The following is a 54,488-nucleotide window of genomic DNA, read 5'->3' as shown; positions in this document are numbered from 1 at the left end:
GCCTGTGCCGCGCTCGCCGCGCGCTTCATCGCGCAGTCCTCCATCCACGAGGATTGACCATGTCCAAGCTGCGCCCGTCCAAGCGGGCTTCGGCGGCGATTGCTGCCGTGCTCGCGACCGCCACGGCCGGCGGCTATATCCTGCTGCCGACCGGCGAGAAAGTGCCGCCCTCTGTCGTGCTCGCGATGGAATCGCTTGTCGAGCCATGGGAGAGCGTCGAGCTTCGCGCCTATCTCGACCAGATAGCCAAGCCGCCCGTGTGGACCATCTGCGCCGGCGACACCCAGAATGTGCGCCCCGGCATGGTGGAGACACGGGCCGGCTGTGATCGGCGCCTGCGGGTGCGGCTGATCAGCGACTATTACACGCCGCTCACGCGCTGCATCGCCGGCTTCGACAAGGCCCCGGCCAGCTGGGGCGCGATGATGATCTCGCTGGCGTGGAATATCGGCGCCAGCGGCGCCTGCAAATCGACGGCGGCCCGGCTCGCCCGCGAGGGAAAGTACCGGGAGAGCTGCGACGCTGCGACGGCGTTCAACCGCGCCGGCGGCAAGGTGATCCGGGGGCTCCAGCTCCGCCGGGAGATGGGCGACGCAACCCGGATTGGCGAGGGCGAACTGTGCGTGACCGGGCTGGAGATGCGCGCCGCTACCAAGGCGCCGCCGCCCGCGCCTGTGGCGCCTGTTGAGGCGCCAGCGGCCCCCATCACCCCGCCGCATGATCCTGCCACTGGCGGGCCGCCTGTGGCCCTCTTCATCGGGCTCGGGCTCGGGCTCGCGCTGGCGCTCGCCGCCGGCGCCGGGTTCCTGATCTGGCGGCGGAGGAAGTGAGCCATGGGCATGATTTCGCGCAAGCTCCGATCGGTCGAAGGCGGCGGGCTGATGTTCTGGTGTCCCGGCTGCGACGGGGGGCACATGGTCCGCGTCGGAGAGGGTTCCGGCCCGCGCTGGGGGTACAACGGCAATCCCGACGCGCCGACCTTCACGCCCTCCGTTCTGGTTCGTGGCGTCGACCGCCTTACCGACGAGGAGCGCGAGCAGGTGATGGCAGGCAAGCACGTCGATCCCCGCCAAATCGTCTGCCATTCCTTCGTCACCGACGGCCGAATCCAGTTCCTCGCCGACTGCACGCATGACCTCGCCGGGCACACCGTCGATCTGCCGGATTGGGAGGCTTGAGCCATGACGTTCTTGGTCGGGCTGCTTTCATTCTTCACCGGCCCCATCGGCCGCTATGTGCTCATCGCCCTGCTCGCCGCCGGAGCGGTGAGCGGGATCTATCTCAAGGGCCGCTCGGAAGGCCGGGCCGCCTGCATCGCGGAAGGAGAGAAGGATGTGCTTCGCACGATCGAGCGCGCGGATGACGCGCGGGCTGCTGCTGATCGCCGCAATGCTGATGACGGCCGGCTGCGCGACGACGACACCTTCCGCCGCGACTAGGGGGGCGTGCGGCGCCTTCCGGCCGATCACCTGGGCGAGCGCCGACACCGACCCGACCATCCGTCAGGTGAAGGCGCACAACGCGGTGGGGCGTGATCTTTGCAACTGGCGGGGTGGCAGCTGATGAGCGAGATGCCGCGCCCCGCCGATGCCACCCGATTCCGCTTCGACTACACCATCAACATCGTCAACATTGCCGCCTTCATGGGGGCGCTGATGTCGGCCGGCTATGCCTACGGCCTCCTGCACGCGCGCATTGGCGTGCTGGAGGCGCAGATGTCGGCGCAGGCGCAGACGCAAGCGCGGCAGGTGGACCTCATGGAGCGATGGGTCCGCACCGATGAAAAGCTGGCGGGGCTTGCGGTCACGGTCGACAAGCATGACAGCCGGATCGAGCGCCTTGAACGGCAATAACCCCACCCGCTCCAGCTTCGACGCGGCAACCGGCCGGCTCACAATCGCGTGGCCGGGCGGGGCCGGCACCTGCGCGCTGGAGCAATGGGAGGCTGTCGAGCGCCTGATAAAGCAGGCCCGGCTTGCCGCCCGGCTTGACCCCTATGAAGGGAAATGGCCAGCGCCGCCCGCGCTGCCGGAGGTGTGAGCGATGGCGGAAGAAGCGGAACGCATCGTCTTCGACAGGAAGCTTGGCATGATCTTCGTCCGGCTCGGCCATACCCGGGTACATGGCTCGCCGGAGTACATCGAGGCGCTCGGCGCTTTTCTCTTCCGCGCGGCCGAGGAATCACGGGCCGGGCTGCACGACGCGCCGCAGATGCCGCGATCGACGTGGGCGCCCGGCGAAATCAAGGATATCGCGGATGGATAGGTCGGCGTCACCCCGCCGGCTTGTCGACGCTCTCCATGATGAGGCGCTCGATCTCTTTCGATCGCTGGCCGGGCTCAACGCGAGCATCAATCAAGGCGACGGCCTCGGGCGAGAGAGAGATGTTGATGCGGACGGCCTTGCTGTCGTCCGCAACCGGTGGGCGTCCGCGCGGGCGCTTGGGGGTGGCGGCGGTCATGCGTCGAACCGATAGTCGACGGCCTGAGCGGGCGAGAACAGTTCGCCCGCGACTTCGCCGGCCGGGTAAACGGTGGCAGACCAGTTGGCCCCGTCGAACCAATCGAACCCAGAAATGTCGAGGTCATCATTCTGCTCGAGAATTTCAAGCGCAGGGATGATGCCGAGAGCGTGGGCGGCGGCGAGACGATGGGAGCCCTCAAGCGCCATGTAGTGGTCGCCGCAATCAACAACTTTGATCGTGGGTGCGCCGAGCGAAAGCATTTCGGCCTTCACGGTTTCGAGCTTGCCGGCTTCGGCGCCGTGGATCGCATAAACCGTGAAGCCCATCTTGCTCTCCTGTGTCGCGCCGCAACGCCGCCGTCCATGTGAATTAATATACACACGACAATTCGAGCGCGCAACAGGTTTTTGGTGTGTAGATAAAATAAGCTGACATTCGCGCGGGAGCGCGGATCGCCGCCGGGACGCCTCCCGGCTCTTGCCTTCGGGCGATCCTATCTGTCACCTCGCCCCGCTGCCCTCACGGGCGGCGGGGCTTTTTCGCGTTAGGTGCCCTCCGCAAGAATTGCGTCGATCATGGCGCGCCAAACCTCGGAACTATTTTTCATCTCGTCGCTGCCATCGGTCCTTATCGCCTCAATTGGCTCCCGCATTGCCTCTATGGCAGCCACTGCGCGCGGAACATACCGTCGCCAATAGGGTAGTCGCTTACCGGAAATATCCGCCGGGTCTGTCTCGTCGGGATCGAGGTTGTCTGCCTCGCACAGCGCCCTTGCCACCTTCTCCACCGTCCACATCACGCCGTCTCCATCTCTTCGCTCTGCTTGCCGCTCACCTGTTGGCCCGATGCTATATTGCCCCGCATGGGCTCTTCTAATGGCACCCTCGGCGAGTGCATCGCCAGCGGCACCGGCATCCGCGCGACGTGCGTGGCGTGCCGGCATCATCGTGAGCTTGACCTGCCGGCGCTCGCCGCGCGCCTCGGGCCGGATCACGGCGCGCTGCATGCCGACCTGGTGCCGAGGCTGCGCTGCGCGGAATGCGGGTCGAAGCGAATCGCGCTCACCATGCTGCCGCCGGATGTGCCGACCGAGCGGTGAGCGGGCTATTTGATCGCCCACCAGCCCATGCACTCCCTGCACATTTCTCCGCCCGGCCCGCGACGCGGGCAATTATCTGGGCAAGGGGAGCGGACCCACCAGAGCCAAAGGCGCAGCCAGATGAGGCGGGAAAAAGCAATCGCGCGCTTAAGCATGCGCGCCACCGGTAAAGCGAGCCGAAAGCATGGCGCAGGTGGGCAGGGAATTGTGCCGACTTTTGTGCGGCCGAAATTCTCGGTCTGTTCGCTTTTGTCCGGCGCGTCCTAGGTGCAAGCCATTGACATGAAACAGAAAAATGGCTGGGGCGGGAGGATTCGAACCTCCGCATGGGGGAATCAAAATCCCCTGCCTTACCGCTTGGCGACGCCCCAACGGGTTCGCGACCGGGCCGGCGCGTTCCGTGGGCGCGGAGATAGCCACAGCTGGCCGCCGCTTTCAACCTCGACGCTCGGGCAGGCCACAGGCAGCTTATCCACCGATCCCCAAGCAAGTGGTGGCAGGCCCCTTGTCGGCCCGCTCATTCGCATGCTAGAGGCTCGCGCCAAGGCGGAGTGTAGCGCAGCCTGGTAGCGCACCTCGTTCGGGACGAGGGGGTCGCAGGTTCAAATCCTGCCACTCCGACCATACTTTCCCGAGACTATCCACGTTTCTGCCGAGTCGACCCACCGCCCTTCGGGGCGGTGGCGGCGGCGTGCGTGCGATCTGGACAAGGCGCGTGCCCTCCCCATATCCGGTGGATGAACCAGTCCCCTTGGCGCCTCGCGTGAGCGCGCCTTCCCCGTCCTTCCAGCCGCTGCCCTCGCCACTGACCGTGGAGGGGCGCCCGCGTCTGGTGGGCGTCGAGATCGAATTCGTCCATCTGTCCGAACGAAAGGCGGCGGAACGCCTGCAGGTCGTGCTCGGCGGCACGGTTGAGGAGGAAGACCCCTACGCCTACCGGCTGGCGGGCTCGCGCCTTGGCGATATAGGCATCGAGCTGGACATGCGTCATGTCCATCCCCGGCGCGACGGGCCGGGGCGCTGGCTGGCGCCGCCGCTCGCCTCCTGGCTGGGCACGGCGGTGCAGCCCTTCGTGCCGCGCGAGATGATCACGGCGCCGCTGGACCCGGCACGACTGGGCGAACTCGACACGGTCACACAGGCGCTGCGCGAGTCGGGAGCGGGCGGCGAAGGAGCGATCCTGACCGATTCGCTCGGACTGCATTTCAACATCATGCCCGTGGCCACGGATGCGCCGACCCTGCTGCGGCTGTTGCAGGCCTATCTGGTGCTGGAGCCCCGCCTGCGGGCGGAAAGCCTCACAAGCTGGCTGATGCGCCTTTACGCCCCGCCGCCCTATCCGTCGACCTATGTGCGCCGGGTGCTGTCACCCGACTACCGGCCGGACCTCGGCGATCTCTGCGCCGACTATCTGGCGGCCAATCCGACGCGCAAGCGATCGCTCGATCTGCTCCCGCTCTTTCTGCAGCTGTTTCCTGAGCAGGTGGGGCCGCGCATTCGCGGAAAGGTGAAGCCGCGCGCCGTGATGCACTACCGGCTGCCGCTGGCCTTTGTCGGCCGGCCGGGTTGGAGCCTGGCGGCGGACTGGAACCGCTGGGTCGCGGTCGAAGCGCTCGCCGGCGACCCGGACCGGCTCGCCGAGGCGTGCCGGCGCGCCAATGCCTAGGCGGCAGGAATCGCGTGCAAGGCCTCAGCTGGCGATCGCCACGGCCACTGGCCCATGTCCGCCCTTCCCCAGCGCACGGGGATTCAGCCGCTTCTCGGCCAGCTGGCGCATCGTCTCCGCTGTCCGCTGGTGCTGAACCAGCCCGGCCTGCAACAGCCGCGCGCAATCGGGACGCCCAACGGCGTCGAGCCACCCCATCAGCATGGCATAGCGCGCCGAAGCATAGGTTGCAGCCGACTGGACGGCGCCGGCAACGGCGGTGTCGAGCACGCGGCAATCGTCGATTTCGCCGGAGAGCTCTTCCGCACTGATGAAGATGCCATCGATGGCCGGGCTTTCCGCAACCTGCGGCCGGCAATCGCGCCGCTGGCAGACCTGTTCGATCTGGGTGACGTTGGCGGTGCCCGCGTTCGCGCACTCGTCCAACGCCCGGCACAGGGCCGCGTCCGATGTCTTGCCAGCCATAATCGCCAGCGTCTTGGCAATCCGACGCTCGGTATAGAGAAGCTCGCCCAGACCCTGGACGAGGAGGTCATCGAGTGACCTGATATCTTTCGAGAGCAGTCCCATGGCACATCCTCCCGCCGTGACTGAAGGTCGGGAGAACCCGGCCATCCGCGAAACGCTCGGGTGGACGGCTGGGTTCCATTATGATGCGCCGAAAGTATTAGGCTGGCGTGAAGGTCCCATCCGGGCGCAGCTTTTCAAGCACGCCGGTGGCCACGGCGAAATAGGCACCCTGCAAGGCGAGACGGCCGTCCTCGATCCGCTCGCGGACCCAGGGGAAGGTTTCAAGATTGCGCAGCGAAAGCTTGACGCACTGATATTCGAGAATCGTCCGGCGCTCGGCGGGATCGTCGCTGAGCTTGAGAGCGATGTCGCGGGCCGGGCCGCCGATTTGGATCCAGTCGGGCAAAAAGTCCTGCGCCTGCGGCGGCGCCCCGTCGATCAGCGCGCCGGCACCGCCGCATAGCGCGTGGCCGAGCACCACGATCTCGCGCACCTCCAGGACCCGAACGGCAAACTCGATGGCCGCGCTGGTGCCGTGGTGCAGGTGATCGGGGATCGTGTAGGGCGGGACCAGATTTGCGACGTTGCGCACAACGAAGAGTTCGCCCGGCCCGGCGTCGAAAATCATGGACGGATCGACGCGGCTGTCGGAACAGGCGATGACCAGCGTCTGCGGCTTTTGCCCGAGAGACGCCAGCCTTTCAAAAAGCGCCTTGCGCTCCGGCCAGGCGGTGGCACGAAAGCGGCGATAGCCGTCAAGCAGTTTGTCCATCCCTCATCCTTGCGATAGGCAGGCCGCGCAATAGCTGAATAGACGCGCCGGGGCCGGCGCGCAAACGGGTTGGAGCCGACGGGCGAAGCGGCGGCCGCGAGAGGCACATCATGGCGGAAGACATTCCCTTCGACCGGCGCTTCGACGCCCTGCCGGGGGTGGTGGAAGAAGTTGCGCCGGGCGTGCGCCGGGTGCTGGCGCCCAATCCCGGGCCGTTCACCTTCACCGGCACCTGCACCTATATCGTCGGGCGCGGCGAGGTGGCGATCATCGATCCGGGGCCGGACGACGCCTCGCATGTCGCCGCCGTGCTGGCGGCGGTGAGCGGCGAGAGGGTGACGCACCTGATGCTCACCCATACCCATCGTGACCATAGCGGCGCGCTGACGGCGCTGCAGGCAGCAACGGGGGCCCCGACCTATGCCGAAGGCCCGCACCGTGCTGCGCGACGGCTGCACGCTGAGGAGACCCCCGGGCTCGATTCCGCCGGCGACCGTGCCTTCCTGCCCGATGTCGCGCTGGCCGACGGCGCGCGGGTGGAAGGCGCCGGCTGGACGCTCACGGCACTGGCGACGCCCGGACATACCGCCAACCACATGGCCTTCGTGCTGGAGCAGGCTGGGGCCATCTTTGTCGGCGACCATGTCATGGGCTGGTCCACCACCGTGGTGGCGCCGCCCGATGGCTCGATGAACGACTACATGGAATCGCTCCGCCGGCTCGGCGAGCGGCCGGAGTCGCTGTATCTGCCCGGCCATGGCGGCGTGATCGCCCAGGGGCCGGCCTTCGTGGAACGCTTCCTGCGTCACCGTCAGTCGCGCGAGACAGCGATCCTGCGGGCGCTGGAGCGTGGGCCTCGCGCGATCCCGGACATCGTGCGGGCGATCTATTTCGGCCTCGACCCCCGCCTGGCGGGCGCGGCGGGGCTTTCCACGCTGGCGCATCTAGAGGACCTGGTGGAGCGTGGCGACGTGGTCACTCAAGGCCCCGCGATGCTCACCGGCCTCTACCGCCTGCCCTGAACCGTGTTTGACGCCGGCTGGGGTCCCGAGCCGCCGAACGTATAGGGGCGGTCCCAGGCCGCGTCAGCGGCGCAGCGGGCGCCCCTGCTGATCGGCGAGTTCGGCAAAGAGTTGGGAAATGCGCCGTGCGTTGGAGCCAAAATCGGCATCGCCGCTGCGCGCCGTGGAGCGCATGTCGACCCGTGTGCCGGTTGCGATCGGGCGGATGCGGATCACCAGATCGTCGCGCAGCCCGAAGGGCAGGCTGCGGGCCACGGCCTCGACCCGGCCATCGCGGCCCTCGCGCGGCGGCACCGCATCGACGATCAGCCATTTGTGGCGCTTGGCCAACGCCAGCACCCCGCGGAAGATCTCGTCAGGGGGGGCATCGAAGGTCATCGGCTTGATGCCGGGGTAAAGATCGAGCTGCAACACGGCCAGCCGGTCGCCGGGATAGACCAGGCTGTTGGCGACGCGCGAGCGAGCGGCACCCAGGGTGACGAAATGCGGCGGGTCCAGCGGGTCGGTGGTCACATCGGGCAGGTTGCGCACGCCCATGCCGAAAGCGGCGAGCGTCGCCGTCGGCATGATCAGCGCCAGCGCCAGCGCGGCGGCACCGATGACGCGCCAAAGCCCCTTCAGCCCCTCATTCCAGATCACCACGAACCCCGCCAGCGCCAGCACCAGCGCCAGCGCCGCCACCGCCACCCCCGCCAGCACGGTGTAGAGCGCGCTGCGGAAATCGAGCGTCTCGGTGGCAAAGAGCACCGCACCGATGAACGTGACCGGAAAGGCGAAGATGGCGGTGCGCAGGCTCCAGACGGCGAGCCGCGACATCCGCTCCTCAATGTAAAGCCGCCGGCGGATCATGGCTGACACTCTCCCGCTCGCCTCACACCATGGCGACCTGGGCCCCCGCCGGGCCGAGGATCAGCGTGGCAAGCTCTTCCACCGTGTCGACGACCAGATCGGCTTCATGGGCGAAATCGTCGACGGGCGCCGGGCCGCACCGGACGAGCACCGCCATCGCGCCGGCGGCACGGGCGGTCTCAAGATCATGCCGTGTGTCACCAACCAAAGCGATGGCCGACGCAGGCAGACCCGTCAGCGCGGCGAAGGCCTGCACCATGCCGGGCGCCGGCTTCGAGCCATAGCCCGAATCATGGCCATAGACAGCGCTCAGATAGGGCGAGAGACCGAGACGGTCGGCCTGCAGGCGCGCATTCGGCTCCGCGTCATTGGTGGCGATACCGAGCGGCAGCCCGAAGGCGTGCAATCGCGCCAGCGTTTCAGCCGGCCGGCCAATCGGCGTGAGGAATCGCTCCCCCTCCTCGCAAAAGAGGAGGTCGACCTGATGATAAAAGGCCGTATCGGCAACCCGCGCCAGTATCTCCGCCCAAGCTGGACCATATTGACGGGATGAGCCGGCGATCAGCGGCGAGGTTTGCAGGAAGCGCCGCTCGTCGGCGATATAGTGGCTGGCGTGGAACAGACGTTCCAGCGTCACGCCCTCGTCTCCCGCCAAACGTCGCATCACCGCACCGGCGGCGGGTCCCCAAGTGTGGTCAAAGTCGACAAGAGTACCATCCTTGTCGAACAGAATGGCGCGTGGCGCGTTCACTGTCTGTCGCAATCCGGTTCGTCCGGGCCTGTAAGCCGGCATTAGAGGCCTGATAGCATGGATTTTCCTCGGCTCCCATCCGGCCCCGTTTTTCCCCTAGCGGCGCTCGCCGGTCTGGCGCTGGCAATGGCGAGCGCCGCTCCGCTCGCGGCCCAGCCTGCGCAGGAGCTGAAACAGTCGATCGACGAGGCCGGCACGGCGGTCAACCGTCAGCTCGGCGAATGGCTTGGCGTAACGCCGGAAAAACCCGCCCGGCGCAAGGCCTCGAGCAAGCCGAGGGCGAATGCCAGCATTCCGCTGCCGCGCCCCCGCCCCCAGGACATAGAGGCGGCGGCGAGCACCGCGGCAGACATTCCGTCGCCCGCGCCACGCGACGTGACCGACGCCGCGAGCGCCCCGGCTGATATCAACGTTTCCGCTCCCGTGACTCTGGCGCCGCCCGCCCCACGCGTGGTCCCAATAGAGCCGCGACCCAGCCGGCGGGAGCCGTCCGTCGCAGTCTCGTCCACGCCCGAAGGCACGGCTGAGCCGGCCGAGACGCCCTCTTCGTCAGCGCCCACGGATGCGCGGGCTGAACCCGTTATCGAAGCTACCGTCCCTCTCCCCCCGCCCGGGCCGGAGCGCCAGCTGGCCGCCCTGCCACCGGTGCCGCCGTCGGACCCCACGCCCGCCCCGGCAAGCGAGCCCCAATCCAGCGTTGCTGTCCCCACCATCTGCCCGGAACTGTCGAACGAGAACCTCGGCGTCTTCACCCCCGTCGCGGTGACGGCCACCAACGCCGCCTGTACCGTCGACAGGGGCGTCAGCCTGTCTGCTGTCCGGATGAAGGACGGGCGGCTGGTAACGCTGGAGCCGGCGGCGACGCTGCGCTGCGAAATGGCCGCCGCCGTCGCCCGCTGGGTGCGCGAGGGGGTAGAGTCGGCGGTGGCCACGCTCGGCGCTCCGCTCGACAAGGTGCTGGTCGCCGCCTCGCAGCAATGCCGGCCGCGCAACCGCGTCGCCGGCGCCAAGATCAGCGAGCATGGCAGGGGCAACGCCCTCGACACCGGCGGCTATGTGCTGAAGGATGGACGGCGCTTTATCATCGGCGTGCCCCCGCCGGGCAGCGCCGACCAGCCCATGCCGGTCGCCTTCCAGGAATTGCTGAAGGCGAGCGCCTGCGCCGAGTTCACTACCATTCTCGGACCCGGCTCCGACGGTTATCACGAGTTGCACCTGCACGTGGACCGGGCCGAACGGCGCAGCGGGGCGGTGCTTTGCCGCTGGGCCGTCGCCGAGGCGCAGGCCAAGGTGCCAAGCCCACCGAGGAAGCCGGATATTCCGGCCGCGACTGACGATGGGGAAGATGCCGAAAGGGCGGATCACCCGGCCCCTGACGGCCCGGCTACCGTCGAAACCCCCGGAACAAGTCAATAGGAACGCAGTTCCGACCAAGGGCGCGCTTCCGGCGCGCCCGCTGGCGCTTTAGGGTGGGTTCGGTTCCACCCGGCCGGCGGAGTAGCTGCCATGCTTACCAATCTTCAGGCTCGCGACGTCGAGACCCTCATCCATCCTTATACCAATCTCGCCAGCATTCGCGAGACCGGGCCGCTCATCCTCGAACGTGGAAAGGGCGTGTGGGTTCACGATGTCGACGGCAAGCCCTATCTCGAAGGTATGGCCGGCCTCTGGTGCACGGCGCTGGGCTATGGCAACGACGAACTGGTCGATGCGGCGGCGACGCAGATGCGCAAGCTGCCCTTCACCCACATCTTCGGCGGCAAGAGCCACGATCCCGCGATCGAGCTGGCGGAAAAGCTGAAGGAGATGGCCCCGGTGCCAATCTCCAAGGTGTTCTTCACCAATTCCGGCTCCGAGGCCAACGACACCCAGATGAAGCTCGTCTGGTACATGAACAACGCGTTGGGCCGTCCGAAGAAGAAGAAAATCATTTCCCGCATGCGCGCCTATCACGGCGTGACCATCGCCTCCGCCTCGCTGACCGGCCTGGCCGGCAATCATAATGATTTCGACCTGCCGATCGCCGGCGTGCGGCACACCAGTTGCCCGCATTATTACCGGCTGGCGGAAGCGGGGGAGACCGAGGAAGACTTTGCCACCCGCCTCGCCGCCGACCTGGAAGCCCTCATCATCGCCGAGGGGCCGGAGACGGTCGCCGCCTTCATCGCCGAGCCGGTGATGGGCGCCGGCGGGGTGATCGTGCCGCCGAAGACCTATTACCCGAAGATCCAGGCGGTGCTGAAGAAGTACGACGTGTTCTTCATCGGCGACGAGGTCATCACCGGCTTCGGGCGCCTGGGCACCGCCTTCGGCAGCGAAGCGATGGAGATGCAGCCCGATTCGATTTCCGTCGCCAAGGCGCTTTCCTCCGCCTACCAGCCGATCGGCGCGGTGATGATTCCGGAGATGATGTATGAGGCCATGCTGACCGAGAGCACCAAACTCGGCAACTTCGGCCATGGCTACACCTATTCCGGCCACCCGGTAGCCGCCGCCGTGGCCGTGAAGACGCTGGAAATCTACGAGCGCGAGAGCATCTTCGAGCGGGTGCGGGCGAAGATCCCGCAGTTCGACGCCCGCTGCGCCGCGCTGGAAGACCACCCGCTGGTGGGCGAAGCCCGCCGCAAGGGGATGGTGGCCGGCATCGAGCTGGTGGCGGACAAGAAGACCAAGCACCAGTTCGACCCCAAGCTCGCCATGGCGGCCAAGTGCGTCGCCTTCTGCCAGCAGGAAGGGCTGATCCTGCGCAACGTGTTCAGCGACGCCGTCACCATCTGCCCGCCGCTGGTCATTTCGCCCGCGGAGATCGACGAATTGTTCGACCGCCTGACCCGGGCGCTCGACAAGACGCTGGACTATGCCGTGCGCGAGAACCTGCTGGCGGCGTGAGGCGGCGACGCATCCCGGTCATGCATCCTGGGCTCGGCCCGGAGATGCATGACTTCGGGTGAGCCACACGAAAAGGCCGGGGATGGCCGGGTCGGGCCTGGCCATGACGTCCAGCGGCCTGCACGGCTGATCGGGACGACAGCACCAAGGGCACAGAGTCGCCCCGCACAAACAAAAAGGGCGCTGCCAGCGGCAGCGCCCTTTTCATATGAACCGTGCGGCCAGCGTCAGAGGACGACGACGTTGGCCCCCTGCGGGACGCGGGTATAGAGGTCGATCACGTCCTCGTTGAGCATACGGATGCAGCCCGAGGAGATCGCGAAGCCGATATATTCGGGCTGGTTGGTGCCGTGGATGCGGAACAGCGTGTCCTTGTTGCCCTGGTAGAGATAAAGGGCGCGGGCACCCATCGGGTTGTGCGGGCCGGGGCCAACGAAATTCGGAATGCCCGTCAGCCGCTGCTTGATCTCCGGGGTCGGCGTCCAGGTCGGCCATTCGGCCTTGCGACCCACCTTGGCTTCGCCCTTGAAGGCGAGGCCTTCCTCGCCGACGGTCACGCCGTAGCGGATCGCCTTGCCGTTGCCCTCGACGAGATACAGGAACTTCTTGTCCGTATCGACGACGATGGTGCCCGGCTTCTCCGTGCCGGCATAATCGACGATAGCCCGCTGATACATCTCCGGCGGCAGTACCTTCTTGTACGGCGCACTGGCCAGCAGCTTCTTATCCCGCGGCGTCAACGACGCCTCGGGTGCCGCCTGCCGCTGTGCATTGCTGCACGCACCCAGAAGAACCGCCAACAGGACAACCGCCGCCCCGCGCAAAACCATTTCCAAAGCTCCGAATCCCGCCACGCGCCTCGCGCGTCAAATCGCTCGCTACCCGTCGATTAGCCCATGTGCGATCCGCCTTGAAGGGGCCACATGAGTGACACCGGTTCGTCGCCATAAGTTGTTGCGCAAAAACATCAGTTCCGTTGGAAGAGGTCGAAAAAGCCGATAGGAGGCCGGCTACGCAACGAGAGGCCTTATCTCGGACCCCGACTTTGCATATTTTTGACGCAGTCGGCGCCCACTTCGTCGGCAGCCACCCGGAGCGGGGTGGTCCAACCTGGAGAACGTCATGTCTACCGAAGAAGAAAGCCCGGCCCAACAGAGCCGTGCGACCGAGAGCCGCCCTAGCGAGCGCTGGGACCGCGCCGAGCAGAGTGCCCATTGGCGCGAGATCGGCATTTCCGCCGTTGCCGCCGCCGCCCGCTACGCCTCCTCCAAGAAGACGGTATCCGATGCCCCCGTTCCGGGCGCGGCGCGGACCGACGATGCGGAAGCCAAAATCATTACGCTTCGCGACGTGGAATATTTCGCGGCCTGACGCCGCCCCTTCTCCCAGAGCCGATGAAGGATGAACCGCCCCCGACCGGGTGCCGCGCTCGCGTGCGCCCGGACAGGACAGGCGCGCCCGATTCGCGCTGGGAGACCGCAATGGTGCGGCTCTGCGCCTTGGCATTTTCTGAGTGATCGGGTGATTGCACCCGATCGGAAAAGGCATCGGGCGGGGGCCGGCTGGAATCCGCCTGCGATCCAGAGCATGGTCGGCGCCGGCGCGAGACTGCCGGAGGATTCATGATCACCGCCTATTGCATCCGCGAGGGACTGCTCGCCCCGGTTCCCGTGCGGACCGTGGACGACATGCCCGCCGACGCCGTCTGGGTCGACCTGTTCCGACCCTGCGAGGGCGAGGACCGGATCATTGAGGCTGCGCTGGCCCTATCGGTGCCGACGCGAGAGGAAATGGTCGAGATCGAACCCTCCAGCCGCCTTCGGGTGGAAAATGGCGCGCGCTACATGACCGGCGCCATCGTCTGCAACAGCGAGGGCGAGAAGCCGGCTCTGGCCGAGATTTCTTTCATCCTGGCCGGCAGCCGGCTCGTGACCGTGCGCTATGAGGAACCCAAGCCGTTCCGTCTTGTCGTCGCCAAGCTTGATCGCGCCTGCCCGCCGGGCACGCGAGGGGAACGGCTGCTGCTGATTCTGCTCGACACCATCATCGACCGCGCCGCCGACATCATCGAGCGGCTAGCCGCCGACATCGACGCCGATTCGCAGGAGGTTTTCGCCAGCGAGTCCGAGCGCTCGGGCGACAGCCATCGCTTCCGCACCATCCTGAAGCTGCTCGGCCGGCGGGGCGATCTCGCCTCCAAGGTGCGCGAGAGCCTCGTCTCCATGGGGCGGCTGGTCACTTTCCTGGCTACCGAGGGCGAAGCGCAGCGCTTCGACAAGGACCAGCGCGCGCTGCTGAAAAGCATGCAGCGCGACGTGGTCTCGCTGAACGACCATGTGTCCTATCTCGGCAACAAGATCACCTTCCTGCTCGACGCCACGCTCGGCATGGTGGGGATCGAGCAGAACAACATCATCAAGATATTCGCGGTGCTGTCGGTGGTGTTCATGCCCCCAACCCTGATCGCCTCGATCTATGGCATGAACTTCCAGCACATGCCGGAACTCGACGATCGCTGGGGCTATCCGCTCGCCCTCATCGCCATGCTGGCGGCCGCCATAGGCCCCTATCTGTTCTTCAAGTGGAAACGCTGGCTGTAGCGCCGGCCTTCTCACAAATACCCTCAGCCCGACCGGAGGTCGCAACGTCATGCCCGGCCTTGAACGGGCATTCGCGACCTACACACTGAAGGCATGGATGGCCGGGGCAAGCCCGGCCATGACGCGCACAGGGGGCGCCAAGCCCGCCGGCTCAGACGTGCTGGCCGCCATTGATGTGGATTTCGGCGCCGTTCAGATAGGACGAGGTGTCCGTGCACAGCACGTAGATGATCTTCGCCACCTCGTCGGGCGTGCCCAGCCGCTGCATCGGGATCTGCTCGACGATCTTTTCCGTGCCCGGCGACAGGATCGAGGTGTCGATCTCCCCCGGAGCGATTGCGTTCACCCTCACGCCCAGACGGCCGAAATCGGCCGCCATCTCACGGGTCAGACCGGCCAGCGCCGACTTGGAGGTCGCATATGCCGCACCGGCGAAGGGGTGCACCCGCGAGCCGGCAATGGACGTGACGTTCACCACCGCGCCATGCGTGCGCTTCAGTTCCTCCAGCAGGCCTCGCGCCAGCAGGATGGGGGCGAAGAAGTTCACCTGGAATACCCGCCGCCAGTCTTCTTCCGGCGTGTTGAGCGTGCCGAGCCGCGCGCCGCCCGCTCCCTTCGGCGAAATGCCGGCATTGTTCACCAGCGCATGCAGTTCGCCATTGGCCAGCCGGTTCTTGATTTCGTCCACCGCCCGCAACGTGTCCACCGGGTCGGAGAGATCGACCTGGATATGATCCTCCGGCCCCATCTCCCACGGACAGTTCTCGGGAAAGGCATGACGCGAGCAGGTAATGACGCGCCATCCCGCCGCAGAGAAGCGCTTGACGGTGGCGTGGCCGATGCCGCGTGAGGCGCCGGTGAGCAGGAGGGTGCGGCGAGGCTGATTGTTCATGGGCGATGTCTTAGCTCAGAGGCGGGGCGGTGTCAGGGACAAAGCCACTCAGGGAAAAAGGCGGGTCTTGGTCCAGTCGGGCATGTCGGCAGTGTCGCGCGCAAACACGACACGGTCATGCAGGCGGAACGGCCTGTCGTGCCAGAATTCGATCTGAATCGGGCGGATGCGGAAGCCGGTCCAGTGCGCCGGACGCGGCACCGAGCCCAATGCGTATTGCGCCGTGACCTTCGCCACCGCCGCCTCCAGCGCGAAGCGCCCTTCCATGGGGCGCGACTGCTGGCTCGCCCAAGCGCCGATCTGCGACAGGCGCGGGCGCGAGGCGAAATATGCGTCGGCCTCCGCGTCGCTCACCGTTTCCACCGCACCGCGCACCCGCACTTGCCGGCGCAGCGATTTCCAGTGGAACACCACTGCCGCCTTGGGCACGGCCGCCAGTTCGCGCCCCTTGGCGCTGCCTGTATTGGTGAAGAACACGAAGCCGCGCGCGTCGCGCTGGTTCAGCAGCACCATACGCACATCAGGCAGGCCATCCGCGTCCACCGTGGCGAGGGCCATGGCGTTGGGATCGTTCGGTTCGCTCTTCTTGGCCTCAGCAAACCATTCCTCGAACAGGAGAAAAGGCTCCATCGAGGCAGTGAAATCACCGGATGTTAACTGTTCAGGCGCTTCCATGAGGGTCTCTTCAGGCGGAAGAACACGGGACCCATGGGCATGTTCCACAGGCAGCGGAGGCTTAAGGCGGGCGGTGCGACGTGCACCCTCCACCCATATAAGCCCGCGGCATCGTTCCGCACAGCACCCTGCGCGCTCACTTTGCTGGCCGTCGCCCTCCTCGCGGGCGGCTGCTCCACCGGGCCGGATCTCGACACCTTGGCCACCGGCTCGGTGACGCCCCGCGCCTATGCCCGCGAGCCGGTGCCCAAGGGCATCGCGCCTGACGATTGGGCTGCCGCGCGCACTGCTCTCGCCGAAGCGTTGCACGACAAGGACGCCGCGCCCAGCGTACCGTGGGAAAACTATGCGAGCGCCACGCGCGGCACGGTGACGCCACTCGGCGAGACGCGCGATGGCGGCAAATGCCGGGAATTCCTCATGAGCTTCGTACATGAGGCGCGCGAGGACTGGCTGCAGGGCGAGGCCTGCCACGCTGGCAAGAGCGGCTGGAAGGTCGATCAGGCGCGCCTACTCGACCGGAGCTGATCCACTCACGCGCGTTCTTGACCGGGCTTCGTGCCGTTGCATCCCGGCAACACCGTTACTACATGCTGAGAAGCCGGAACCGCCGGACGAGAACACCATCCATGCGCGATCCCTATGAAATCCTCGGCGTTGCTCGCAATGCTGACCAGAATGAAATCAAGCGGGCTTTTCGCAAGCTCGCGAAGAAGCTGCATCCGGACGCCAACAAGGACAGCCCGAAGGCGCAGGAGCAGTTCGCCGAGTTGAACGCGGCGCATGAGATCCTGTCCGACGTCGACAAGCGGGGTCAGTTCGACCGTGGCGAGATCGACGCCGAAGGCAAGCCACGCGGCTTCGAGGGCTTTCCCGGCGGCGGGTTCAATCGCGGCTTCCGTCGCGCTGCCCCGGGCGAAAACCCCTATGAGAGCTTTTCCTTCGGTCCTGAGGGCGCGCGCCGTTCCGGGCATGGCCCCCATGACGCTGGCGGCTTCGACGACGTGATCGCCGACATACTCGGCGGCCTCGGCGGGCGCGGACGTGGCAAGGCGCGCGGCGCGGGTGGCGAGATGCCGCGCGGCGGCGACGTCGATATCACCGTGCCGGTCGCGTTGGAGCGGATCGTCGAGGGAGGGTCAGTGAAGGTTCACCTGCCCAATGGACGCGCCGTCGAGGTCAAAATCCCCGCCGGCGCGGTCGAAGGCCACCGCATGCGGCTGAAGGGACAGGGCGAGCCAAGCCCGTTCGGCGGCGCGCCGGGCGATGCCTATGTGGTCGTCGCCTATGCTCCGCACCGTCACTTCCGCATCGAGGGCTCGGACCTGCGCACCGATGTGCCGCTGCCTCTGGCCGATGCCGTGCTCGGCGGCAAGGTGCGTGTGCCGACGCTGGGCGGCGAGGTCGCGCTTTCCGTGCCCGCCCACACCCAGTCGGGCCGCACCTTCCGCTTGCGTGGCAAGGGCCTGCCCAAGGCCGATGGCGCCGCCGGCGACCTACTCGCCACCATGCGGATCATGCTTCCCGAGGCGCCGGACCCGGAACTTGAAGAGCTGATGCGCCGTCGGCGCGAGGCTTCCGCCTGAGCCATGCCGCCGGCGGGAGCCGCCCGCGCGCCACCGCTCGCTTGAGCGGGTCCTGTTGCTGTGCGATAGGAACCTGCGCCCAGAAAGGTGGGCAGCAGTACGGAGCATCGTGACGAGCATGGCATCGGGCGGATTGATGAGCGGCAAGCGCGGCCTGGTGATGGGAGTGGCGAATAACCGCTCCATTGCCTGGGGTATCGCGAAGGCGGCCCACGCGCAGGGGGCGAAGCTCGCCCTCACCTATCAGGGCGAACCGCTGCGCAAGCGCGTCGAGCCTCTCGCCGCCGACCTTGACGCCGCCATCGTCGGCCATTGCGACGTCACGGATCCCGCCACCATCGACGCGGTTTTCGCCGAGACCGAGCGCCAGCTCGGCGGGCTGGACTTCCTCGTCCACGCCATCGCCTTCTCGGACAAGAACGAGCTGGATGGGCGCTATGTCGACACCACGGCGGAGAATTTCAGCAAGACGATGCTGATCTCCTGCTACAGCTTCACCGCCGTCGCCCAGCGGGCGGAGAAGCTGATGTCTGAGGGTGGCTCGATGCTCACCCTCACCTATTACGGCGCCGAGAAATGGATGCCGCACTACAACGTCATGGGCGTCGCCAAGGCCGCGCTGGAGGCCAGCGTGCGCTATCTCGCGGCCGATCTCGGCCCGAAGAACATCCGCGTCAACGCCATTTCCGCCGGCCCGATCAAGACCCTGGCCGCCTCCGGCATCGGTGATTTCCGCTACATTCTGAAATGGAACGAGCTGAACGCCCCGCTGCGCCGCACCGTCACCATCGACGAGGTCGGCGACGCCGGGATGTATCTGCTCTCCGATCTCGGGCGTGCCGTCACCGGCGAAGTGCACCATGTGGATGCGGGCTACCATATCGTCGGCATGAAAAACCCGGACGCGCCCGACCTCACCCTCGATCGAGACTGAGTCGACCCCCAGCGGAGCACGCGCATGATGAAGGCCCGCCTGAACACGCTCTTCCGCCCGCTCGCCTTGGCGGCACTCGCGGCTGCGACGCTCGGCCTCACCGGCACCGGCCCGGCGGCGGCTCAGTCCGGCCCCATCATCATCAATCCGCCGCCTGGGTCGGGACTTCCCTATGTCCCGCCGCCGGACGCGCAGGACAGCGGCGTGCCGCCGACCTTCCAGCAATACCCGCTGATGAACCGCATCTTCGGGTTTGGCGGGGCGATCTTCCCCGGCTATGTGAGCCCCAGCGACGGGCGCAATGATCGCGATCGCCGCGGGTTTCTGACGGGCGGCCGCCAGGGTCCCGTGCTGTTCGCCGCCGGCTCCGCCGATTCGCTGTGCCAGATGACCCAGGCCCCGCAGGTGAAGGTGCTCTCCGCACCGCCGGGGGTGAGGCTGAACTTCACCATCGGCAAATTCACCGCCACCGGCGTCGACGGCGGCTCGCACCGTTGCCTGGGGCGCACCATTGGCGGCGTTCTCGTCACCGCCACGGGGCGGGCGCCAGCCGGCGCCACCGCGACGCTGCGCGTTTCCTATCCCTTCAAGCGGATCAGCTACACGCATGTCGTGAGCCTGCCGTCCAAATGACCCGTCGCATCTTCCTCGTCCGGCACGGTGAGACCGACTGGAACCTCGCCGGCCGCCTGCAAGGCACGCACGACATCCCGCTCAACGATCTCGGCCGCGAGCAGGCGGCCGATACGGCGCGCGTGGTCGAGCGGCTGAGCGGCGGCGCGCGCCATCTCGATTTCGTGGCGAGCCCCCTCAGCCGCGCCGCGCAGACCATGGCGATCCTGCGGGCCGAGCTCGGCCTGCCGCCCGACAGCTTCCGCCGCGACCCCCGCCTGCGCGAGATCAGTTTCGGCCGCTGGGAAGGCTCGACCTGGCCGGAACTGCGCCGGCGCGACCCAGTGGGTCTGGCCGCGCGCGATGCCGACCCTTGGAACTTCGCCCCGCCCGGCGGCGAAAGCTATACCGAGCTTTCCACCCGGGTGCTGGCCGCCATCAGCGAACTTCAGGGCGACAGTGTGGTGGTGACGCATGGCGGGGTGGTGCGGGCCATGCTGCACGCCTTTGCCGGCATGCCGCCCAGCCAGGCGGTTGAGCTACCCGTCCGCCAGGGCGCGGTCTATCTGATCGAGAACGGCGCGTTTGAACTCGCCGTCGCCTGACGGCGCTTGCGGAGACGACACCATGGCCGCCCAGCTGATCCACGCCGATGCGGCTCTTGCGCCCCGCCCGATCTGGTGCGTTTCGCCGCTGAACTGGCGTAGCGTGGCGAGCGACCTGCCCGCCCCGGCGCTCGCCTTCGCCGAAGCCAGCGGATTCAAGGCGGAGGCCGGCGCGCTGCTGGTGCTGCCGGCGGCGGATGGGTCGATTGCCGGCGTGCTGTTTGGCTGCGAGGAGGCGCCGCGCGACCCGCTGAGCTTCGGCAAGCTCGCCACCGCGCTGCCGGCGGGCGACTATGTCCTCGCCCACCCCCCCGCAAATCCGCGCCTCGCCGCGCTCGGCTTCCTCCTCGGAGGCTATCGCTTCACCCGCTACGGCAAGCGGCCCGTGGCCGCTGTGCGTCTTGTCGTGCCCGATGGGACCGATGAGGCCGATCTGCGCCGTACCGCCGAGGCGGTGGCGCTGACCCGCGACCTCGTCAACACCCCCGCCAATGACCTCGGCCCGGCCGAGATCGAGGCGGCGGTGCGCGCCCTTGCAGCGCGCTTCGACGCGCAGGTGAGCGTGACCACCGGTGACGACCTGCTTGCCGCCAATTTCCCACTCGTCCACGCAGTCGGCCGCGCCTCGCCGCGCGCGCCGCGCCTCATCGACCTGTTCTGGGGCGATCCGGGCGCGCCCAAGGTGACGCTGGTCGGCAAAGGCGTGGCTTTTGATACTGGCGGGCTCGACATCAAGCCGTCGAGCGGCATGCTGTTGATGAAGAAGGACATGGGCGGCGCCGCCAACGCCATCGGCCTTGCCCAGATGATCATGGGGCGAGCGCTGCCGGTCCGGCTGCGGCTCATCGTGGCCGCGGTGGAGAACGCCATTGACGGCTCGGCCTTCCGCCCCGGCGATGTCTTCCCCTCGCGCAAGGGCCTCACCGTCGAGATCGGCAACACCGACGCCGAGGGCCGGCTGATTCTCGCCGACGCGCTCAGTCTGGCCGATGAGGAAGCGCCCGAGCTGCTGATCGACTTCGCCACCCTCACCGGCGCCGCCCGCGTCGCGCTCGGCCCGCAGCTCCCGCCCGCCTACACCGAGGACGACGCGCTCGCCGCCGACCTCGCCCGCCACGGCGCGGCGGAGGCCGATCCTTCCTGGCGGATGCCGCTCTGGGCGCCCTATGCCTCCATGCTGGACAGCAAGATCGCCGACCTCAACAACGCCCCCGGTGGGGGCTTCGCCGGCTCGATCACCGCGGCGCTGTTCCTGCAGCGCTTCGTCTCCCGTGCCGGGGCGTGGCTGCATCTCGACATCTATGCCTGGAACCCCTCCTCCCGCCCCGGTCGGCCGGAAGGTGGCGAGGCGCAGACCATCCGCGCGCTCGATGCCCTGCTTGCTGAGCGCTACGGCGCCTGAGTCGCACGACGCTGCGTCACATCGCGCGCTGTTAATGCTTTCTTCGTCGCGAAGCCGCCATAGTCCGGGGAACAATCCGCAGCCGTAACGATTGCGGACCGGGAACACGGCAATGGCGGTCGAGCTGCGTCCATCGCAGGCGTTGCGTCTCCTGCACGAGCTCTCCCTCGCGCAGGTGCGCGACGACGCGCCCGATCTCAGCCCGCGCCAGCTCGCCATCCTGCTCAGCGTCTATCTGGAAGCCCCGCCGCACACGGTGCGCGGCCTGGCCGCCCGGCTCGGCGTCACCAAGCCGGTGATCACCCGCGCCCTCGACACGATGGGGCAGCTGCGGCTGGTGTCGCGCCGGCGCGACGAGGCGGATCGACGCAATGTCATCATCCAGCGTACGGTGGAAGGGGCTCTCTATCTGGAGCGGCTGGGCGATCTCGTCGTCGCCACCGCGAGAGCACTGCCCCGCTAACTTCCTGCCGCGCTGACCCGCCGAGTGAGTGACCCCGCCGTGAGCCTCGACCCCCGCCTCACCCCCGCCCGTCCTGACCTTGCCGCACGCCACCTCGAAGGCATTGTGACGGCGGAGCGTTTTGTCGCCGGAGAGCCGCACCGCGTCATCCGCGCGGGCGTACCAATGCGCGGCACGCCGGACCCGACGGCGCCTCTCGCCACGGAAGCGCTCTTCGGCGAGACGGTGACGGTCTACGAGATAGATATCGAAGGCTGGGCCTGGGGCCAGCTCGACGCGGATTCCTATGTCGGCTGGCTGCCCGCCGAGGCGCTCGCCCCGGCGGGTGCGGCGCCGACCCACAAGGTCGTGGCGCTGCGCACGCCGGTGTTCCCCGGCCCCTCGATCAAGCTGCCGCCGACCGAGCTTCTTTCCTTCGGCAGCCGCCTCACCCTCACTGGCACGCGCGAGCGTTTCGCGGTGACGGCGGAGAGCGGATTTGTCTTTGCCGGCCATCTCGCCCCGCTCGATGCCTTTGAGGAGGATTTCGTCGGGGTGGCGGCACGGTTCCTCGGCGCCGTCTATCTCTGGGGCGGGCGCTCCAGCTTGGGACTGGACTGTTCCGGCCTCGTGCAAATGGCGCTCAACGCCTGCGGTGTCCCCTGCCCGCGCGACACCGACATGCAGGAATACGCGGTCGGCGCGCCTTTGGCCTTCTCCGGCGACCTTAGCGACCTGCGACGCGGGGATCTGCTCTATTGGCCCGGCCATGTCGGCATCGTCGAGGATAGCGCCACGCTCCTGCACGCCACCGCCCATTTCATGTCGGTGGTGCGCGAACCGCTCGGTGCCGCGCTCGCCCGCATCGAGGCCTCCGGCACGCCGCTGCGCAGCGTGCGGCGGCTTTAGCGACTGGCCGCGACGAAGGCCGCCACCCGCTCCCGGTTCAGCGCGAACCATTGCAGCGCGATCAGCACGAAGCCATTGGCGATGGGCGCTGGAAACGGCGCGGCAAGGCTCGCCAGCGCCTCGTCGACAGGAACCAGAAAAGGCCGCGTCAGCTCGGTCTCGCCCGGCTCGCCGGCCACATCAGGCACATCAGTAGAATCGACAAGGCCGAGATAGACCGTGGCATGTTCATCGCTCACCCCCGGGCTGGGGAGGAAGCGGGCGATCAGCAGCAGTGCGCGCGGCGCCACACCGATCTCCTCGACACATTCGCGGCGCGCTGCGGCCTCGGCCTCCTCGCCCGGATCGATGATGCCGGCCGCGATCTCCACCAGTTCGCCCTCACCGGTGGCAAGCTGCGCGCCGAGCCGGAACTGCCGGATGAGAACGAAGCACGCCGCCGCCGGATCATAGGCGAGCACGCCCACCACCGAACCGACCCGCAATATGTCGCGTCGCTGGCGCAGCGGGGCGCCGTCGGCCCCCTCGAAGGTGGCGATAAAACGGTGATAGGGGCGAAAGCCAGCGCCGACCTCCTCGGGCCCGGTCAGGTCGAGTTCGATGGAGCGGTCCGCGAGTTCGCCGGCCTTCGCGCGCCCGCTCATAGCGGCGCCGCCTCCATGTCGAATGCCGCAGCGAACAAGGCGCGGGTATAGTCGGTCTTCGGCTGCGCGAAGAGATCGGCCGCCGGTCCCTCCTCCACCACCACGCCGCTCTTCATCACCATCACCCGCGAGGCCAGCGCCGCAACGACGCGCAGATCATGGCTAATGAACAGATAGGTGAGGCCGTGCTTCTGCTGCAGGTCGCGCAGCAGATCGACGATCTGCGCCTGTACGATCATGTCGAGCGCGCTGGTCGGCTCGTCCAGCACGACGAAGGACGGCTCCAGCACGATGGCGCGTGCGATGGCGACACGCTGGCGCTGGCCACCGGAGAATTCGTGGGGGTAGCGGTGGCGGGCCTCGGGATCGAGCCCGACATCGATGAGTGCCGCGACGACGCGGGCGTCGCGCTCCTCGACGCTGAGCGTGGGCTGATGGACCCGTAGCCCCTCGCCAATGATGTCCGTGACCGACATGCGCGGGCTGAGCGAGCCGAACGGGTCCTGGAACACCACCTGCATCGCCTGCCGCCGGGAGCGCATCTGCTTGAATCCGAGCGTGTCGATCGGATCGCCCATGAACACGATCGGCCCCTCGCTGGAGATGAGCCGCAGCAGGGCAAGGCCAAGCGTCGTCTTGCCCGAGCCGCTCTCCCCCACCACGCCCAACGTCTCGCCGCGCCGTATTTCGACCGAGATGCCATCCACCGCCTTGATGTGGCCGACGGTCTTGCGCATCACCCCGGCCTTGATCGGGAACCAGACCTTGAGGCCGGTCGTCTCCAGCACAACAGGCGCCTCGGGATGGGGCACAGCCGGGTTGCCGCGCGGCTGGGCGGCGATCAATGCCTGCGTATAGGGATGCCGGGGATGGGCGAAGAGCTCTCCCACCGGCCCTTCCTCGACGATCTTGCCATGGTTCATCACGCAGACCCGGTCGGCGATCTTGCGCACGATGCCGAGGTCATGGGTGATGAACAGCATAGCCATGCCGAGCCGGCGCTGGAGGTCCTTCAGCAAGGCGAGAATCTGCGCCTGCACCGTCACGTCGAGCGCGGTAGTCGGCTCGTCGGCGATAAGCAATTGCGGCTCGTTGGCGAGCGCCATGGCGATCATCACCCGCTGGCGCTGGCCGCCGGAAAGCTGGTGGGGGTAGGAGCCGAGCCGCGTCTCCGGCGCGGGAATGCCGACCTCGGTGAGAAGTTCGATTACCCGCGCCCGCGCCGCCGGCCCGCGCATGCCGCGATGCAGAAAGAGGATTTCCGCGATCTGCTGCTCGACCGTGTGCAACGGGTTGAGCGAACTCATCGGCTCCTGGAACACCATGGTGATGTCGTTGCCGCGCACCCGGCGAATGTCGCCCTCCTCCATGGCGAGAAGGTTCTCGCCCTGAAACAGCACCTCGCCGGAGGGGTGGCTGGCGGCGGGGTATTGCAGCAGCTTGAGGATGGAGAGCGCCGTGACCGACTTTCCGGAGCCGCTCTCCCCCACCAATGCAACCGTTTCGCCACGGTTGACGTCGAAGGACACGCGGTCAACGGCGAGCGTGGCACGCCCACCCTGCGCGAAGGCGACAGAGAGATCGCGGACGGAAAGGAGGGGGGTGTCTTTCAACGGCGTTTCGCTCACTGGAACGTCTTCCGCGGGTCGAAGGCGTCGCGTACCGCTTCGCCGATGAAGATGAGCAGGCTCAGCATCATGGCGACGGTGAAGAAGCCGGTGAGGCCGAGCCACGGAGCCTGCACGTTCGACTTGCCCTGCGCCAGCAATTCACCGAGCGAGGGCGAGCCGGGGGGCAGGCCGAAGCCGAGGAAGTCGAGCGCGGTCAGCGTCATCACCGAAGAGGAGACGATGAAGGGCAGCATGGTCAGCGTCGCCACCATCGCGTTGGGCAGCATGTGCCGCCACATGATGACGCCGTTCGACACTCCCAGTGCCCGCGCGGCCTGCACATATTCAAAGTTGCGGGCGCGCAAAAACTCTGCCCGTACCAGCCCGACCAGCGAGACCCAGGAGAACAGCAGCAGGATGCCCAGCAGCACCCAGAACCCGGGCGCCAGAATCGAGGAGATGATCAGCAGGAGATAGAGCGCGGGGATCGACGTCCATATCTCGATGAAGCGCTGGAAGATCAGGTCGGTCCAGCCGCCGAAATAGCCCTGCACCGCCCCCGCCGCGACGCCTATGACGGAGGAGATGATGGTGAGCACGAGGCCGAACACCACCGAGAGGCGGAAGCCGTAGATCAGACGGGCCAGCACGTCGCGGCCCTGGTCGTCGGTGCCCAGCCAGTTCCACTCCAGCGCACCGCAGCCGCCGGTGCGGCCGAGCTTCTCCACCACCGGGGCACATTGGGCGTCGGTCAGCATCCAGGTCGGCGGTGAAGGGGCGGGGGTCGGCAGATCGAGATTGTGGGTGGAATAAGAGTAGCGGATCGGCGGCCACACCATCCAGCCGCCCTTCTCATGGATCAGGTTCTGCAGATAGGGGTCGCGGTAGTCCGCCTCGGTCTCGAAATCGCCGCCGAACGTGGTTTCGGGATAGGCGACCAGGCCGGGGAAGTAATAGCCGCCGTCATATTCGATCAGGAACGGCTTGTCGTTGGCGATGAACTCTGCCCCTAGGCTGAGGATGAACAGCACGGAGAAGATCCAGAAGCTCCACCAGCCGCGGCGGTTACGCTTGAAATTGGCCCAGCGGCGCTGGTTGAGCGGCGACAGGAAGGGACGGCGCGGCCGGTCGGACGCGGCATTCACCGGGGTGGTCGGCAAGGCAGTGTTGGCGGCGTCCATGCTCAGACGTCCCGCGTGTCAAAGTCGATGCGGGGATCGACCCAGGTATAGGTGAGGTCGGAGATCAGGTTCACCACCAGCCCGACCAGCGAGAAGATGAAGAGATTGGCGAACACGACGGGGTAGTCGCGGTTGAGCACGCTCTCGAAGCCAAGCAGGCCGAGCCCGTCGAGCGAGAAGATGGTCTCGATCAAGAGCGAGCCGGAGAAGAACGCGGCGACGAACGCACCGGGGAAGCCGGCGATGATGATCAGCATGGCGTTGCGGAACACATGGCGGTAGAGCACCGCCCGCTCCGACAGCCCCTTCATCCGCGCGGTGACCACATACTGCTTGCGAATCTCGTCAAGGAACGAGTTCTTGGTCAGCAGCGCCATGGTGGCGAAGGCGCCAAGCACCATGGAGGTGATGGGCAGCGCCAAATGCCAGAAATAGTCGAGGATCTTTCCTCCCAGCGAGAGCTGGTCCCAGTTCTCCGAGGTCAGCCCGCGCAAGGGAAACCAGGAGAAGAACGAGCCGCCGGCAAACAGGATGATAAGCAGGATCGCGAAGAGGAAGCTCGGAATGGCGTAGCCGACGATGATGACCGCCGAGGTCCACACATCGAAGCGCGAGCCGTCGCGCACTGCCTTGGCGATGCCGAGCGGGATGGAGATGGCATAGGTGATAAGCGTCATCCATAGGCCGAGCGAGATCGACACCGGCATCTTCTCGGCGATCAGGTCGATCACCGATACGTCGCGAAAATAGGACCGGCCGAAATCGAAGCTGACATAGTCCCACATCATCTTCAGGAAGCGCTCATGGGCCGGTCGGTCGAAGCCGAACTGCTTCTCCAGGTCCTTGATGAAGGCCGGGTCCAGCCCCTGCGCGCCGCGATATTTGGAAGAGACCGGGTCGCCTCCCGGCGCGCTCTGTTGCATGCCACCAAAATCGCCACCCCCACCGGAAATGCGGGCGGTGGCGGAGGTGCCCTGCCCGGTCAGTTCGGCAATCACCCGCTCGACCGGCCCGCCCGGCGCGAACTGCACGACAGCGAAGGAAACCAGCATGATGCCAATGACGGTGGGCACCATCAGGGCGATGCGTCGGACAATATAGGCCAGCATACGATCGGGTTTCCTCCGCGAGGCGGGCACAAGGTGGAGGGCGGGCGCACCCGCGTCAACTTAACGTCCGTTCATGCAGGGGTGTTGCCAGTTGCACGACTTGCGACAATGCCGGCCTGACAGATCGCCCGCTCGGATGACGGCGCGCGCATGTTTGTCATCCCGCCGACCTCGTGCGCGCCGACCAGAGTTCCGGAATGGCGCGGGCATAGGTGGGACGCGGCGCGGCAGGCCAGCCGAATTCATCCCAGAAGGCGATGCGGAATTCGGCCGAGTACCATTGCGGCACCCAGTAGCGTCCCGCGCGCAGCCGGCGGTCGAGCACGCGGCAAGCGGTGCGCAGTTGATCGCGCGTCGGTGCGGCGATCACCTCCTCGATCAACAGGTCGACAATCGGATCGGCAATGCCGGACAGGTTATTGGAACCGGGCGTATTGGCCTCCCTCGAGCCGAAATAGTTGCGCAGCGATTCGCCCGGCACAGTGGAGAGCGAGAAGCGCCGCACCGTGGCGTCGAAGTCGAAGTCGTTGAGCCGGCGCTGGTATTGCGGAGAATCGACCAGGCGGAAATTGGCCGCGATGCCGAGCAGTTCGAGGTTCTTGATGAAGGGGGCAGTGTGGCGCTCCAGCCCGTTCTCGTCGTCGAGGAATTCGATGGTCAGGCCGTCGCCCTGCGGGTCGACGAGGCGGCCGTTCTTGACGGTCCACCCCGCTTCGCGCAGCAGCTGCGTGCCCCGGCGCCGCAGCGCCCGGTCCTGCCCCGAGCCGTCGGAAACCGGCGGCGACCAGGGTGGGGCCTTCAGCACCGCCACGTCCTCAGCGGTGAGCTGATCGCCCAGGCGCGCGATCAGTGCCACCTCGTCCGGGCCGGCCGGGCCTTCCGCCTTGAGGTCGGAATTCTCGAAGAAGGATGTCGTGCGCTTATAGGCGTCGTACATCAGGTTCTTGTTGGTCCACTCGAAATCGAAGGCGTAGGATAGCGCCTCGCGCACGCGGGGATCGGCGAATTTCGGCCGGCGCAGATTGAGGAACCAGCCCTGCGCACCGGAAGGCGTGCGATCGGGCAGGATCTCGCGCTTCACCCTTCCCTCGTTCAACGCCGGGAAATCATAGCCAGTGGCCCAGGTGCGGGCCGTGAATTCCTGCCGGAACAGATAGGCCCGCGCCTTGAACGCCTCGAACCCGACCTCACGGTCGCGAAAATACTCGTAGCGCAGCACGTCGAAATTGTTCACGCCGGCATTCACCGGCAGGTCCTTGGCCCAGTAGTCGGGATCGCGGCGATACTCGATGAAGCGGCCAACCTCAAACCGGCCAACCTTATAGGCGCCCGAGCCGAGCGGCGGCTCCAGCGAGCTCGCGTCGAACGGGGTGGAACTGTAGTAGGCCTTAGAGAAGATCGGCAGCGAGGCGGCGAACAGCGGCACGTCGCGGGCCCGCCGGGGTGCAAAGCGCAACATGACGATCTCGTCGCCCTGCGCCTCTGCTCCCTCCATGTCCCGCAGGTTCTGTGCGATGATGGGATGGCCCTTACTCTTCAACAGGTTGAGCGAGAAGGCGACATCCTCGGCGGTGAGCTTTGTGCCGTCGTGGAAGCGCGCCTGCGGCCGCAGGCGGAAGCGGTAGAGCGTGCCGTCTTCTGAAACGGCGACGCTCTGCGCCACCAGACCATAAATGGCGTCCGGCTCGTCAAAGGCCCGCGCCATCAGCGTATCGAAGATGAGATCGATGCCCTGCGCGCCGTCACCCTTCAGGATGTAGCCATTGAGCGAATTGAAGGTCTGGAACGACTGGTTGAACGCCGCGGTGGGGCCGACCTGCGAGAAGGTGCCGCCCTTGGGCGATGCGGGGTCGACATAGTCGAAATGGGCGAAGTCGGCGGGATATTTCAAGTCGCCGAACACGGAGAGCCCGTGCCGCTCCGGCCCGAAGCCGGGCGCCGCGGTGGCCGGAGCTGCGGCGGAGGGGGGCGCCACCTCCTGCGCCAGGGCGGGGTGACCGAGCCAGGGCAGGAGCGAGGCGCCGGCGGCGAGGGTCAGAAGCGCGCGGCGGGAGACGGGACCGCCGTCATCCCGGACGGCCGGAACGGCCGCTCCGGGATCGCGGGCCAAAAACGGATGAGGGGGATGACGATCCCGGCTCTCCGGCTTCGCCTCCGGTCGGGATGACGAAGCGCGGCCCCAGCGGGGCCCCTGCCCGCTCACCGGGCGGCCCCGGTCTTGGCCGCCTTCTCCGCGTCCCACCACCAGATGTTCGGGAAGGAATCCCCTCCATACTCCGGCATCTTGTCGGGGTGGCTGAAACGGTTCCAGCGCGCCGTGCGCGTGTTCGGGTAGTTCCAACTTGGAACCACATAGTCATGCGCCAGCAGCACCCGGTCGAGCGCACGGGTGGCAGCGACGAGTTCCTCGCGGCTGGTGGCGTAGATCACCTTCTCGATCAGGGCATCGATGCCGGCATCCTTGATGCCGGCATAATTGCCCGAGCCCTCACGATCGGCGGCGCTGGAACCCCAGAAATCGCGCTGCTCATTGCCCGGCGAGAGCGACTGAGCCCAGCCGGTGATGATCATGTCGTAGTCGCGGGCGCGCAGGCGGTTGATATATTGCGAGATATCGACCTGCCGCACATTCACGGTGATGCCCAGGCGCTCCAGCGACGGCTTGTAGAACAGCGCGACACGCTCGAAGGCGGGATTGGAGATCAGGATCTCCATGGTGAAAGGCTCGCCCTTGGCGTTCACCAGCTTGCCGCCCTTCACCTCATAGCCGGCCTGCTTGAGCAGGTTCGCGGCCTCGCGCAGATTGCCGCGCCGCAGCCCTTCGCTCCAGCCTTCCGGGTTGGTGTAGGGCGTGGTGAAGACGCTGGCGGGAATCTTGTCCTTCACGCTCTCCAGAATCTCCAGTTCCAGCCCCTGCGGCAGGCCGGAGGAGGCCAACTCGGTGTTCTGGAAATAGCTTGATGTCCGCTTGTACTGGCCGAAGAACAGGGTGCGATTCATGCCGTCGAAGTCGAGCGCCAGGTTGAGCGCGCGGCGCACCCGCTGGTCCTGGAATTTCTCGCGGCGCAGATTGGGGATGAATGCCTGCATCGAGCCGGAAGACCGGTTGGGGAACTCTTCCAGGATGACCTTGCCGTCCTTCACCGCCGGAAAATTATAGGCTGTGGCCCAGTCCTTGGCCGAAGTCTCGATGCGAAAATCATACTGGTCGCCCTTGAACGCCTCCAGTTCCACCGTCGAATCGCGGAAATACTCGTAGCGCTGCTCGGCGAAATTATCGCTGCCGATGTTCACCGGCAGGTTCGCGCCCCAATAGTCGGGCACGCGCTCGAAGGAAATGGAGCGACCGGGCTGAACCTGCTTCACCTTGTAGGGACCCGAGCCGAGCGGCACTTCCAGCGTGCCCTGGCTGATGTCACGCGGCTTGCCGTCCGGCCCGTTCGCCGTCCACCAGTGCTTGGGCATGACGCGCAACTGGCCGACGATTTGCGGCAGCTCGCGGTTACCCGCCTGATCGAAGGTGAAGGTCACCTCGCGCTCGCCGGTGACGGCGGCGCCCTTCACGTGGCTGTAGTAATAAGCCTGCCGTGGATTGTTCTTGGTCAATTGCTCAAACGACCACACCACGTCGTCCGCCGTGATCGGCTGGCCATCATGCCACTTCGCCTCCGGCCGCAGGCGATAGGTCACCGAGGAGAAGTCGGCGGGATAGCGGACGCTTTCCGCAATCAGCCCGTACTCGGTCGCAACCTCGTCGGCCGCCGGGGTCATCAGCGTGTCGTAGATCAGATGCAGCCCGGCCGCCGCAGCGCCGCGCGGGATGATGTCGTTCAGCGAATCGAAGGTGCCGTCGACCGACTGCCGCACCAGTCCTGTCTTTGGCGCATCCGGGTTTACATAGTCGAAATGTTTGAAGTCGGCGGGGTATTTCGGCTGCCCCATCAGCGAGAGGCCGTGCCGCCATTCGCCCGCGCCTGCCGACGTGGCGGGGGGGGCTGCGGCGGGCGCCGGCTCCTGTGCCCGCGCCGTTCCAAGCAGACTGATGCCGAGCGCGGCGATGGCCAGGGACCGGGCCGTCGCGCCGCTCCATGCCGGCGGGCGCCAGCCGGGAGCGGCGGGGCGGTCGGAGCGGCGGAGCCGGGTCATGCGCATCATCCCTTTGGCACGTCGTCTGGCGAGGCGGCGCAGGCGCACGCCCCATGACGATTATGAACATTGGCGGTCAATATGAAGGGGGTAGTCCGGAAAAGAATAAGGCCGGCGACGCATTGCGCCGCCGGCCTGACGTGATCGTGAAAGCCTCAGCCCGCAGGGCGGGCGCCTCAGGGCGTGGCGGGCGCCGCGGGAGCAGGCGACGCCGGAGCCGGTTCCGCCGGTGCGGGAGCCGCAGGCGCTTCGGGAGCGGGCGCCGCAGGCGCTTCGGGAGCGGGCGCCGCAGGCGCTTCGGGAGCCGCAGGCACAGCCGGCGTGGGCGCTGGCACGGTGGTCGCAGGCGCGGCGGAGCCGGCCGGCGGCGGCACGTTGCCACCCGTCTCGCCCGAAGCCGGCACCGTCGCCGCAGGCTCGGCAGCGGCGGGCGCCGCCTCCGGCGAGGGCAGCGGCAGCGGGCTATGCGAGAGCGTGTTGAGATAGGCGATTAGGTCGGCGCGGTCCGTGTCCTTGGCGATGCCGGCAAAGCCCATCGCCGTGCCGGGAATGTCGGCCTTCGGATTCTTGATGAAGTCGCTGAGGTCCTGGAAGGTCCAGTTGCCGCCATGGGCCTTCATCGCCGCAGAATAGGCGAAGCCCTCGGCGCCCGCCACCGGGCGGCCGACGATGCCGTAGAGATCCGGGCCGACCTTGGCGCCGGCGCCTTCCACGAAATTGTGGCAGGCGGCGCACTTCTTGGCCTGGGCCTCGCCCTTCTGCGGGCTGGCGGCGGCGAGGAGCTGGGCAAGCGGAACCTCTGCGGGCGCGGCCTGCGCCTCGCCCGTCAGTTCCTCCTGCACGGCGATCTCGTAGCCCGCCTTCTCCGGCCCATGGCTGGAGAACAGGATGTCGGCGAACACGTTCAGACCGAGCGTCAACGTCAGCACGCCCAGGACCGCACCAGCAACCTTGTTCAGCTCGAAGCTGTCCATCGAAATATTCGCTCCCTCACCCGGCACACGGACCATCCGGCTGGCCTGCAATACCCTGCGCGCAATGTATCAGCGCTCGCTTGCGACCGCCAATGGCGCGCGGGAACTAATCATTTTGACGGTTCGCGTGCAACCCGTATAAGCGCGCTGCGGTGCTACGTTTCGCCACTCTGAGAGAGGAGCCCGGCACCGCGCAGGACGATGACAAGGCACCGACATGTCCTCCCAGGACACACTTATTCTTATTCCAGCCCGCATGGCCTCGACCCGTTTGCCGGGAAAGCCGCTCGCCGATCTTGGCGGTCGTTCGATGATCGTCGAAGTGGCGCGGCGTTCCGCCGCGGCGGGCATCGGCCGGGTGGTGGTCGCCACGGATGACGAGGGCGTGCGCGCCGCGGTGGAAGGCGCCGGATTCGAGGTCGCCATGACCCGTGCCGACCATGCCAGCGGCTCGGACCGAATCTTCGAGGCGCTCGAGCGCATCGACCCGGAGCGTCGTGTGACGCGCATCGTCAATGTGCAGGGCGACCTGCCGACGATCGATCCCGCCCTCATCCGTGCGGCGCTCGACCTGCTCGATGACCCGGCGGTGGACATCGGCACGCTGGCGGCCGAGATCACCGAGACGGGCGAGCGCACCAATCCCAATGTGGTCAAAGCCGTCGGCAGCCCGATCACACCCCGGCGACTGCGCGCGCTCTATTTCACCCGCGCCACCGCCCCTTACGGCGAGGGGCCGCTGTTCCACCACATCGGCCTCTATGCCTATCGCCGCAGCGCGCTGGAGCGCTTTGTCGCCTTGCCGCCCTCGCCGCTGGAGAGCCGCGAGAAGCTGGAACAGCTGCGCGCGCTGGAGGCCGGAATGAGGATCGATGTCGCCATTGTCGACACCGTCCCGCTCGGCGTCGATACGCCGGAAGATCTGGAAAAGGCCCGCGCCATGCTTGCCCGGGAAGCGGCGCAACTGAAGGCCGCGCACGAATCAAGGACGCTCTCATGACCAGCCGCCGCACCATCGTCTTCCAGGGCGAACCGGGCGCGAACTCGCATATCGCCTGCCGCGAGGTTTATCCCGAGCACGAAGCCGTGCCCTGCGCCACCTTTGAGGACGCTTTCGCCGCGCTTCAGAATGGCGAGGCCCATCTCGGCATGATCCCGATCGAGAATTCGGTTGCCGGGCGGGTGGCGGACATTCACCACCTGATGCCGACCTCCGGGCTCACCATCATCGGCGAGTTCTTCCTGCCGCTCTCGCACCAGCTGATGGCCATACCCGGCGCGTCGCTGGCAACGGTGAAGTCGGCGGAGAGCCATGTCATGGCGCTCGGCCAGTGCCGCAACATCATCCGCAAGCTGGGGCTGAAGGCCATTGTCGGCGCCGACACCGCCGGCTCAGCGCGCCTGGTGGCGGAATCGCAGGACACGAGCCGCGCCGCCATTGCCTCGCGGCTCGCCGCCGAGATCTACGGCCTCGACATCATCGCCGAGAACATCGAGGACGAGGCGCACAACACGACGCGCTTCGTCATCCTCGCCAAGGACGGCGAATGGGCCCCCGCCAATAACGGGCCGACCGTCACCACCTTCGTGTTCCGCGTGCGCAACGTGCCGGCGGCGCTGTACAAGGCGATGGGCGGCTTCGCCACCAATGGCGTGAACATGACCAAGCTGGAATCCTATCAGCTCGACGGCGAGTTCTTCGCCACCCAGTTCTATGCCGATGTCGACGGCCACCCCGACGACCCGAGCCTCAAACTGGCGCTGGAAGAACTGTCGTTCTTCTCCAAGGAAGTGCGAATTCTCGGGGTCTACCCCGCCCATGCCTACCGGATCGCGCTGCGCGCGTGAGGAATCGCTAAGCGGTCCTCGACAGCAGCAGCCGCATTTGGGAGTCTCCCACTATGACGAGCCCCACTGCGCGCATAGTCGCCGCCGGATATGACCGCCTGGCCGATGCCTATCTCGATCGGTTCGGCCTTTCAGCCGTGCGGCAACGCTGGCTCAATCGCCTCGCTGCGGCCCTTCCCAAAAAGGGAGGCCGGGTGCTGGACCTTGGTTGCGGGGCCGGCATCCCGGTGGCACGGGATCTGGCTATGCTTGGTCATTATGTCATCGGGATCGACGGCTCGCCCGAACAGATCGCACGCGCGCGACGTAATGTTCCGGGCGCATGTTTCGCGGTGGCCGATATGTGCGACGTCCGCTTTGAAAGAGCCACGTTCGACGCCGTGGGAGCTTTTTACTCGATCAGCCATGTTGTTGCCGCCAAACAGCCGAAGCTGATCGCCCACGTTGCCGAATGGCTGCGACCGGGTGGAGTATTCGTGGCCAGTTTCGGAGCGGGCCCTGCGGGTGAATGGACCGGAGAATGGCTGGGCGCCGAAATGTTTTTTAGCCATGCCGGCGAAGCGGCGAGCCTGGCACAACTGCGGGATGCCGGGCTCGTCGTGCGCGAAAGCGCGGTTGAGCGACAGGACAACGAGGAGATCGACTTTCTCTGGATCGCCGCTGTCAAACCGCAGGGGTAGGACCTACTCCGCCGCCTCGCCGGCCGCCCGTTCCTCGGCATCCTCAATGGTCTTCAACGCGTCGGGATGCGGCATCGAGATAATGTTGTAGCCGGAATCGACGAAATGCACCTCGCCGGTGACGCCGGTCGAGAGGTCCGAGAGCAGGTAGAGCGCGGCGCCGCCAACCTCGTCGAGCGTCACGGTGCGACGCAGCGGGGCATGGCGCTTCTGGTAGTTGAACATGAGCCGCGCATCGGCGATGCCGGCGCCCGCCAGGGTGCGGATCGGCCCAGCGGAAATAGCGTTCACGCGCACGCCCTGCGGCCCGTAATCGGCCGCGAGGTAGCGCACACTCGCTTCCAGCGCCGCCTTGGCGACGCCCATCACATTGTAGTTCGGCATCACCCGGGTCGAGCCGCCATAGGTGAGCGTGATAAGCGAGCCGCCTTCCGTCATCAGCGGCGCCGCGCGCTTGGCGAGCTCGGTGAAGGAGAAGCAGGAAATCACCATGGTGCGGGTGAAGTTCGCCCGCGTCGTGTCGGCGTAGAGGCCCTTCAGCTCGTTCTTGTCCGAGAAGCCGATGGCATGGACGAGAAAGTCGAGCGTGCCCCATTTCTCCTTAAGCGCCGCGAACACGGCGTCGACCGAGGCAAGGTCCTCGACATCGCAGGCCAGCAGCGTGTCACTGCCCAGGCTCTGGGCGAGCGGCTTCACACGGCGGCCCAGTGCCTCGCCCTGATAGGTGAAGGCGAGTTCGGCGCCCTGCGCCGCCAGCGTCCGGGCAATGCCCCAGGCGATGGAATGGTCGTTCGCGACGCCCATGATAAGGCCGCGTTTCCCCTGCATCAGGCTCATGCTGGCTGTCCCTTCCGCCGCCGCAGCGCGTCGATCAAGCTTCGGGGTGCTGGAAAACCAGCACCGCATTGGCCCCGCCGAAACCGAAGCCGTTGGAGAGCACCCGCTCCAGCCGCGCATTGTCGACGCGCTCGCGCACGATCGGCATGTCGGCAAAGGCGGGGTCGATCTCGTCGATATGGGCGCTGGCCGAGATGAAGCCGTTCTGCATCATCAGGATGGAGTAGATCGCCTCATGCACGCCGGTCGCGCCCTGCGAGTGGCCGGTGAGCGACTTGGTGGCCGAGATCGGCGGCGCCTTGTCGCCGAACACGGCGCGGATCGCCTCAATCTCCTTGAGATCGCCGATCGGGGTCGAGGTGGCGTGCGGGTTGATATAGTCGATGCCACCCTTCACGCCGGACAGGGCCAGCTTCATCGCGCGGGCCGCGCCCTCGCCGGAAGGGGCGACCATGTCGGCACCGTCCGAGGTGGCGCCATAGCCGATGATCTCGGCATAGACGCGCGCGCCGCGGGCCTTGGCGTGCTCCAGCTCTTCCAGCACCAGCACGCCGGCGCCGCCGGAGATGACGAAGCCGTCGCGGTTCTTATCATAGGGGCGCGAGGCGACGGCTGGGCGGTCGTTATAGTCGGACGACATGGCACCCATGGCGTCGAACAGGCAGGACAGCGTCCAGTCGAGATCCTCGCAGCCGCCAGCGAACATGATGTCCTGCTTGCCGTACTGGATCATCTCGGCGGCGTTGCCGATGCAGATATTGGTGGTCGCGCAGGCGGCGGAGATCGAATAGCTCAGCCCCTTGATCTTGAACCAGGTCGAGAGCGTGGCCGAGGCGGTGGAGCCCATCGCCTTGGGCACCGCGAACGGGCCAACGCGCTTGGGGCTGGAATTCTTGCGGGTGATGTCCGCCGCCTCGACGATGGTGCGGGTGGACGAGCCGCCCGAGCCCATGATGAGCCCGGTGCGCTCATGCGAGATTTCGTGCTCTTCCAGCCCGGCATCGCGGATCGCCTGGTCCATGGCGACATGGTTCCAGGCGGTGCCGCCGCCATGGAAGCGCATGGCGCGGCGATCGACCACCTCACTGGCGTCGAGCTGCGGCGCGCCCTGCACCTGGCTGCGGAAGCCAAGCTCGACATATTTCTCGGCCCGGCTGATGCCGCTCCGTCCCTCGCGCAGGGAGGCGAGTACCTCCTGCGTGGAGTTGCCGATGGACGAGACGATGCCCATTCCGGTTACGACAACACGGCGCATAGGCTTCCTTTCCTTCAAAGCACGCGAGGAATCTGGCACGCGAGGGGATCTAGGCACGCGAAATGGCCCTGCGGGCAGAGCCCCGCAAGGGCGCCGGGATCAGGACTGGAACAGGCCGACCTTCAGATCTCCCGCCCGGTAGATGACGTCTCCATCGGCTTCCACCCAGCCATCGGCGATGCCGAGAACCAGCTTGGAGCGCATGACGCGCTTGAAATCGATCCCGTACACGACCTTCTTGACGGTCGGCAGGACCTGGCCGGAAAACTTGATCTCGCCGGCACCGAGCGCACGCCCGCGGCCGGGAGAGCCGAGCCAGCCGAGATGAAAGCCGACAAGCTGCCAGAGCGCATCGAGGCCAAGGCAGCCGGGCATCACCGGATCGCCGATGAAGTGGCAGCCGAAGAACCAGAGGTCGGGCCGGATATCGAGCTCGGCGCGCACATGGCCCTTACCGTTCGGGCCACCATCCTCGGAAATCTCGGTGATGCGATCAAACATCAGCATGGGCGGCGCAGGAAGCTGCGCGTTTCCCGGTCCGAAAAGCTCTCCGCGCCCGCACGCGAGCAGTTCCTCGTAAGTGAAGCTCGTCTGCCGCTCGACCATCGTTTCGGTAATACCCACGCTTGCTGTTTCCATCGCCTTGAGCAGCCCGCGGCCGCCGGTTTTCGCGGCATGGGCATGGGCTGCTGCCGCCCCGGCCACCTGACGCAGCGCGCTTCCTATCACAGCGCCCCGCCCGCTCAAAGCCACAGCTCCCGCGCAGGGACATTCAAAATGTCACTCGCGTGACGGCAACCCGGCACCATCGCCCGAACAAAACGGCCGCCGCCGGTCTGAGGCGCCAGCGGCCTCGGGCGCCGCGCAGATTGGAACCATTACGATTATTCCGCACGATATTGCCCCGCCGCATAGCGTGCCGATATAATGACAGCTGAAAAAGGCACCGTGCGCGTGCTTGCCGCACAGTCGGGCGGCGCGCCGAGTGTCTGTTGTGCTGCGGATCGACCTTAACCCCTTCGGGGCGGGAAGGCGGTAATGATGGTTCGGAAGACGAGATGAGCGAAGGTTTTCGCCCCCAGAACTTAGCCTTCTCCCGCATGGTGGTGGAAGAAGACGGACCTGTGTTGCCCGTCGCCAAGCTGCGCGATGGCGCTGGCCGCACGGGCTGCCCGTTCCACGACGTGCGGCACATGCTGCGCGATGTTGGCCTGCGCCCCACCCGCCAGCGCCTCGCGCTCGGCTGGCTGCTTTTCGCCAAGGGCGACCGCCACGTCTCGGCGGAAATCCTGCACGAAGAAGCGATCAAGGCCCGTTTCCCGGTGTCGCTGGCCACCGTCTACAACACCTTGCACCAGTTCACCGAGGTCGGCCTGCTGCGCGAGCTGGCGGTTGACGGATCGAAGACCTATTTCGACACCAACCCGTCGGATCATCACCACTTCTTCCTCGAAGGCGAGAACAATCTCGTCGACATTCCCAGCGCTTCGGTCGAGGTCGAGCGCATTCCCGAGCCGCCGGAAGGCTATGAGGTTGCGCGGGTTGACGTGGTGGTCCGACTGCGCCCCAAGCGCCGCTCCTGATCGTCGTTCACCATCATAGAACCCGAAGGGCCGGTCGTTGACCGGCCCTTTTTCGTTGCCTGCGGCGATGGCCTAGGCCCGCAGGAAAGCCGCCAGTTCGCGCAGCGCCGTCTTGGCCGGCGCGTCGCCAGCGCGGGCAACCAGCATCACCGTGGCCACCGGGAGAGCCGGCAACTTCAACGCCGGGCCGACATCGACGCTGCCGGGGGGCGCGAGATGGGCGGCAAGCGGCGCCACGGCCAGTCCCGCCGCCACCGCCGCGCTGACCGAGGAGACGCTGCCGCCGGTGAAGGCCTCGTGCCAGGCGATGCCGGCCGAACCCAGCCCGCCGATGGCCGTGGCGCGAACCCCGCAGGGAGGCGCCAGCAAGGCCAGAGGCAGGGACTCACCACGCGCCTGCCAGTCTCCGGCGGCAAACCATCCATAGCGATCCTGCCGCAGGACCTCCCCGTCGCGCCGGCTGCCCTCGCGCCGCACCACGGCTGCGTCGAGTTCCCCCGCATCGAAGGCGTCGCAAAGCACCCGGGAGAACCCCATGCGAACGTCGAACACGATGCCGGGGCTGACCGCCGAGAGCCGCCGCAGCAGCGCTGGCAGCGTATCGCCGGTGGTGTGGTCGCTGATGCCGAGCCGCAGCCGGCGCACGGGCGCCGCATCCCACAGGCGAGCCTCGCGGTCGGAAGCGAGCAACCGGCGGGCGCGCTCCAGAAACAGGGCGCCGTCGGCGGTGAGGCGGACGAGGCGGGGGGTGCGCTCGAGGAGTGTGCGACCAAGCCGGGCCTCCAGCTTGCGCAGTTTGAGGCTCACCCCCGCCTGCGTGCCGCCCAGCGCTTCGGCAGCGCGGGTGAAGCTGGAGAGATCGGCCACATGCACGAAGGCGCGGACGAGTTCGAGATCGAGCGGGCGATCACTCATAACAAACCACTATCATTGTTAGTATCAATGATAGCGTTCTATCATTTTTCTGCAGGCGCTACGACTCCCTCCACACCACTCGAAGGGAGCCACGCCATGCCGATGATCCAGATTCGATTCGCCACGCCTTCTCCCGCCGCCGGGCGGGAGGCCGCCCTCGCCGCATGCGCCGCGCAGCTGGCGCGGCAATGGCTGGGCAAGGACCCCTCGGTCACCGCCGTTCTGGTCGAGCGGGCCGATCCGGCAAACTGGTTCTGCGCCGGGATAAGCTTGGCGGAACAAAGCCTTGCCGCCTTCTGGCTCGACATCCGCGTGACAGAGGGCACCAACACCAAGGATGAGAAGGCGGCCTTCATCGCCGCGATCTTCGCCGCCTTCGGCGACGTTCTCGGCCCGCTCCACGCGGAAAGCTATGTGCATGTGGTGGAGGCGCGGGGCGACGCCTATGGCTATGGCGGCCTCACCCAGGAGCGGCGCTACATCGCCGCCCGTCCGGTGTGACGCCTACTCCAGCTTTTCACCGGGATAGACGCCCCAGAGCCGCTCCTGCTCGATGAAGCCGTCGAAGCCATTGTCGAAGAAGCGGCACCATTTGCCGTCGCAATGCTCGACCTTGCCGAGCACGCCGGCCTCCAGCCGGGCGCGGACCGCCGAGCCGGTAGAGGGTTCCGAATAAAGGGATATTTCCTCGCCGGCCTTCCACGGATTGACCAGCGCGGTGCGCCGGCCCGACAGCATGGAGTGGTACACCCAGCCCTCGGCTCCATCAGCATCGCGGATCCGCCGCCAGGTCTCGAATTCGGCAGTGATTTCAACGGGAAGCCCGGCGCGGGTGAACACCCAGGCCACGCCATGATCGCGCGTCGGGCCGGAGCGGACATTCACCTTGTCGGCCTTGAGGCTGACAAAGCGCGGCACCGGCAGGCCGCTGGTGCGCCCCGCGGGGCCCGCCATATCGGCCGGCGCCGGCTCCTGCGCCATGGCCGGTGAGTGCAGTGTGGTGGACAGTGAGGCCAGTGACGCCAAACAGGCCAACAGAATATTCGTCCGCAGCTTCGTCCGGCCTCGAAGCTTTTTGTTGCGCATCGTCTCAATCACCCTTCGCCCATCGCGGCGACGCTGTCCGGCAGCGCGATCGTGAAAACACGCCTGCACTGCGAATCGGTGCATTTTTGTGTTTCCTGGACCTGTCTGCTAAGGAACGCCTCGCCCGGTTTTGGCGCGAGTGTGGGGCCCGTAGCGTTAACGGGAGCTTGATCGCCACGGTGAATCGTACGGGGAGCAACATGGCCCGCAGGAAGCCGCTGGTCGTCGTGACGCGAAAGCTGCCCGACAAGATCGAAACCCGCATGCGCGAGCTGTTCGACGCGCGGCTCAATGTCGATGATGTGCCGATGAGCCAGGCCGACCTCTGCGAGGCGATGGCCACCGCCGACGTACTGGTGCCCGCCATCTGCGACCGCATCGACACCAAGGTGATCGAGGCCGCCGGCCCGAATCTCAAGCTGATCGCCAATTTCGGCAATGGCGTCGACCATATCGACGTCACCGCCGCCACGGAACGCGGCATCACCATCACCAACACGCCCGGCGTCCTCACCGAGGACACCGCCGACATGACCATGGCGCTGATTCTCGCCGTGCCGCGCCGGCTCACCGAGGGCGCGGCGCTGATCACCAGCGATGACGGCGCCTGGCCCGGCTGGTCGCCGACCTGGATGCTCGGCCACCGCATCTGGGGCAAGCGGCTCGGCATCATCGGCATGGGCCGCATCGGCCAGGCGGTGGCGCGCCGCGCCCGCGCCTTCGGCCTGCAGATCCATTATCACAACCGCCATCCCCTCCCCGCCCAGATCGAGGAAGATCTTGAGGCGACCTATTGGGACAGCCTCGACCAGATGCTGGCGCGGATGGACATTCTCTCCATCAACTGCCCGCACACCCCGGCCACCTTCCACCTGCTCTCCGCCCGCCGGCTGAAGCTGGTGCGAAAGGACGCCTATATCGTCAACACCGCGCGCGGCGAGGTGATCGACGAGCACGCGCTGATCCGCATGATCGAGCATGGCGAGATCGCCGGCGCCGGCCTCGACGTGTTCGAGCGCGAGCCGGCGGTGAGCCCGAAGCTGCTCAAGCTCGCCCGCGCCGGCAAGGTGGTGCTGCTGCCGCATATGGGCTCGGCCACGGTCGAGGCCCGCGTCGACACCGGCGAAAAGGTGATCGTCAACATCAAGGCCTTCATGGACGGCCACCGCCCGCCCGACCGGGTGCTGCCGTCGATGCTCTGAGGCGGGCTGAGGCCCGGAGGCGTTCCCCGGACCAGCCGCGCCCCGCGCGGCGCCGATCCGGGGGCCATGCCTGAGGCCGCGCCTGCGTGCTTCGAGGCTCGCTACGCTCGCACCTCAGCATGACGTGGGCCTTTGTCCGGCCCACCGTCATCCCGGCGCAGCGCTCCGCCTGCGGCTCCGCTGGGCCGGAACACGAGGGTGGCGCGAGGATCGCCGGGCGGTGCCCGATCTACGCATCTGCGTGCTTCGAGGCGCGCTGCGCGCGCACCTCAGCATGACGGGGGCCCGGCGTCCGGCAGATCGTCCCCGGTGCGACGCTTCACTTGCGGCTCAGCGTAACGCAGCCTGCCTGGGATGCAGCGGCATCCTGAGGTGCCCGGGCAAAGCCCGGGCCTCGAAGGATGGACCTCAAAGTAGGACCCGCCCGGCGCTTCAGCGCATATGCTCCGACAGATCCTTGATCGTCGGGTTCTCGCCGGTGAGCGGGTTTTCCGGGTCCCAGCCATAGCTCAGCGTTTCGAAGCGCATGGTCAGGGTGTCGATCATCAGCAGCCGCCCGACCAGCCCCTCGCCGAAGCCGACGACGGCGCGCACCGCCTCCAGTGCCACCAGCGTGCCGGCGACACCGGCCACCGCGCCGAGAATGCCGGCCTCGGCGCAGCTCGGCACCGTGCCGGCCGGCGGCGGCTCCGGGAACAGGCAGCGATAGGTCGGGTTCGGCGTGCCGTCCGGGCCCTTTTCATGCGGGCGCAGCGTCGTCACCGTGGCGTCGAAGCGCCCGAGCGCGGCGGACACCAGCGGCCGGCCGGCCAGCGCGCAGGCGTCCGAGACGAGATAGCGTGTGGAAAAATTGTCCGAGCCGTCGATCACCACATCGGCCTCGCCCACCAGCGCCAGCGCATTTTCCGCCGTCAGCCGCGCCGTCAGCCCCTCAAATTCCACATGCGGGTTGAGCGCGGCGATGAAATCCCCCGCGCTCTCGGTCTTGCGCCGGCCGATGGCGGCGGTGGTGTGGATGATCTGCCGCTGCAGATTGGACAGTGACACCTCGTCATCGTCGATGACCGTGAGATGGCCGACGCCGGCGGCGGCGAGGTACATCAGCGCCGGCGCGCCGAGCCCGCCCGCGCCCACGACCAGCATCCGCGCCTTTTTCAGCTTCTGCTGGCCCGGCCCGCCGATCTCACTGAGCACGAGATGGCGGGCATAGCGCTCCACCTCCTCGGGGGAGAACAGCGGCGCGCGGCGGGGCGCTGGGGGGCTGGCGGGAGTGTCTGTCATGGCTGAGCTATATAACAACCCGCCGCCCGCCCGCCACACTCTGCGTGGCGAGGCCGCATTGGCCGCCGGCCGAATAGCGGTTATCTCCATGCCATGACTGGGGATCACGCAACGCTCTTCGCCGCCGCCGCGCGCCATGGCGACACGCTCGCCCGCCAGCGCCTCGTGCTCTATGCCGGCGCCAACCTGCCCTCGCCCGAGGTGATCGCCGCCTACGCCCCCGGCCTTGGTGCCATGCCCTCGATGGGGCCGAGCTTCGACAAGGAGCAGCCCGGCACGGAACTGGTCTCGGCGCTGGAGGTGGCGGTGCGGCAGGAGGCCTGCGCCCTCTTCCGCGCCGGCTGGGCCGAGCCGCGCCTGCCGAGCGCGACGCTGTGCAATCTCGCCGTGTTCCACGCCTTCGCCCGGCCGGGCGACCTCATGCTGGCGCCTGACAAGGCGCAGGGCGGGCATCTGAGCCAGCGGCGCGGCGGCACGCCTGATCTCGCCGGGCTCGTCTGCGACGAACTTCCTTTTGATGCCGCCGGCCTGTGCCTCGACGCGACAGGCGCCGCGCGGCTGGTGGAACAGCGCCGGCCGCGCCTCGTCATGCTCGGGCGCAGCGTGATGGTCGGAGCGGACGACATCGCGCCCGTCGTCGCGGCGGCGCGCGCGGTGGGGGCCACCACCGTGTTCGATGCCTCGCATGTCGCCGGGCTGATCGCCGGCGGCACCTATCCCAACCCGCTGGAGGCCGGCGTCGACGTGCTTGTCACCTCGACCTACAAGACCCTGCCGGGAATGCCGCACGGCCTCATCCTCGGCCGCGACCCGGCGCAGGGCGAGGCGCTGGCGCGGCTACTCGATGCGCGCTTCCTCGCCAATTCCAACGCCGCCCTGCTGCCGCCTCTGCTGCGCCTGCTCACCGACATGCGTGCCGGGGCGGCCGACTATGCCGGGCGCGTGGTGGCCAACACCGCCGCGCTGGCCAGCGCCTGCCGCCGGCGCGGCCTGCCGGTGATCGCCCCCGAGGCGGGCCATACGCACCAGATGCTGATCCCGATCGCGGCGGAGGCGGCGCCGCGCGCGCTGGTGGCGGCGCTGGCGGAGAGCGGCGTGATCCTCGGCCTCTGCCCCGACATCACCGGGCCGGGGGGAACGGCGCTGCGGGTCGGCACGCAGTTTCTGGCGACGCTGGGGCTCCGCGCCGCGGACATGGCAGCGGTGGCCGATATTCTCGCCGGCCTGCTGTCGGGCGAAGACGCTGTCCGCCTGCGCCCCGACGTGGCACCGGACCTCGCGGCGCGGATCACCACCCTGCTCGCCGGGCCGGCGTGAGGGCGCCACGCGCGCGGCGTTCATTCGCGATACCGGCGGGCCGGGGATGCTGCTAGGTTTCGCCCACCTTCCTCAAGGCAATGGCCGAGCGCAACATGACATACACCGTAGGTAGCTATCTTGCCGCCCGTCTCGCCCAGATCGGGCTGAAGCACCATTTCGCCGTCGCCGGCGACTTCAATCTGGCGCTGCTCGACCAATTGCTGACCAATGAGGAAACCGAGCAGGTCTATTGCTGCAACGAGCTCAATTGCGGCTATGCCGCCGAGGGCTATGCCCGGGCCAATGGCGCGGCGGCGGCCGTCGTCACCTTCAGCGTCGGCGGCCTGTCGATCATCAATGCCATTGCCGGCGCCAATGCGGAAAACCTGCCGGTCATCCTGATCTCCGGCGGGCCCAACACCAATGACCGCGCCACCGACCATCTGCTCCACCACACGATGGCGACGTCCGATCTCTCCTACCAGCACGACATCGCCGCCCGGATCACCTGCTGCGCCGTCACCATCATTTCGCCGGACAAGGCGCCGTACCAGATTGACAGCGCGATCCGCGCCGCGCTGCGCGAAAGCAAGCCGGCCTATATCGAGATCGCCTGCAACATTGCCGGCGCTTCCTGCGCGGCGCCCGGGCCGGTGAGCAGCCTTCTCGCCGGCGCGCCCAGCGATCCTGCGACGCTTGAAGCGGCGGTGAGCACGGCGGCGGACTTCATCAAGGGCCGCAAGAAGCCGCTAATCCTCATCGGCTCCAAGCTGCGCGCGGCCAAGGCCGAGGCCGCAGCGCTGGCGCTCGCGCAGGCGCTGGGCTGCCCGGTGGCGGTGATGGCGGCGGCCAAGAGCTTCTTCCCCGAGACGCACCCGCAATTCGCCGGGGTCTACTGGGGCGAGGTCTCCTCGCCGGGCACGCGCGAGATCGTCGACTGGTCGGATGGGCTGATCTGCATCGGCACGCTGTTCAACGACTATTCCACCGTCGGCTGGACCTCGAACCCGGCCGGGGCGAACGTGCTCACCCTCGACATCGACCATGTCAGCCTTGCCGGGCATGATTTCAGCGGCGTGCGGCTGGCCGAGGTGCTGGACGGCCTGGCGACGCGGGTGGAGGCCAACCCCACCGCCCTGAACGAGCTTCACCGTCTGCGCGCCGCGCCGGCCGTCGTGCCGGAGGCGCCGCCGGAGGCGAAGCTCTCGCGCACCGAGATGATGCGCCAGATCCAGGGACTGCTGACCGGCGACAGCACGGTGCTCGTCGAGACCGGCGATTCCTGGTTCAACGGCATGAACCTCGCTCTGCCCGAGGGCGCGCGCTTCGAGATCGAGATGCAGTGGGGCTCGATCGGCTGGGCAGTGCCGGCCACTTTCGGCTACGCGGTGGGCGCGCCCGGCCGGCAGGTGATCGCGATGATCGGCGACGGCTCGTTCCAGCTGACCGCGCAGGAAGTGGCGCAGATGATCCGGCGCAAGCTGCCGATCATCCTCTTCCTCATCAATAATCGCGGCTACACGATCGAGGTCGAGATCCATGACGGGCCGTATAACAACATCAAGAACTGGGACTATGCCGGGCTGATCAACGTCTTCAACGCCGAGGACGGGGAGGGGCTCGGCCTGCGCGCCGGCACGGGCGGCGAACTCGCCGAGGCGATCACCCGAGCGCTGGGCAATGCCAACGGGCCGACCCTGATCGAGTGCGCCCTCGACCGCGACGATTGCTCGCCCAACCTCATTTCCTGGGGACGCCGCGTCGCCACCGCCAATGCGCGCCCGCCGCAGCCGAAGTGACGCAGGCCGCGCCGGCACGGCCCTGAGGCGGCGCGTGCCGGCGCCGGTTCGCTGCGCTTCCGACGAAAGGCCGCTCGCACCCGGTTGCCGGGGGGCCATGGTTCGATTATGAAGACGCGGCACAGGCGCCTCGCGCGCCTCGGCACCCGTAGCTCAGCTGGATAGAGCGCTGCCCTCCGAAGGCAGAGGTCGCACGTTCGAATCGTGCCGGGTGCGCCATTTTCTAACGCAAAATCAGTGACTTATCAAGCTACCCTTTCGCGGCTGCACGCCTCTCGCCCTCTGCGAAAGCACCGCAGCGGCAGAATGCGGCGGGGGGCGGCGTGCGATCGCGTCGAGCGGGTCGCGCAGAGATTCGCGCATTGCGCGCTCGGCCGCCAAGCCGCCCCCACACCTTGTTGACGGTCTGCGTCGCCAGGGCCGCCTTGTCCTGGCGCAGGACGCGGCCGTCGTCACTGGCGACCATGTCAGCGGCGACCTGGATGGCGTCACTCGCCTGCTCCTGGAGCCGGTCTTCTTGAGGATAGGGGGCGCGAGCACGTTTCGGATATTGTATGGCCCGCGTGGAAGCAGGCCCTTGATCGCGCCATGGCCGGTGCAGGGGTTGTGAATGCCATGACGCTGGATCGCCACTCGACCATCGGCTATCTCAGCCCGGTCGCGTTCGAAAAAAGGTCGAATTGGCTTAACTGACCGACCACAACGCCGGCAGCAGGCCAGCGGTAATCCTCGCGCAACGATGTCGTGCGACTGGAGTCGGGATCTCGAAGGGGACGAGCTTGCGACTTTTGGTAATAGAGGATGATGACCAGCTGGGGCCGTGGCTGCGGGAAACGCTGGAAGACGCCTTAGGCGGCGCCGACCTTGTGACGTCGCTGGACGAAGCCAAGGCCGCTCTTGCCGTGCGCGAATTCGACCTCGTGGTGATGGACAGGCGCCTGCCGGATGGAGATGCCATCAACCTGATCGGTCACCTGCGGCACCTGCAGCCGCGCCCCAGCATTCTCGTGCTCACGGCCCTGGACGATCCCGGCGATATCGCCAAGGCCCTGGATGCCGGCGCCGATGATTACCTCTGCAAGCCGTTCGAGCCCATTGAACTTGTGGCCCGCGCGAGGGCCGTGGTGCGACGGCTGCATCTGGACCAGACGGGCAGCATCACAGTCGCCAATCTGCGGTTCGACACCTTCTCGCGAACCACCTTCGTGGACAATGCTCCCCTCATCCTGCCCCGCCGCGAACTGGCGCTGCTGGAGGCCCTGGTTCGGCGGGTGGGTCAGGTGACGCTTCGGGAAACCCTGGAAAACGCCACCTATGGTTTCGACGACGAAATCCAGTCCAACGCCATCGATGCCCATCTCTCCCGGCTGCGCAAGCGGTTGCGGGAGCATCACTGTCTTGCCATCATCCGCCCTCTGCGCGGCCTGGGCTACATCCTCTCCGAGGCCTGATGCACCGAATCCGGGGATCCATCGCACTTTCCGCCTCCGTGCTCATCGGAGTGGCCATGACGGCCGTCCTGCTGTGCGCCTGGATCGTGATGGGGGTGTTGTATGGAGATGATGGCGGCTACGCCCAGTTTGATGCGGCCATCGCTATTCGCACGGCCATCCAGCCCGATGGTAACGGGAGCTTCAAGCTCGAGCGGACGCCGGAGCTGGAGAGCTACAAGGCCCAGTTCCCCACGCTCTGGTTCCTTCTGACCGACGGCCACACGACGATCTCCTACGGCGCCGTCCCCGGCTGGGTCAGCGCCGGAGCGACGGTGTGGGACACCCCCCAGGCCATGTCGGGCTATGTGGTCCATGGCTCTGACATGACCCTCGAACGGCTTGTTGCGGGCGATAGTGACACGGATCCCACGATCCGCATCGAGGTCGGCGGCGTCGCCTATACGTCGAGCCAGTTGACGCGCGCCATCCTTGCGGATCTCGACATGACCACGATCCCGCTGCTGATCGTGCTCCTGGCGACGATCCTGCTGACGGTCCTCGTGGTACCCGTAATGATCGCCCGGCCGGTGCGCCGGGCGGCACGGGCAGCGGAACTGATTGATGGATCGCGCGAGGGCGTCCGCCTGCCCGAAACCGGGCCACCGGCGGAATTGCGGCCGCTGGTGAGCGCCTTCAATCGAGCCCTCGATCGCATCGACATGGCGACCGCCGAGCAGCGGCGCTTTCTGTCACACGCCGCGCACGAACTGCGCACCCCGCTGGCACGGGTGCGCACGCGTCTGGAGCGGGTGGAGGACGGTCAATTGCGGGCCGAACTGGTGGCCGACGTGCAGGACCTCTCCGCCACCGTCACCATGCTGCTGCAACTGGCCCGCCTTGCGGCGGAGCCCACAGCCCTTGGCCGGCTCGACCTGGTGGGCGTGGGCTTGCGCGCCCTCGCGCAGGATGCGCCCATGGCCATCGCTGCCGGCCTGGAAGTCGAGTTCCGCAATGAGAAGGGGCCCATCCCCATCGTCGGCTCGGCGCAGGCCATCGGCATCGCCCTGTCGAACCTCATCCGCAACGCCGTGCAGCACGGTGCCAAGGGCGGGCGCATCATCGTCGAAGTGCAGCGACCGGGGCGCATTGCGGTGATCGATGAAGGCGAAGGCATCGCCTGCGCCGTCGGCGGGGCGGAGGCGCTAACCTCCATCGCCCGCGCGAAGAACAGCGGAACCGGGCTCGGCCTGACCATCGTGGCGCAGGTGGCGGCGCTGCATAAGGCGAAAGTGTCCATCGAGGAGACCCCCGGCGGCGGAACCACCGTGGCCCTGATCTTTCCCCCCGCCCGCGAAGGCATGGAAGGATAGCCGCCCTCGCCTTTCGCAGGAAGTCAGCGCTTTCCGCCGGCAGGCGTAATGCCGTTGTAATCCAGCCCCCTATTCTGGGCCGTGAAGTTCACATTCCGAGTCCGGTCCCGACATGAACGTCCACAGCCGCATATTTGGGTCGATCCCGACAGCTGCCGCTCTTCTGAGCGCCCCGGCTGTGCAGGCCGGCCCGCAACCCGACCCGCTGCTGTCTGGCTTCGTTGTCGGTGTCGCCGTAGATACCCGGGCGACAACGGCGCCGGAACCTCCCCCATCCTATGCGTCCCCCGGCGGGGCCTGGCATGCGCAGCCGGACCATGGCGACCACGACGCGGACGTGTCCGACGAGTAGAACCCGTTTTCGCCGCCTGATGGCTGCGGCTTCAAGGCTTTCGTTTTCCGCATCAGATGGCGGGCGGCATTGCGGGTGCCTTTCCATCATCGGGGCGCCTCTTGCGGCGCCGCGTCCGTGCGCCGCCGGCCCCCCTCAGCCTTGGGCGGCATCGGCACGTTGTCACACGGTGCCGCTCACGCCGACTTTCTCAAGACAGCTTCAGGAACGAGCCCATGCATTCGGCAGTTTCCGCGTTCAGCAGCATTCCCGCGCCAGTCTGGGATGGCTTCTTTCCGGGCGAGGTGGAAGGCCTGCGCTATTATCAGGCCTGCGAGGCCGCCAGGCCGTCGCATGCCCACACGCAGGCACTCATGGTGAAGACAGCGCACGGTGCGGATGCCGTGGCTCCCATGTTCCGCATGGACTACGCGCTTCATACCTCCATCCAGGAGGGCCGCCTGGGCGACGCGTTGCGCTGGATCGATCAAAGATTCCCGCGCGCTTTGAAGCTGCCGCTGCTCGGGCTCGGCTCCCCCTTTGCCGAGCGCTGCCATTTCGGCTTCGCGCCGCTATCGAGCCCCACCGCCCGCCAGGAGGCGGCAGGCCGCATGCTCGATCTTCTGGAGCAGCAGGCCGCCCTCTCCGGCATCGGGCTCACGGTCGTGAAGGATGTGCATGACGCCGATCTGCCGGTGCTGGCGCCTGTGCTGCGGAACCGCGGCTATACGCGCCTGTCCAGCCTGCCGATCGCCGTCCTTCATCTGCCCTATGCAACGCTCGACGCGTATCTGAACTCCCTGTCCGGCGCGACACGCAAGGACATGCGCCGCAAGCTGCGTGCGGCAGAGGCCGTCGAGATCGAAATTCGCACCGACGTCTCGGACATTCAGGACGAGCTTTACGCGCTCTATGAAGAGACGCGGCAGACCAGTTCGTCCGACTATGGCGATTTCGAGCGGCTGCCGCGCAGCTACTTCCACCAGGTGGTCTCGGCCCTTTCGCCACAGGCCTTCTGCGTGCTTTACCGGGTCGAGGGGGTGCTGGCGGCATTCAACCTGCTGATGGTCGAGGACGACCGCGTGATCGATAAGTTCCTCGGCATGCGCTATCCGCTGGCACGCACCCACAATCTCTACTTCGTCAGCTGGATGCAGAATGTCCGCTACTGCATCAACAGCGGGAAGACCCGCCTCCAGACCGGTCAGGGCACCTTCGCCAACAAGCTCCGGCTGGGCAGCAGTCTTGAGCCCATGCACAATTACTTCCGTCACCGCAATCCCGTGCTGAACGGCGCACTGAAGCTGGCCTCGAAATTCTTCGGCTTCGAGGAGATGGATCCCGGCCTGCGGGCCGCGCGCAAGCGGGAGGACGAGCTCTCGTCTTTGTGAGGCGGGAAAGGGCGTGCCGCTGCAGCTGTAATGCAGCGGCAACGCCCCCTTGCTGAATGGACCCGAAACCATGGCGGTGAGCATCCGCCCGCTTCGGGAACCAAGATCATGACTTTGTCCATCTCGCGGGCGCCGCACCCCACCCGGCACCTGCTCCTGCTCGAGATCCTGCAACTGCTCCGCCCGTTCTGGAAGGCGATCCTCGGCGCCACAGTGGCGGGGGCGGTCGGCGGCAGCGCCATGGCGTGGCTGCTGTCGATCATCAACACCTCGCTCTCCAGCTCGGTCTCGGTCGCCGGCCTGGTTGGGTTCGGCCTGCTTGCGGTCTTGAGCCTTGCCGGGCAGGCCCTCGCGGGCGTCGGCAACAGCATGATCGGCCAGAAGATCGTCGCCCGGCTGCGCCAGCAGATCTGCCGGCGCATCCTCAGCGCGCCGCTGGCGACCGTCGAGAATGCCAAGGCCCACCGCCTCCTGGCGGTGCTGAACAACGATGTCGAGAAGGTCGCCGAGTTCGCGCACCATTTCGCGGGCTATGCCACCGCCCTGACGGTCGTGCTGGGATGCCTCGCCTACCTGTTCCTGCTTTCCCCGGCGGTGCTGGCATTCGCCCTCGGGCTGGTGGCGCTCGGAGCGTGGCTCAATCATGTGGCCATGAGCGTGTGGGTCGTGCGGTTCGAGGAGGCGCGCAAGCTGGAGGATACGCTCCAGAAGCATTATCGCAGCATTATCGAGGGCGCCAAGGAACTGCGCCTCAACCGAACGCGCCGCCGGTTGCTGGAACTGCAAAAAATCATCCCGCTCACCGAGCGCATCGCCGGGCTTAACAGTCGGGCATTTGCCATCTTCTGGGCTGCCGACACGCTGAGCATCGCCCTGCTGCTGGGCATGATCGGCGCCATCCTCGCCGCGCGGCCCTATCTCGGGATCGGCAATGATGCCATCACCGGTTTCATCATCGTGATGCTGTTCGCCAAGGGGCCGGTGGAAGAACTCGCCGGCGCCCTCCCGGTGTTCAGCCAGGCGCAGGTCGCTTTCAAGCGCATCAGCGCCCTGTCCATTGAGTTTCGCACCGCCGCGCCGCGCGAGGAGGCCTGCTCCGCTCAGGCGCCGATCTTCCTGCGCGACATCGCGCTCAGGGGCATTCACCACAGCCGCTTTCCCGGCGAACCGACGGGATTTGCGCTGGATATTCCCAGCCTCACCATCGCGCGGGGAGAGGTCGTGTTCATCGTCGGCGGCAATGGCAGCGGCAAGACCACGCTGATCAAGCTGCTGCTTGGGCTCTACGAGCCCGCCTCCGGCACTGTGCTCCTCGATGGACGGTCGGTGACAGCGGAGGGGCTCGAAGCGTATCGCCAGCTCTTTTCAGCGGTTTTCGCCGAATACCATTTGTTCGAAGACATCGTGGCGGCTCCCGGCGCACTGGAGCGCGCGACCGCCTGGCTGCACCGGCTGGATCTTGCCCATCTGGTGGATCTGGAGGCTGGCCGCTTCTCCACGGTCGATCTCTCGACCGGCCAGCGAAAGCGGCTGGCGCTGCTCCACGCCATACTGGAGGACCGGGACATTCTCGTGTTCGACGAATGGGCCGCGGATCAGGATCCGGGGTACCGAAATCTGTTCTACACCACCATCCTGCCGGAGCTGCGGGGCGCGGGCCGCACCGTGATCGTCGTCTCCCATGATGATCGCTACTTCGACACGGCGGATCGCGTGGTGCACATGGAACACGGGCGCATCGCCACCATCGTCCCCGGCCACCAAGTGCGCGTGGCTGAACCCCGGCACCTCTTTGTGCCGTGATGCTCGCTTCTTCCCAGATCGCGAACGGGTCACAGAAGACTTCTACTTTATATTTTTCAAAATTGCGCCAAATAGGCGCCAAACATGCGCCATTATTTGAATAATGTCGCAATGAATAGTCTAAATTACTTCGGTGTAATGTAGCCGTAATGTCGGATTGCGAGATAGTGCGTGTCGCAAAACTTGGCGACTTCACGTGCAATCAGAATCAAATGCAATGACTGATCGGCTCAATATCCTTCTGGACTTCGATGGGACCATTTCACGGCACGACACGACGGACCTGATACTTTCGGCGTTTGCGGATCCCCAATGGCATGACATCGAACGGGAATGGGTGACCGGGCGCATCGGCTCGCGTGCCTGCATGAGCCAACAGGTGGCGCTCATGCAGGCCTCGCCCGCCGCGCTCGACCGGCTGGTTGATGGCATCGAAGTGGATGCGCACCTGCCGCAGCTTGTTGACGTCTGCCGGGACAAAGGCGTCGCGCTGACCATCGTGTCCGACGGCTTTGACCGGGTCATCGCCCGGGTTCTCGACCGCTTCGGGCTGCGTGTGCGGGTGGTCGCCAATCGGCTTGTCGGTCTGCCGCAAGGACGGTGGGGCCTCGAGTTTCCCCATGCCGCGCCGTATTGCGAGGCGGGGACCTGCAAGTGCCTCTCAGCCTCTGCACGGTCCGGCTCCACCATTCTCGTCGGCGATGGACGCTCCGACTTCTGCGTCGCCGAAGCCGCCAGCGTGGTGTTCGCCAAGGCCAAGCTGGCGGAGCACTGCCGCCTCAACGGCATTCCTTTCCTGCCGCTTCCGCACCTCGGCGCCGTCGCGCACTGGCTGGCGGATGCGACTCTCCCCCTCACTACGCAAGGAACCTTGTGATGACACCTGCCACCGCCCATCTGGCGCGCCCTGTCCATGAAGAAGCCAGCGAAGAGGCGCGGCTTCTTGCGCTGGAGGCCCGTTATTGCTCCCATGGTGATACGGTTCACTACACGGCTCCGAAGATCTTCGACCGCTGCGAAGGCTCCTATCTCTATGATGCCGAGGGCTTGCCTTATCTGGACCTTCAGATGTGGTACTCGGCGGTCAATTTCGGCTATGGCAATCCGCGGCTCAATACGGCCCTGACCCGTCAGCTCAACCGCCTGCCCCAGGTGGCCAGCCAATATCTGCATGCGGAAAAGATCGAGCTTGCCGCGCTCATCGCGCAACGTGCCGAGAAGACCTGGGGCGCCTCCGGGCGGGTGCATTTCAATGTGGGCGGCTCGCAGGCCGTGGAAGACGCCCTGAAGCTCGTGCGTAACGCCAAGCGCGGCAAGGGCACCATGTTCGCCTTCGAGGGCGGCTATCATGGCCGCACCCTTGGCGCCTCCGCGATCACCTCATCCTATCGCTATCGCCGCCGCTACGGTCATTTCGACCGGGCCCTGTTCGTGCCCTTTCCCTATCATTTCCGGGGTCCGAAGGGCATGGACAAGGAGGAGTACGGGGCGCATTGCGTGCAGCAGTTCGCGCGCCTGTTCGAGAGTGAATATAATGGCGTATGGGACCCCAAGGCCGGCGAGGCCGAATGCGCGGCCTTCTTCGTCGAGGCGATCCAGGGCACGGGCGGCTATGTCATTCCGCCGAAGAACTTCTTCATTGAACTGAAGAAGGTTCTGGATCGATACGGCATTCTGCTGGTCGTGGACGAGATCCAGATGGGCGTCTACCGCACCGGGAAGCTGTGGTCGATCGAACACTTTGGCGTCACGCCGGATGTCCTGGTGTTCGGCAAGGCCATCACCAATGGCCTCAATCCGCTTTCGGGCATCTGGGCCCGGGATGAACTGATCAATCCCACCGTCTTCCCGCCGGGCTCCACCCATTCCACATTCGCCTCCAATCCCCTCGGCACGGCCGTGGCGCTGGAAACCCTGCGCATGGTGGAGGAAGCGGACTTCGGTGCGCAGGTCGCCGCGAAGGGCGCCTATTTCCTCGCCGGCCTTGAGGAACTGAAGCGCCGTCACGCGGTGATCGGCGATGTGGACGGCC

At 66.8% G+C, this 54,488-nt stretch carries 58 protein-coding genes and 3 tRNA genes (2 of these 61 running past the window's edge); 37 read left to right on the top strand and 24 right to left on the bottom strand.

Annotation, left to right across the window (positions count from 1 at the left end; all coding sequences use genetic code 11):
• From J2S76_RS20800 to J2S76_RS20770, 7 genes are all read left to right on the top strand, one after another.
• Nucleotides 1-57, top strand: partial view of a DUF7940 domain-containing protein gene (locus tag J2S76_RS20800; protein WP_307063654.1) — the final stretch only. Its footprint begins 162 nt before the window's first position; the window shows 57 of its 219 coding nt (coding positions 163-219); the start codon falls outside the window, past its left edge; the stop codon is at nt 55-57.
• A gap of 2 nt (nt 58-59) precedes the next feature.
• Complete coding sequence (locus J2S76_RS20795) at nt 60-830, top strand: lysozyme (RefSeq protein ID WP_307063652.1); 771 nt, start codon at nt 60-62, stop codon at nt 828-830.
• A gap of 3 nt (nt 831-833) precedes the next feature.
• Nucleotides 834-1,178, top strand: a complete 345-nt coding sequence (locus J2S76_RS20790; protein ID WP_307063650.1) for a ubiquitination-like system serine protease family protein — start codon at nt 834-836, stop codon at nt 1,176-1,178.
• Between the two features lie 3 nt (nt 1,179-1,181).
• Nucleotides 1,182-1,439: a hypothetical protein gene (locus tag J2S76_RS20785; protein WP_307063649.1), complete on the top strand. Its 258-nt coding sequence runs from the start codon at nt 1,182-1,184 to the stop codon at nt 1,437-1,439.
• Between the two features lie 123 nt (nt 1,440-1,562).
• Nucleotides 1,563-1,853, top strand: a complete 291-nt coding sequence (locus tag J2S76_RS20780; protein WP_307063647.1) for a hypothetical protein — start codon at nt 1,563-1,565, stop codon at nt 1,851-1,853.
• Entirely contained in the window at nt 1,840-2,040 is a 201-nt protein-coding gene (locus J2S76_RS20775) for a hypothetical protein (protein WP_307063646.1), read from the top strand. Before J2S76_RS20780 ends, J2S76_RS20775 begins: the two co-directional genes overlap by 14 nt.
• Nucleotides 2,041-2,043: 3 nt before the next feature.
• Complete coding sequence (locus J2S76_RS20770) at nt 2,044-2,265, top strand: hypothetical protein (RefSeq protein ID WP_307063645.1); 222 nt, start codon at nt 2,044-2,046, stop codon at nt 2,263-2,265.
• 7 nt (nt 2,266-2,272) lie between these two features.
• Here the strand turns inward: J2S76_RS20770 and J2S76_RS20765 are convergent, their stop codons facing one another.
• The 4 genes from J2S76_RS20765 to J2S76_RS20750 all read right to left on the bottom strand — a co-directional run bounded on the left by J2S76_RS20765 (nt 2,273) and on the right by J2S76_RS20750 (nt 3,934).
• Nucleotides 2,273-2,461, bottom strand: coding sequence for a hypothetical protein (locus J2S76_RS20765; protein ID WP_307063643.1), 189 nt, complete (start codon nt 2,459-2,461; stop codon nt 2,273-2,275).
• On the bottom strand, nt 2,458-2,790 hold the full coding sequence (locus J2S76_RS20760) for a hypothetical protein (RefSeq protein ID WP_307063641.1): 333 nt from the start codon (nt 2,788-2,790) through the stop codon (nt 2,458-2,460). The genes J2S76_RS20765 and J2S76_RS20760 overlap by 4 nt, the downstream gene beginning before the upstream one ends.
• A gap of 218 nt (nt 2,791-3,008) precedes the next feature.
• Entirely contained in the window at nt 3,009-3,470 is a 462-nt protein-coding gene (locus J2S76_RS20755) for a hypothetical protein (RefSeq protein ID WP_307063639.1), read from the bottom strand.
• 389 nt (nt 3,471-3,859) lie between these two features.
• Nucleotides 3,860-3,934: transfer RNA gene (locus tag J2S76_RS20750), tRNA-Gln, on the bottom strand.
• 176 nt (nt 3,935-4,110) lie between these two features.
• Here J2S76_RS20750 and J2S76_RS20745 point away from each other — a divergent pair.
• Nucleotides 4,111-4,187, top strand: a tRNA-Pro gene (locus tag J2S76_RS20745).
• 139 nt (nt 4,188-4,326) lie between these two features.
• Nucleotides 4,327-5,229: an amidoligase family protein gene (locus J2S76_RS20740; protein WP_307063638.1), complete on the top strand. Its 903-nt coding sequence runs from the start codon at nt 4,327-4,329 to the stop codon at nt 5,227-5,229.
• A 24-nt stretch (nt 5,230-5,253) separates the two neighbouring features.
• Here J2S76_RS20740 and J2S76_RS20735 read toward each other — a convergent pair whose 3' ends face one another.
• Nucleotides 5,254-5,799 (bottom strand): YciE/YciF ferroxidase family protein, encoded by a 546-nt coding sequence (locus J2S76_RS20735; protein ID WP_307063637.1) that lies wholly within the window; start codon nt 5,797-5,799, stop codon nt 5,254-5,256.
• Between the two features lie 97 nt (nt 5,800-5,896).
• Nucleotides 5,897-6,511, bottom strand: a complete 615-nt coding sequence (locus J2S76_RS20730; protein ID WP_307063634.1) for a carbonic anhydrase — start codon at nt 6,509-6,511, stop codon at nt 5,897-5,899.
• A gap of 110 nt (nt 6,512-6,621) precedes the next feature.
• On the opposite strand from J2S76_RS20730, the gene J2S76_RS20725 reads away from it, so the two are divergent.
• On the top strand, nt 6,622-7,533 hold the full coding sequence (locus tag J2S76_RS20725) for an MBL fold metallo-hydrolase (protein WP_307063633.1): 912 nt from the start codon (nt 6,622-6,624) through the stop codon (nt 7,531-7,533).
• A gap of 63 nt (nt 7,534-7,596) precedes the next feature.
• Here the strand turns inward: J2S76_RS20725 and J2S76_RS20720 are convergent, their stop codons facing one another.
• Together J2S76_RS20720 and J2S76_RS20715 are read right to left on the bottom strand one after the other, a co-directional pair.
• Nucleotides 7,597-8,382: a DUF1499 domain-containing protein gene (locus J2S76_RS20720; RefSeq protein ID WP_307063631.1), complete on the bottom strand. Its 786-nt coding sequence runs from the start codon at nt 8,380-8,382 to the stop codon at nt 7,597-7,599.
• A gap of 22 nt (nt 8,383-8,404) precedes the next feature.
• Nucleotides 8,405-9,133 carry an HAD family hydrolase gene (locus tag J2S76_RS20715; RefSeq protein ID WP_307063629.1) on the bottom strand — a complete coding sequence of 243 codons (729 nt, stop codon included), beginning with the start codon at nt 9,131-9,133 and terminating at the stop codon, nt 8,405-8,407.
• Between the two features lie 126 nt (nt 9,134-9,259).
• Between J2S76_RS20715 and J2S76_RS20710 the strand changes: the two genes are divergently transcribed.
• Both J2S76_RS20710 and J2S76_RS20705 read left to right on the top strand, forming a co-directional pair.
• Nucleotides 9,260-10,549, top strand: coding sequence for an extensin family protein (locus tag J2S76_RS20710; protein ID WP_307063627.1), 1,290 nt, complete (start codon nt 9,260-9,262; stop codon nt 10,547-10,549).
• A 90-nt stretch (nt 10,550-10,639) separates the two neighbouring features.
• The gene (locus J2S76_RS20705) at nt 10,640-12,022 is read left to right on the top strand and encodes an aminotransferase (protein ID WP_307063624.1); all 1,383 of its coding nucleotides are present in this window, start codon (nt 10,640-10,642) and stop codon (nt 12,020-12,022) included.
• Between the two features lie 227 nt (nt 12,023-12,249).
• On the opposite strand, the gene J2S76_RS20700 is transcribed toward J2S76_RS20705, so the two are convergent.
• Nucleotides 12,250-12,852: a L,D-transpeptidase gene (locus tag J2S76_RS20700; RefSeq protein WP_307063622.1), complete on the bottom strand. Its 603-nt coding sequence runs from the start codon at nt 12,850-12,852 to the stop codon at nt 12,250-12,252.
• A 292-nt stretch (nt 12,853-13,144) separates the two neighbouring features.
• Here J2S76_RS20700 and J2S76_RS20695 point away from each other — a divergent pair, with 292 nt between their 5' ends.
• Together J2S76_RS20695 and J2S76_RS20690 are read left to right on the top strand one after the other, a co-directional pair.
• Entirely contained in the window at nt 13,145-13,393 is a 249-nt protein-coding gene (locus J2S76_RS20695) for a hypothetical protein (protein WP_091438062.1), read from the top strand.
• Nucleotides 13,394-13,644: 251 nt separating this feature from the next.
• The gene (locus J2S76_RS20690) at nt 13,645-14,622 is read left to right on the top strand and encodes a magnesium transporter CorA family protein (protein WP_307063619.1); all 978 of its coding nucleotides are present in this window, start codon (nt 13,645-13,647) and stop codon (nt 14,620-14,622) included.
• A gap of 151 nt (nt 14,623-14,773) precedes the next feature.
• On the opposite strand, the gene J2S76_RS20685 is transcribed toward J2S76_RS20690, so the two are convergent.
• Together J2S76_RS20685 and pdxH are read right to left on the bottom strand one after the other, a co-directional pair.
• The gene (locus tag J2S76_RS20685; protein ID WP_131834003.1) at nt 14,774-15,514 is read right to left on the bottom strand and encodes an SDR family NAD(P)-dependent oxidoreductase; all 741 of its coding nucleotides are present in this window, start codon (nt 15,512-15,514) and stop codon (nt 14,774-14,776) included.
• 48 nt (nt 15,515-15,562) lie between these two features.
• Nucleotides 15,563-16,189, bottom strand: a complete 627-nt coding sequence (pdxH, locus tag J2S76_RS20680) for a pyridoxamine 5'-phosphate oxidase (RefSeq protein WP_307063615.1) — start codon at nt 16,187-16,189, stop codon at nt 15,563-15,565.
• A gap of 141 nt (nt 16,190-16,330) precedes the next feature.
• Between pdxH and J2S76_RS20675 the strand changes: the two genes are divergently transcribed.
• From J2S76_RS20675 to J2S76_RS20640, 8 genes are all read left to right on the top strand, one after another.
• Nucleotides 16,331-16,717: an RT0821/Lpp0805 family surface protein gene (locus J2S76_RS20675; protein ID WP_307063613.1), complete on the top strand. Its 387-nt coding sequence runs from the start codon at nt 16,331-16,333 to the stop codon at nt 16,715-16,717.
• A gap of 101 nt (nt 16,718-16,818) precedes the next feature.
• Nucleotides 16,819-17,775 carry a DnaJ C-terminal domain-containing protein gene (locus J2S76_RS20670; protein WP_307063611.1) on the top strand — a complete coding sequence of 319 codons (957 nt, stop codon included), beginning with the start codon at nt 16,819-16,821 and terminating at the stop codon, nt 17,773-17,775.
• A gap of 118 nt (nt 17,776-17,893) precedes the next feature.
• Nucleotides 17,894-18,709, top strand: coding sequence for an enoyl-ACP reductase FabI (fabI, locus tag J2S76_RS20665; protein ID WP_307063844.1), 816 nt, complete (start codon nt 17,894-17,896; stop codon nt 18,707-18,709).
• A gap of 24 nt (nt 18,710-18,733) precedes the next feature.
• Nucleotides 18,734-19,342 (top strand): hypothetical protein, encoded by a 609-nt coding sequence (locus tag J2S76_RS20660; protein ID WP_307063610.1) that lies wholly within the window; start codon nt 18,734-18,736, stop codon nt 19,340-19,342.
• On the top strand, nt 19,339-19,926 hold the full coding sequence (locus J2S76_RS20655) for a histidine phosphatase family protein (protein WP_307063609.1): 588 nt from the start codon (nt 19,339-19,341) through the stop codon (nt 19,924-19,926). Before J2S76_RS20660 ends, J2S76_RS20655 begins: the two co-directional genes overlap by 4 nt.
• Nucleotides 19,927-19,948: 22 nt before the next feature.
• Entirely contained in the window at nt 19,949-21,328 is a 1,380-nt protein-coding gene (locus tag J2S76_RS20650) for a leucyl aminopeptidase family protein (RefSeq protein ID WP_307063608.1), read from the top strand.
• 112 nt (nt 21,329-21,440) lie between these two features.
• Nucleotides 21,441-21,791: a MarR family transcriptional regulator gene (locus J2S76_RS20645; protein WP_307063607.1), complete on the top strand. Its 351-nt coding sequence runs from the start codon at nt 21,441-21,443 to the stop codon at nt 21,789-21,791.
• 39 nt (nt 21,792-21,830) lie between these two features.
• A complete protein-coding gene (locus J2S76_RS20640; protein ID WP_307063606.1) occupies nt 21,831-22,679 on the top strand; it encodes a C40 family peptidase in 849 nt (282 codons plus the stop codon).
• Here J2S76_RS20640 and J2S76_RS20635 read toward each other — a convergent pair.
• The 7 genes from J2S76_RS20635 to J2S76_RS20605 form a co-directional block, all read right to left on the bottom strand.
• Nucleotides 22,676-23,323: an NUDIX domain-containing protein gene (locus J2S76_RS20635; protein ID WP_307063605.1), complete on the bottom strand. Its 648-nt coding sequence runs from the start codon at nt 23,321-23,323 to the stop codon at nt 22,676-22,678. The two genes, J2S76_RS20640 and J2S76_RS20635, sit on opposite strands and share 4 nt — an antisense overlap.
• Nucleotides 23,320-24,951: an ABC transporter ATP-binding protein gene (locus J2S76_RS20630; protein ID WP_307063604.1), complete on the bottom strand. Its 1,632-nt coding sequence runs from the start codon at nt 24,949-24,951 to the stop codon at nt 23,320-23,322. The genes J2S76_RS20635 and J2S76_RS20630 overlap by 4 nt, the downstream gene beginning before the upstream one ends.
• Nucleotides 24,948-26,114, bottom strand: coding sequence for an ABC transporter permease (locus tag J2S76_RS20625; RefSeq protein WP_307063603.1), 1,167 nt, complete (start codon nt 26,112-26,114; stop codon nt 24,948-24,950). The genes J2S76_RS20630 and J2S76_RS20625 overlap by 4 nt, the downstream gene beginning before the upstream one ends.
• 2 nt (nt 26,115-26,116) lie before the next feature.
• Nucleotides 26,117-27,223 (bottom strand): microcin C ABC transporter permease YejB, encoded by a 1,107-nt coding sequence (locus tag J2S76_RS20620; protein ID WP_307063602.1) that lies wholly within the window; start codon nt 27,221-27,223, stop codon nt 26,117-26,119.
• A 157-nt stretch (nt 27,224-27,380) separates the two neighbouring features.
• Complete coding sequence (locus J2S76_RS20615; protein ID WP_307063601.1) at nt 27,381-29,333, bottom strand: extracellular solute-binding protein; 1,953 nt, start codon at nt 29,331-29,333, stop codon at nt 27,381-27,383.
• 89 nt (nt 29,334-29,422) lie between these two features.
• The gene (locus tag J2S76_RS20610; RefSeq protein ID WP_370874817.1) at nt 29,423-31,375 is read right to left on the bottom strand and encodes an extracellular solute-binding protein; all 1,953 of its coding nucleotides are present in this window, start codon (nt 31,373-31,375) and stop codon (nt 29,423-29,425) included.
• A 170-nt stretch (nt 31,376-31,545) separates the two neighbouring features.
• On the bottom strand, nt 31,546-32,343 hold the full coding sequence (locus J2S76_RS20605; RefSeq protein WP_307063599.1) for a c-type cytochrome: 798 nt from the start codon (nt 32,341-32,343) through the stop codon (nt 31,546-31,548).
• A gap of 217 nt (nt 32,344-32,560) precedes the next feature.
• On the opposite strand from J2S76_RS20605, the gene J2S76_RS20600 reads away from it, so the two are divergent.
• The 3 genes from J2S76_RS20600 to J2S76_RS20590 are packed head-to-tail and all read left to right on the top strand — an operon-like array spanning nt 32,561 to nt 34,871.
• Nucleotides 32,561-33,343 carry a 3-deoxy-manno-octulosonate cytidylyltransferase gene (locus J2S76_RS20600; RefSeq protein ID WP_307063598.1) on the top strand — a complete coding sequence of 261 codons (783 nt, stop codon included), beginning with the start codon at nt 32,561-32,563 and terminating at the stop codon, nt 33,341-33,343.
• Nucleotides 33,340-34,191, top strand: coding sequence for a prephenate dehydratase (locus tag J2S76_RS20595; protein ID WP_307063597.1), 852 nt, complete (start codon nt 33,340-33,342; stop codon nt 34,189-34,191). The genes J2S76_RS20600 and J2S76_RS20595 overlap by 4 nt, the downstream gene beginning before the upstream one ends.
• A 53-nt stretch (nt 34,192-34,244) precedes the next feature.
• On the top strand, nt 34,245-34,871 hold the full coding sequence (locus J2S76_RS20590; RefSeq protein ID WP_307063596.1) for a class I SAM-dependent methyltransferase: 627 nt from the start codon (nt 34,245-34,247) through the stop codon (nt 34,869-34,871).
• 3 nt (nt 34,872-34,874) lie between these two features.
• Here J2S76_RS20590 and fabI (J2S76_RS20585) read toward each other — a convergent pair whose 3' ends face one another.
• From fabI (J2S76_RS20585) to fabA, 3 genes are all read right to left on the bottom strand, one after another.
• Nucleotides 34,875-35,708: an enoyl-ACP reductase FabI gene (gene fabI / locus J2S76_RS20585; protein WP_307063595.1), complete on the bottom strand. Its 834-nt coding sequence runs from the start codon at nt 35,706-35,708 to the stop codon at nt 34,875-34,877.
• A gap of 34 nt (nt 35,709-35,742) precedes the next feature.
• Nucleotides 35,743-36,963 carry a beta-ketoacyl-ACP synthase I gene (fabB, locus tag J2S76_RS20580; protein WP_307063594.1) on the bottom strand — a complete coding sequence of 407 codons (1,221 nt, stop codon included), beginning with the start codon at nt 36,961-36,963 and terminating at the stop codon, nt 35,743-35,745.
• A 99-nt stretch (nt 36,964-37,062) separates the two neighbouring features.
• The gene (gene fabA, locus J2S76_RS20575; protein WP_018389284.1) at nt 37,063-37,569 is read right to left on the bottom strand and encodes a 3-hydroxyacyl-[acyl-carrier-protein] dehydratase FabA; all 507 of its coding nucleotides are present in this window, start codon (nt 37,567-37,569) and stop codon (nt 37,063-37,065) included.
• A gap of 452 nt (nt 37,570-38,021) precedes the next feature.
• Between fabA and irrA the strand changes: the two genes are divergently transcribed.
• A complete protein-coding gene (gene irrA / locus J2S76_RS20570; protein WP_307063592.1) occupies nt 38,022-38,546 on the top strand; it encodes an iron response transcriptional regulator IrrA in 525 nt (174 codons plus the stop codon).
• 72 nt (nt 38,547-38,618) lie between these two features.
• Here the strand turns inward: irrA and J2S76_RS20565 are convergent, their stop codons facing one another.
• Nucleotides 38,619-39,461, bottom strand: coding sequence for a LysR family transcriptional regulator (locus J2S76_RS20565; RefSeq protein ID WP_307063590.1), 843 nt, complete (start codon nt 39,459-39,461; stop codon nt 38,619-38,621).
• 96 nt (nt 39,462-39,557) lie between these two features.
• Between J2S76_RS20565 and J2S76_RS20560 the strand changes: the two genes are divergently transcribed.
• Nucleotides 39,558-39,962, top strand: coding sequence for a 4-oxalocrotonate tautomerase (locus J2S76_RS20560; RefSeq protein WP_307063589.1), 405 nt, complete (start codon nt 39,558-39,560; stop codon nt 39,960-39,962).
• Nucleotides 39,963-39,965: 3 nt separating this feature from the next.
• On the opposite strand, the gene J2S76_RS20555 is transcribed toward J2S76_RS20560, so the two are convergent.
• The gene (locus J2S76_RS20555) at nt 39,966-40,415 is read right to left on the bottom strand and encodes an SH3 domain-containing protein (RefSeq protein ID WP_018389280.1); all 450 of its coding nucleotides are present in this window, start codon (nt 40,413-40,415) and stop codon (nt 39,966-39,968) included.
• Between the two features lie 332 nt (nt 40,416-40,747).
• On the opposite strand from J2S76_RS20555, the gene J2S76_RS20550 reads away from it, so the two are divergent.
• A complete protein-coding gene (locus tag J2S76_RS20550; protein WP_307063586.1) occupies nt 40,748-41,749 on the top strand; it encodes a 2-hydroxyacid dehydrogenase in 1,002 nt (333 codons plus the stop codon).
• A 432-nt stretch (nt 41,750-42,181) separates the two neighbouring features.
• Here the strand turns inward: J2S76_RS20550 and J2S76_RS20545 are convergent, their stop codons facing one another.
• Entirely contained in the window at nt 42,182-42,985 is an 804-nt protein-coding gene (locus tag J2S76_RS20545; protein ID WP_307063841.1) for a HesA/MoeB/ThiF family protein, read from the bottom strand.
• A 138-nt stretch (nt 42,986-43,123) separates the two neighbouring features.
• Here J2S76_RS20545 and J2S76_RS20540 point away from each other — a divergent pair, with 138 nt between their 5' ends.
• From J2S76_RS20540 to J2S76_RS20495, 9 genes are all read left to right on the top strand, one after another.
• Entirely contained in the window at nt 43,124-44,347 is a 1,224-nt protein-coding gene (locus tag J2S76_RS20540) for a glycine hydroxymethyltransferase (protein ID WP_307063585.1), read from the top strand.
• 95 nt (nt 44,348-44,442) lie between these two features.
• The gene (locus J2S76_RS20535) at nt 44,443-46,128 is read left to right on the top strand and encodes an alpha-keto acid decarboxylase family protein (RefSeq protein WP_307063583.1); all 1,686 of its coding nucleotides are present in this window, start codon (nt 44,443-44,445) and stop codon (nt 46,126-46,128) included.
• Nucleotides 46,129-46,270: 142 nt separating this feature from the next.
• Nucleotides 46,271-46,347 (top strand) — tRNA-Arg (locus J2S76_RS20530).
• A 560-nt stretch (nt 46,348-46,907) separates the two neighbouring features.
• Complete coding sequence (locus tag J2S76_RS20520; protein WP_307063581.1) at nt 46,908-47,579, top strand: response regulator transcription factor; 672 nt, start codon at nt 46,908-46,910, stop codon at nt 47,577-47,579.
• Between the two features lie 56 nt (nt 47,580-47,635).
• Nucleotides 47,636-48,931 carry a sensor histidine kinase gene (locus tag J2S76_RS20515; protein ID WP_307063579.1) on the top strand — a complete coding sequence of 432 codons (1,296 nt, stop codon included), beginning with the start codon at nt 47,636-47,638 and terminating at the stop codon, nt 48,929-48,931.
• A gap of 567 nt (nt 48,932-49,498) precedes the next feature.
• Nucleotides 49,499-50,653, top strand: coding sequence for a GNAT family N-acetyltransferase (locus tag J2S76_RS20510; RefSeq protein ID WP_307063578.1), 1,155 nt, complete (start codon nt 49,499-49,501; stop codon nt 50,651-50,653).
• Between the two features lie 30 nt (nt 50,654-50,683).
• The gene (locus J2S76_RS20505) at nt 50,684-52,456 is read left to right on the top strand and encodes a cyclic peptide export ABC transporter (RefSeq protein ID WP_307063576.1); all 1,773 of its coding nucleotides are present in this window, start codon (nt 50,684-50,686) and stop codon (nt 52,454-52,456) included.
• 217 nt (nt 52,457-52,673) lie between these two features.
• Complete coding sequence (locus J2S76_RS20500) at nt 52,674-53,333, top strand: HAD-IB family phosphatase (protein WP_307063574.1); 660 nt, start codon at nt 52,674-52,676, stop codon at nt 53,331-53,333.
• Nucleotides 53,333-54,488: the 5' portion of an aspartate aminotransferase family protein gene (locus J2S76_RS20495; protein WP_307063572.1), read on the top strand. The gene runs 257 nt beyond the window's last position; only the first 1,156 of its 1,413 coding nucleotides appear in the window; it begins with the start codon at nt 53,333-53,335; its stop codon lies beyond the right edge, outside the window. The genes J2S76_RS20500 and J2S76_RS20495 overlap by 1 nt, the downstream gene beginning before the upstream one ends.

Origin of the sequence: Ancylobacter vacuolatus (assembly GCF_030813595.1) — a bacterium.
GTDB classification, from domain to species: Bacteria; Pseudomonadota; Alphaproteobacteria; order Rhizobiales; family Xanthobacteraceae; genus Ancylobacter; species Ancylobacter vacuolatus.
This window is presented reverse-complemented; position numbering and strand designations above follow the sequence as displayed.

What these genes read in the sequence shown, in the direction of transcription:
- J2S76_RS20795 (WP_307063652.1), top strand. Translation starts at nt 60, where the DNA reads ATGTCCAAGCTGCGCCCGTCCAAGCGGGCTTCGGCGGCGATTGCTGCC.
- J2S76_RS20790 (WP_307063650.1), top strand. Translation starts at nt 834, where the DNA reads ATGGGCATGATTTCGCGCAAGCTCCGATCGGTCGAAGGCGGCGGGCTG.
- J2S76_RS20785 (WP_307063649.1), top strand. Translation starts at nt 1,182, where the DNA reads ATGACGTTCTTGGTCGGGCTGCTTTCATTCTTCACCGGCCCCATCGGC.
- J2S76_RS20780 (WP_307063647.1), top strand. Translation starts at nt 1,563, where the DNA reads ATGAGCGAGATGCCGCGCCCCGCCGATGCCACCCGATTCCGCTTCGAC.
- J2S76_RS20770 (WP_307063645.1), top strand. Translation starts at nt 2,044, where the DNA reads ATGGCGGAAGAAGCGGAACGCATCGTCTTCGACAGGAAGCTTGGCATG.
- J2S76_RS20765 (WP_307063643.1), bottom strand. Translation starts at nt 2,461, where the DNA reads ATGACCGCCGCCACCCCCAAGCGCCCGCGCGGACGCCCACCGGTTGCG.
- J2S76_RS20760 (WP_307063641.1), bottom strand. Translation starts at nt 2,790, where the DNA reads ATGGGCTTCACGGTTTATGCGATCCACGGCGCCGAAGCCGGCAAGCTC.
- J2S76_RS20755 (WP_307063639.1), bottom strand. Translation starts at nt 3,470, where the DNA reads ATGCAGCGCGCCGTGATCCGGCCCGAGGCGCGCGGCGAGCGCCGGCAG.
- J2S76_RS20735 (WP_307063637.1), bottom strand. Translation starts at nt 5,799, where the DNA reads ATGGGACTGCTCTCGAAAGATATCAGGTCACTCGATGACCTCCTCGTC.
- J2S76_RS20730 (WP_307063634.1), bottom strand. Translation starts at nt 6,511, where the DNA reads ATGGACAAACTGCTTGACGGCTATCGCCGCTTTCGTGCCACCGCCTGG.
- J2S76_RS20725 (WP_307063633.1), top strand. Translation starts at nt 6,622, where the DNA reads ATGGCGGAAGACATTCCCTTCGACCGGCGCTTCGACGCCCTGCCGGGG.
- J2S76_RS20720 (WP_307063631.1), bottom strand. Translation starts at nt 8,382, where the DNA reads ATGATCCGCCGGCGGCTTTACATTGAGGAGCGGATGTCGCGGCTCGCC.
- J2S76_RS20710 (WP_307063627.1), top strand. Translation starts at nt 9,260, where the DNA reads ATGGCGAGCGCCGCTCCGCTCGCGGCCCAGCCTGCGCAGGAGCTGAAA.
- J2S76_RS20705 (WP_307063624.1), top strand. Translation starts at nt 10,640, where the DNA reads ATGCTTACCAATCTTCAGGCTCGCGACGTCGAGACCCTCATCCATCCT.
- J2S76_RS20700 (WP_307063622.1), bottom strand. Translation starts at nt 12,852, where the DNA reads ATGGTTTTGCGCGGGGCGGCGGTTGTCCTGTTGGCGGTTCTTCTGGGT.
- J2S76_RS20695 (WP_091438062.1), top strand. Translation starts at nt 13,145, where the DNA reads ATGTCTACCGAAGAAGAAAGCCCGGCCCAACAGAGCCGTGCGACCGAG.
- J2S76_RS20690 (WP_307063619.1), top strand. Translation starts at nt 13,645, where the DNA reads ATGATCACCGCCTATTGCATCCGCGAGGGACTGCTCGCCCCGGTTCCC.
- J2S76_RS20685 (WP_131834003.1), bottom strand. Translation starts at nt 15,514, where the DNA reads ATGAACAATCAGCCTCGCCGCACCCTCCTGCTCACCGGCGCCTCACGC.
- pdxH (WP_307063615.1), bottom strand. Translation starts at nt 16,189, where the DNA reads ATGGAAGCGCCTGAACAGTTAACATCCGGTGATTTCACTGCCTCGATG.
- J2S76_RS20670 (WP_307063611.1), top strand. Translation starts at nt 16,819, where the DNA reads ATGCGCGATCCCTATGAAATCCTCGGCGTTGCTCGCAATGCTGACCAG.
- fabI (WP_307063844.1), top strand. Translation starts at nt 17,894, where the DNA reads ATGGCATCGGGCGGATTGATGAGCGGCAAGCGCGGCCTGGTGATGGGA.
- J2S76_RS20660 (WP_307063610.1), top strand. Translation starts at nt 18,734, where the DNA reads ATGATGAAGGCCCGCCTGAACACGCTCTTCCGCCCGCTCGCCTTGGCG.
- J2S76_RS20655 (WP_307063609.1), top strand. Translation starts at nt 19,339, where the DNA reads ATGACCCGTCGCATCTTCCTCGTCCGGCACGGTGAGACCGACTGGAAC.
- J2S76_RS20650 (WP_307063608.1), top strand. Translation starts at nt 19,949, where the DNA reads ATGGCCGCCCAGCTGATCCACGCCGATGCGGCTCTTGCGCCCCGCCCG.
- J2S76_RS20645 (WP_307063607.1), top strand. Translation starts at nt 21,441, where the DNA reads ATGGCGGTCGAGCTGCGTCCATCGCAGGCGTTGCGTCTCCTGCACGAG.
- J2S76_RS20635 (WP_307063605.1), bottom strand. Translation starts at nt 23,323, where the DNA reads ATGAGCGGGCGCGCGAAGGCCGGCGAACTCGCGGACCGCTCCATCGAA.
- J2S76_RS20625 (WP_307063603.1), bottom strand. Translation starts at nt 26,114, where the DNA reads ATGGACGCCGCCAACACTGCCTTGCCGACCACCCCGGTGAATGCCGCG.
- J2S76_RS20620 (WP_307063602.1), bottom strand. Translation starts at nt 27,223, where the DNA reads ATGCTGGCCTATATTGTCCGACGCATCGCCCTGATGGTGCCCACCGTC.
- J2S76_RS20610 (WP_370874817.1), bottom strand. Translation starts at nt 31,375, where the DNA reads ATGCGCATGACCCGGCTCCGCCGCTCCGACCGCCCCGCCGCTCCCGGC.
- J2S76_RS20605 (WP_307063599.1), bottom strand. Translation starts at nt 32,343, where the DNA reads ATGGACAGCTTCGAGCTGAACAAGGTTGCTGGTGCGGTCCTGGGCGTG.
- J2S76_RS20600 (WP_307063598.1), top strand. Translation starts at nt 32,561, where the DNA reads ATGTCCTCCCAGGACACACTTATTCTTATTCCAGCCCGCATGGCCTCG.
- J2S76_RS20595 (WP_307063597.1), top strand. Translation starts at nt 33,340, where the DNA reads ATGACCAGCCGCCGCACCATCGTCTTCCAGGGCGAACCGGGCGCGAAC.
- J2S76_RS20590 (WP_307063596.1), top strand. Translation starts at nt 34,245, where the DNA reads ATGACGAGCCCCACTGCGCGCATAGTCGCCGCCGGATATGACCGCCTG.
- fabI (WP_307063595.1), bottom strand. Translation starts at nt 35,708, where the DNA reads ATGAGCCTGATGCAGGGGAAACGCGGCCTTATCATGGGCGTCGCGAAC.
- fabB (WP_307063594.1), bottom strand. Translation starts at nt 36,963, where the DNA reads ATGCGCCGTGTTGTCGTAACCGGAATGGGCATCGTCTCGTCCATCGGC.
- fabA (WP_018389284.1), bottom strand. Translation starts at nt 37,569, where the DNA reads ATGGTCGAGCGGCAGACGAGCTTCACTTACGAGGAACTGCTCGCGTGC.
- irrA (WP_307063592.1), top strand. Translation starts at nt 38,022, where the DNA reads ATGAGCGAAGGTTTTCGCCCCCAGAACTTAGCCTTCTCCCGCATGGTG.
- J2S76_RS20565 (WP_307063590.1), bottom strand. Translation starts at nt 39,461, where the DNA reads ATGAGTGATCGCCCGCTCGATCTCGAACTCGTCCGCGCCTTCGTGCAT.
- J2S76_RS20560 (WP_307063589.1), top strand. Translation starts at nt 39,558, where the DNA reads ATGCCGATGATCCAGATTCGATTCGCCACGCCTTCTCCCGCCGCCGGG.
- J2S76_RS20555 (WP_018389280.1), bottom strand. Translation starts at nt 40,415, where the DNA reads ATGGCGGGCCCCGCGGGGCGCACCAGCGGCCTGCCGGTGCCGCGCTTT.
- J2S76_RS20550 (WP_307063586.1), top strand. Translation starts at nt 40,748, where the DNA reads ATGGCCCGCAGGAAGCCGCTGGTCGTCGTGACGCGAAAGCTGCCCGAC.
- J2S76_RS20540 (WP_307063585.1), top strand. Translation starts at nt 43,124, where the DNA reads ATGACTGGGGATCACGCAACGCTCTTCGCCGCCGCCGCGCGCCATGGC.
- J2S76_RS20535 (WP_307063583.1), top strand. Translation starts at nt 44,443, where the DNA reads ATGACATACACCGTAGGTAGCTATCTTGCCGCCCGTCTCGCCCAGATC.
- J2S76_RS20515 (WP_307063579.1), top strand. Translation starts at nt 47,636, where the DNA reads ATGACGGCCGTCCTGCTGTGCGCCTGGATCGTGATGGGGGTGTTGTAT.
- J2S76_RS20510 (WP_307063578.1), top strand. Translation starts at nt 49,499, where the DNA reads ATGCATTCGGCAGTTTCCGCGTTCAGCAGCATTCCCGCGCCAGTCTGG.
- J2S76_RS20505 (WP_307063576.1), top strand. Translation starts at nt 50,684, where the DNA reads ATGCAGCGGCAACGCCCCCTTGCTGAATGGACCCGAAACCATGGCGGT.
- J2S76_RS20500 (WP_307063574.1), top strand. Translation starts at nt 52,674, where the DNA reads ATGACTGATCGGCTCAATATCCTTCTGGACTTCGATGGGACCATTTCA.